This window comes from Serratia sp. X10, from assembly GCF_017811775.1.
GTDB classification, from domain to species: domain Bacteria; phylum Pseudomonadota; class Gammaproteobacteria; order Enterobacterales; family Enterobacteriaceae; genus Serratia; species Serratia ureilytica.
This window is the reverse complement of record NZ_JAEIOH010000001.1, coordinates 56,137-113,807: the sequence shown is the minus strand read 5'-3', so window position 1 is coordinate 113,807 and position 57,671 is coordinate 56,137. Positions and strand designations below refer to the sequence as shown.

General features: G+C 59.2%; 45 protein-coding genes (2 of these 45 only partly in view). 15 read left to right on the top strand and 30 right to left on the bottom strand.

Annotation, left to right across the window (positions count from 1 at the left end):
- A protein-coding gene (gene ompC / locus J9788_RS00505) for a porin OmpC (RefSeq protein ID WP_046897085.1) crosses the window boundary here: on the top strand, nt 1-712 show its 3' portion. The gene continues 431 nt to the left of window position 1, outside the view; the window shows 712 of its 1,143 coding nt (coding positions 432-1,143); its start codon lies off the left edge, out of view; it ends in the stop codon at nt 710-712.
- Nucleotides 713-956: 244 nt separating this feature from the next.
- Complete coding sequence (locus J9788_RS00500) at nt 957-2,147, top strand: amino acid aminotransferase (RefSeq protein ID WP_033642574.1); 1,191 nt, start codon at nt 957-959, stop codon at nt 2,145-2,147.
- Between the two features lie 74 nt (nt 2,148-2,221).
- Here the strand turns inward: J9788_RS00500 and J9788_RS00495 are convergent, their stop codons facing one another.
- The 7 genes from J9788_RS00495 to cmoM all read right to left on the bottom strand — a co-directional run bounded on the left by J9788_RS00495 (nt 2,222) and on the right by cmoM (nt 12,951).
- Nucleotides 2,222-2,869 carry an MBL fold metallo-hydrolase gene (locus J9788_RS00495; RefSeq protein WP_046897084.1) on the bottom strand — a complete coding sequence of 216 codons (648 nt, stop codon included), beginning with the start codon at nt 2,867-2,869 and terminating at the stop codon, nt 2,222-2,224.
- A 64-nt stretch (nt 2,870-2,933) separates the two neighbouring features.
- On the bottom strand, nt 2,934-3,482 hold the full coding sequence (locus J9788_RS00490; RefSeq protein WP_004928217.1) for a YcbK family protein: 549 nt from the start codon (nt 3,480-3,482) through the stop codon (nt 2,934-2,936).
- A gap of 180 nt (nt 3,483-3,662) precedes the next feature.
- A complete protein-coding gene (gene ldtD / locus J9788_RS00485; protein ID WP_071991639.1) occupies nt 3,663-5,471 on the bottom strand; it encodes a L,D-transpeptidase in 1,809 nt (602 codons plus the stop codon).
- A gap of 221 nt (nt 5,472-5,692) precedes the next feature.
- Entirely contained in the window at nt 5,693-10,141 is a 4,449-nt protein-coding gene (gene mukB, locus J9788_RS00480) for a chromosome partition protein MukB (RefSeq protein ID WP_046897083.1), read from the bottom strand.
- Nucleotides 10,138-10,866 (bottom strand): chromosome partition protein MukE, encoded by a 729-nt coding sequence (mukE, locus tag J9788_RS00475; protein ID WP_046897082.1) that lies wholly within the window; start codon nt 10,864-10,866, stop codon nt 10,138-10,140. Before mukE ends, mukB begins: the two co-directional genes overlap by 4 nt.
- Nucleotides 10,847-12,169, bottom strand: coding sequence for a chromosome partition protein MukF (gene mukF / locus J9788_RS00470; protein ID WP_004928228.1), 1,323 nt, complete (start codon nt 12,167-12,169; stop codon nt 10,847-10,849). Before mukF ends, mukE begins: the two co-directional genes overlap by 20 nt.
- Nucleotides 12,166-12,951 carry a tRNA uridine 5-oxyacetic acid(34) methyltransferase CmoM gene (gene cmoM, locus J9788_RS00465; protein WP_046897081.1) on the bottom strand — a complete coding sequence of 262 codons (786 nt, stop codon included), beginning with the start codon at nt 12,949-12,951 and terminating at the stop codon, nt 12,166-12,168. Before cmoM ends, mukF begins: the two co-directional genes overlap by 4 nt.
- 152 nt (nt 12,952-13,103) lie before the next feature.
- On the opposite strand from cmoM, the gene elyC reads away from it, so the two are divergent.
- Nucleotides 13,104-13,877: an envelope biogenesis factor ElyC gene (gene elyC / locus J9788_RS00460; protein WP_042784114.1), complete on the top strand. Its 774-nt coding sequence runs from the start codon at nt 13,104-13,106 to the stop codon at nt 13,875-13,877.
- Between the two features lie 8 nt (nt 13,878-13,885).
- Here the strand turns inward: elyC and J9788_RS00455 are convergent, their stop codons facing one another.
- The 6 genes from J9788_RS00455 to J9788_RS00430 all read right to left on the bottom strand — a co-directional run bounded on the left by J9788_RS00455 (nt 13,886) and on the right by J9788_RS00430 (nt 18,152).
- Nucleotides 13,886-14,782 (bottom strand): YcbJ family phosphotransferase, encoded by an 897-nt coding sequence (locus J9788_RS00455; protein ID WP_182264792.1) that lies wholly within the window; start codon nt 14,780-14,782, stop codon nt 13,886-13,888.
- Nucleotides 14,783-14,931: 149 nt separating this feature from the next.
- Nucleotides 14,932-15,681 (bottom strand): 3-deoxy-manno-octulosonate cytidylyltransferase, encoded by a 750-nt coding sequence (gene kdsB, locus J9788_RS00450; protein ID WP_033642567.1) that lies wholly within the window; start codon nt 15,679-15,681, stop codon nt 14,932-14,934.
- A complete protein-coding gene (locus J9788_RS00445; protein WP_004928237.1) occupies nt 15,678-15,860 on the bottom strand; it encodes a Trm112 family protein in 183 nt (60 codons plus the stop codon). Before J9788_RS00445 ends, kdsB begins: the two co-directional genes overlap by 4 nt.
- Before the next feature lie 297 nt (nt 15,861-16,157).
- Complete coding sequence (locus tag J9788_RS00440) at nt 16,158-17,384, bottom strand: winged helix-turn-helix domain-containing protein (protein WP_046897079.1); 1,227 nt, start codon at nt 17,382-17,384, stop codon at nt 16,158-16,160.
- Between the two features lie 113 nt (nt 17,385-17,497).
- Complete coding sequence (locus tag J9788_RS00435) at nt 17,498-17,719, bottom strand: cold-shock protein (protein ID WP_004928241.1); 222 nt, start codon at nt 17,717-17,719, stop codon at nt 17,498-17,500.
- A gap of 223 nt (nt 17,720-17,942) precedes the next feature.
- Nucleotides 17,943-18,152, bottom strand: coding sequence for a cold shock domain-containing protein (locus J9788_RS00430; RefSeq protein ID WP_004928244.1), 210 nt, complete (start codon nt 18,150-18,152; stop codon nt 17,943-17,945).
- Nucleotides 18,153-18,677: 525 nt separating this feature from the next.
- On the opposite strand from J9788_RS00430, the gene J9788_RS00425 reads away from it, so the two are divergent.
- On the top strand, nt 18,678-20,084 hold the full coding sequence (locus tag J9788_RS00425) for a VOC family protein (RefSeq protein ID WP_046897078.1): 1,407 nt from the start codon (nt 18,678-18,680) through the stop codon (nt 20,082-20,084).
- A gap of 2 nt (nt 20,085-20,086) precedes the next feature.
- On the opposite strand, the gene lpxK is transcribed toward J9788_RS00425, so the two are convergent.
- The 9 genes from lpxK to ansB form a co-directional block, all read right to left on the bottom strand.
- Entirely contained in the window at nt 20,087-21,067 is a 981-nt protein-coding gene (gene lpxK, locus J9788_RS00420; protein WP_182264793.1) for a tetraacyldisaccharide 4'-kinase, read from the bottom strand.
- Nucleotides 21,067-22,815, bottom strand: coding sequence for a lipid A ABC transporter ATP-binding protein/permease MsbA (gene msbA, locus J9788_RS00415; protein ID WP_021504329.1), 1,749 nt, complete (start codon nt 22,813-22,815; stop codon nt 21,067-21,069). Before msbA ends, lpxK begins: the two co-directional genes overlap by 1 nt.
- Before the next feature lie 35 nt (nt 22,816-22,850).
- Complete coding sequence (locus tag J9788_RS00410; RefSeq protein ID WP_370576318.1) at nt 22,851-25,127, bottom strand: ComEC family protein; 2,277 nt, start codon at nt 25,125-25,127, stop codon at nt 22,851-22,853.
- Nucleotides 25,128-25,396: 269 nt separating this feature from the next.
- Nucleotides 25,397-25,681: an integration host factor subunit beta gene (gene ihfB / locus J9788_RS00405; protein ID WP_004928264.1), complete on the bottom strand. Its 285-nt coding sequence runs from the start codon at nt 25,679-25,681 to the stop codon at nt 25,397-25,399.
- A 62-nt stretch (nt 25,682-25,743) separates the two neighbouring features.
- The gene (gene rpsA, locus J9788_RS00400) at nt 25,744-27,417 is read right to left on the bottom strand and encodes a 30S ribosomal protein S1 (protein ID WP_004928267.1); all 1,674 of its coding nucleotides are present in this window, start codon (nt 27,415-27,417) and stop codon (nt 25,744-25,746) included.
- A gap of 184 nt (nt 27,418-27,601) precedes the next feature.
- On the bottom strand, nt 27,602-28,291 hold the full coding sequence (cmk, locus tag J9788_RS00395; protein WP_004928270.1) for a (d)CMP kinase: 690 nt from the start codon (nt 28,289-28,291) through the stop codon (nt 27,602-27,604).
- 258 nt (nt 28,292-28,549) lie between these two features.
- Nucleotides 28,550-29,836 carry a 3-phosphoshikimate 1-carboxyvinyltransferase gene (aroA, locus tag J9788_RS00390; RefSeq protein ID WP_182264794.1) on the bottom strand — a complete coding sequence of 429 codons (1,287 nt, stop codon included), beginning with the start codon at nt 29,834-29,836 and terminating at the stop codon, nt 28,550-28,552.
- Between the two features lie 113 nt (nt 29,837-29,949).
- The gene (gene serC, locus J9788_RS00385) at nt 29,950-31,035 is read right to left on the bottom strand and encodes a 3-phosphoserine/phosphohydroxythreonine transaminase (RefSeq protein WP_182264795.1); all 1,086 of its coding nucleotides are present in this window, start codon (nt 31,033-31,035) and stop codon (nt 29,950-29,952) included.
- Between the two features lie 302 nt (nt 31,036-31,337).
- Entirely contained in the window at nt 31,338-32,384 is a 1,047-nt protein-coding gene (ansB, locus tag J9788_RS00380; protein WP_182264796.1) for an L-asparaginase 2, read from the bottom strand.
- A gap of 148 nt (nt 32,385-32,532) precedes the next feature.
- Between ansB and ycaO the strand changes: the two genes are divergently transcribed.
- The 4 genes from ycaO (at nt 32,533) to pflA (ending at nt 38,976) form a co-directional block, all read left to right on the top strand.
- Nucleotides 32,533-34,296, top strand: coding sequence for a 30S ribosomal protein S12 methylthiotransferase accessory factor YcaO (ycaO, locus tag J9788_RS00375; RefSeq protein ID WP_182264797.1), 1,764 nt, complete (start codon nt 32,533-32,535; stop codon nt 34,294-34,296).
- 460 nt (nt 34,297-34,756) lie between these two features.
- Entirely contained in the window at nt 34,757-35,617 is an 861-nt protein-coding gene (gene focA, locus J9788_RS00370; protein ID WP_019454548.1) for a formate transporter FocA, read from the top strand.
- 54 nt (nt 35,618-35,671) lie between these two features.
- Complete coding sequence (gene pflB, locus J9788_RS00365; protein WP_046897072.1) at nt 35,672-37,954, top strand: formate C-acetyltransferase; 2,283 nt, start codon at nt 35,672-35,674, stop codon at nt 37,952-37,954.
- A 281-nt stretch (nt 37,955-38,235) separates the two neighbouring features.
- The gene (pflA, locus tag J9788_RS00360) at nt 38,236-38,976 is read left to right on the top strand and encodes a pyruvate formate lyase 1-activating protein (RefSeq protein WP_031299859.1); all 741 of its coding nucleotides are present in this window, start codon (nt 38,236-38,238) and stop codon (nt 38,974-38,976) included.
- Nucleotides 38,977-39,025: 49 nt separating this feature from the next.
- Here pflA and J9788_RS00355 read toward each other — a convergent pair whose 3' ends face one another.
- Entirely contained in the window at nt 39,026-40,177 is a 1,152-nt protein-coding gene (locus tag J9788_RS00355) for an MFS transporter (RefSeq protein WP_015377323.1), read from the bottom strand.
- A 163-nt stretch (nt 40,178-40,340) separates the two neighbouring features.
- Between J9788_RS00355 and J9788_RS00350 the strand changes: the two genes are divergently transcribed.
- A complete protein-coding gene (locus J9788_RS00350; protein ID WP_171403356.1) occupies nt 40,341-40,706 on the top strand; it encodes a DUF1801 domain-containing protein in 366 nt (121 codons plus the stop codon).
- A gap of 53 nt (nt 40,707-40,759) precedes the next feature.
- On the opposite strand, the gene serS is transcribed toward J9788_RS00350, so the two are convergent.
- The 5 genes from serS to lrp form a co-directional block, all read right to left on the bottom strand.
- Nucleotides 40,760-42,052 (bottom strand): serine--tRNA ligase, encoded by a 1,293-nt coding sequence (gene serS / locus J9788_RS00345; protein WP_182264798.1) that lies wholly within the window; start codon nt 42,050-42,052, stop codon nt 40,760-40,762.
- A 109-nt stretch (nt 42,053-42,161) separates the two neighbouring features.
- Nucleotides 42,162-43,448, bottom strand: coding sequence for a replication-associated recombination protein A (locus J9788_RS00340; protein ID WP_182265115.1), 1,287 nt, complete (start codon nt 43,446-43,448; stop codon nt 42,162-42,164).
- Nucleotides 43,449-43,515: 67 nt separating this feature from the next.
- Entirely contained in the window at nt 43,516-44,127 is a 612-nt protein-coding gene (lolA, locus tag J9788_RS00335) for an outer membrane lipoprotein chaperone LolA (RefSeq protein WP_033642555.1), read from the bottom strand.
- A 198-nt stretch (nt 44,128-44,325) separates the two neighbouring features.
- Nucleotides 44,326-47,985 carry a DNA translocase FtsK 4TM domain-containing protein gene (locus J9788_RS00330; protein ID WP_182264799.1) on the bottom strand — a complete coding sequence of 1,220 codons (3,660 nt, stop codon included), beginning with the start codon at nt 47,983-47,985 and terminating at the stop codon, nt 44,326-44,328.
- A 120-nt stretch (nt 47,986-48,105) separates the two neighbouring features.
- Nucleotides 48,106-48,600 (bottom strand): leucine-responsive transcriptional regulator Lrp, encoded by a 495-nt coding sequence (gene lrp, locus J9788_RS00325; RefSeq protein WP_004928318.1) that lies wholly within the window; start codon nt 48,598-48,600, stop codon nt 48,106-48,108.
- Nucleotides 48,601-48,655: 55 nt separating this feature from the next.
- Here lrp and J9788_RS00320 point away from each other — a divergent pair, with 55 nt between their 5' ends.
- The 6 genes from J9788_RS00320 (at nt 48,656) to infA (ending at nt 55,054) form a co-directional block, all read left to right on the top strand.
- The gene (locus J9788_RS00320; RefSeq protein WP_182264800.1) at nt 48,656-49,096 is read left to right on the top strand and encodes a hypothetical protein; all 441 of its coding nucleotides are present in this window, start codon (nt 48,656-48,658) and stop codon (nt 49,094-49,096) included.
- 158 nt (nt 49,097-49,254) lie between these two features.
- On the top strand, nt 49,255-50,226 hold the full coding sequence (gene trxB, locus J9788_RS00315; RefSeq protein WP_019454557.1) for a thioredoxin-disulfide reductase: 972 nt from the start codon (nt 49,255-49,257) through the stop codon (nt 50,224-50,226).
- Nucleotides 50,227-50,466: 240 nt separating this feature from the next.
- A complete protein-coding gene (gene cydD / locus J9788_RS00310; protein WP_182264801.1) occupies nt 50,467-52,233 on the top strand; it encodes a cysteine/glutathione ABC transporter permease/ATP-binding protein CydD in 1,767 nt (588 codons plus the stop codon).
- 2 nt (nt 52,234-52,235) lie between these two features.
- Nucleotides 52,236-53,975: a cysteine/glutathione ABC transporter ATP-binding protein/permease CydC gene (cydC, locus tag J9788_RS00305; protein ID WP_046897068.1), complete on the top strand. Its 1,740-nt coding sequence runs from the start codon at nt 52,236-52,238 to the stop codon at nt 53,973-53,975.
- Nucleotides 53,976-54,004: 29 nt separating this feature from the next.
- Complete coding sequence (gene aat / locus J9788_RS00300) at nt 54,005-54,730, top strand: leucyl/phenylalanyl-tRNA--protein transferase (RefSeq protein ID WP_033650663.1); 726 nt, start codon at nt 54,005-54,007, stop codon at nt 54,728-54,730.
- 105 nt (nt 54,731-54,835) lie between these two features.
- Entirely contained in the window at nt 54,836-55,054 is a 219-nt protein-coding gene (gene infA, locus J9788_RS00295) for a translation initiation factor IF-1 (protein WP_002211347.1), read from the top strand.
- A gap of 205 nt (nt 55,055-55,259) precedes the next feature.
- On the opposite strand, the gene clpA is transcribed toward infA, so the two are convergent.
- Together clpA and clpS are read right to left on the bottom strand one after the other, a co-directional pair.
- Nucleotides 55,260-57,539, bottom strand: a complete 2,280-nt coding sequence (gene clpA / locus J9788_RS00290) for an ATP-dependent Clp protease ATP-binding subunit ClpA (RefSeq protein ID WP_025302261.1) — start codon at nt 57,537-57,539, stop codon at nt 55,260-55,262.
- 27 nt (nt 57,540-57,566) lie between these two features.
- Nucleotides 57,567-57,671 carry the end of an ATP-dependent Clp protease adapter ClpS gene (gene clpS / locus J9788_RS00285; RefSeq protein WP_004928347.1) on the bottom strand. The gene runs 216 nt beyond the window's last position, so 105 of the gene's 321 nt are visible here — the last part of the coding sequence; the start codon falls outside the window, past its right edge; the stop codon is at nt 57,567-57,569.

The window sequence follows — 57,671 nt, the reverse complement described above, 5'->3', positions numbered from 1 at the left end:
CTTCATGACCGGCCGTACCAACGGCGTTGCGACCTATCGTAACAACAACTTCTTCGGTCTGGTTGACGGTCTGAACTTCGCTCTGCAATACCAGGGCAAAAACCAGAACGACGGTCGCGACATCAAGAAACAGAACGGCGACGGCTGGGGTATCTCCTCTACTTATGACATCGGCGAAGGCATCAGCGTAGGTGCAGCATACGCATCCTCCAACCGTACCGATGCTCAGAAGAACAAGTCCAACGAGCGTGGCGACAAGGCTGACGCATGGACCGTGGGCGCGAAATACGACGCCAACAACGTTTACCTGGCGGCAATGTACGCAGAAACCCGTAACATGACCCCTTACGGTGGTAACAACTCTCTGAAAGACGGCACTACCTCTTGTGCAGACACTCAGAACAACAGCTGCGGTGGTTTCGCCAGCAAAACTCAGAACTTCGAAGTGACCGCACAGTACCAGTTCGACTTCGGTCTGCGTCCAGAAGTGTCTTACCTGCAGTCTAAAGGCAAGAACATGAACGTCCCAGGCGCGGGCTCTGACCAGGATCTGGTTAAATATGTTTCTGTTGGTACCACTTACTACTTCAACAAAAACATGTCCACCTACGTTGATTACAAAATCAACCTGCTGGATGACAACGCGTTCACCAAAGCAGCCGGCATCGCAACTGACGATATCGTAGGCGTTGGTCTGGTATACCAGTTCTAAGTTGTCTCGCTTAACGGCGGTTTACCGTCTGCTAAGTTAAAAAACAGGGCTTCGGCCCTGTTTTTGTTTGTGTCAGCCGGTAATTTTTTATCCTGCCAATTCCCCCTTCCCCATCATTTTTTCTGTCGAATCCTTCACGTTCATAAGATCGCGGTGTTTTTGTCGCAAACGGTTGGCAAAGCCGGTAACTGGCGTTACCCTGATGCTTCTGTCTGCTTAACTCCGAGATTTGGAAGCACCTGACATGTTTGAAAAAATCACCGCCGCACCCGCCGACCCGATCCTGGGCCTGACCGACATTTTCCGCGCCGACGCCCGCCCGAATAAAATCAATTTAGGGATTGGCGTTTATAAAGACGAAACCGGTAAAACCCCGGTGCTGACCAGCGTAAAAAAAGCTGAACAGTATCTGCTGGAAAATGAGACCACTAAAAACTATCTCGGCATTGAGGGCATCCCGGCGTTCGCCAGCTGCACGCAAGAACTGCTGTTCGGTAAAGAGAGCCCGATCGTCGCCGATCGCCGCGCGCGCACCGCACAGACGCCAGGCGGCACCGGCGGCCTGCGCGTGGCGGCAGACTTTATCGCCAACCAGACCAGCGCCAAACGCATCTGGATCAGCAACCCAAGCTGGCCGAACCACAAGAACGTCTTTAGCGCCGTGGGCCTGGAAGTGCTGGAATACGCCTACTATGACGCCGCCAACCACGCGTTGGATTTTGACGGCCTGCTGAACAGCCTGAAACAGGCGCAGGCCGGCGATGTGGTGCTGTTCCACGGCTGCTGCCATAACCCGACCGGTATCGATCCAACGCCGGAACAGTGGGCGCAGCTGGCTGAACTTTCCGTCGCCAACGGGTGGTTGCCGCTGTTCGACTTCGCTTATCAGGGCTTCGCCAACGGCCTGGAAGAAGATGCGCAGGGCCTGCGTATTTTCGCCGCCAAACATAAAGAACTGATCGTCGCCAGCTCCTACTCGAAAAACTTCGGTCTGTACAATGAGCGCGTCGGCGCTTGCACCATTGTTGCCGCCGATGCCGAAACCGCCGATCGCGCCTTTAGCCAGGTGAAAGCGGCTATCCGCGCCAACTACTCCAACCCGCCGTCACACGGCGCCGCCGTTGTCGCCACCATTCTGGGCAACGATGCGCTGCGCGCGATGTGGGAGCAGGAGCTGACCGATATGCGCCAACGCATTCACCGCATGCGTCAGCTGTTTGTGAACACCCTGCAGGAGAAAGGCGCGCAGCAGGACTTCAGCTTCATCATCCAGCAGAACGGCATGTTCTCGTTCAGCGGCCTGACCAAAGAGCAGGTGCTGCGTCTGCGTGAAGAGTTTGGCGTTTACGCGGTGAACTCGGGCCGGGTGAACGTGGCGGGCATGACGCCGGACAATATGGCGCCGCTGTGTGAAGCCATCGTCGCCGTGCTCTAAGCGCGTCAGCGAAAGCCACCAGTTTGAAGGGGCGCGCTATGCGCCCCTTAATTATTTCTGCCGGGAAATGATCGTTACCACACCGCCGGCTCTTCACGCAGGAACGGGTTGGTCTGGCGTTCGTGGCCGAAAGTCGACATCGGGCCGTGGCCGGGAATAAAGCGCATGTCGTCACCCAGCGGCAGCAGCTTGGTGCGAATAGAGGCAATCAGCGCCTGATGGTCACCGCGCGGGAAGTCGCTGCGCCCCACGCCGCCGTTAAACAGCACGTCCCCCACCAGCGCCAAACGCGCCTGTTCATTGATAAAGACGATGTGGCCCGGCGTATGCCCAGGGCAATGCAACACCTTGAGCGTCATCTCGCCCACCCGCATCTCATCGCCTTCCGACAGCCAGCGAGTCGGCGTCAGCGGCGCACACTCTTCCAGCCCGAACATCCGGCTCTGCGCCGGCAAACCATCCAGCCAAAAAGCGTCCTCTTTATCCGGGCCGTAAATCGGCACCTGATAATGTTCCGCCAATTCCGCCGCCGCGCCGACGTGATCCAAATGGCCGTGCGTCAGCAAAATCTGCGTGATTGTCACACCCTGCTGCGCCACTTCCGCTTTGATTTTTTCCGCTTCGCCGCCGGGATCGACCAACGCCGCCTGCTGCGTGTTTTCACACCAGATCAGGCTGCAATTCTGGCTAAAAGCGGTAACGGGAATAAGATGGTATTTCATAAGGCTCCAACGACAATAACGCCGCCTCCGCAAGGAGCGGCGTTATTCACTGAGGGCACCGCGATTACCAGCTCCGAACCGGGCCGGTATCGATGTGCACGAAGTTGCTACGTGGGTAATATCCTACACCACCAGCGCGCATTTTTAACGCTGCTTTACGGATATTACTCAATTGGATACCTTCAATATGGAAATCCATCGCCTGGCCCTTGGTATGGTAGCTGTGCTTGGCCACACCACGGCTGTGCGCGCGCAATTCGTTGTTGGTATCTACGGAACGGTAACCGGAGATCAGCTGCACCGGCTTGCTGGTACCCAGCAGCCCCTGCAGGCGATAGAGGTGATCAAACAAACTGGGATCAATCGATTTAACCTTGTTGGCGCGATAATCGCGGAACAGATGATTTAGCCGAACCAACTCTTCTTTATTGTAGCCTTTGCCGTCAAAGAACTCGGCTTTAATAGATTCACCGGTATTCAGGTTATTCAACACTAAAATACGCGGTCGAGCGGTGGAAAGACTGGCAAACGCCTGCCCTGGAAGCAGCGCTATGCCCATAGCTGCGCCGCCTAGCGCCAGCCATTTACGGCGATGATGATCAATTTTGTCCATGACTCTGTTAAACCCGGCAAGAATGTCAAAATAAATGCACAAAGCAGCGCACTGTCCGAACCATAACCGCCTGCGTATGCTGAGTCAACCCGCGATACGCCTAGGTTTACAGGCCCCCAGCTAAGAGGGCCTGCGGTATAGCCAAACATTCTGACCGTTATTTATTTATAATTACTGCATTTACTGCATTAATTTTTTGGCCTGAGCCAAAATTTGTGCGCCCGATCTCACCGTATTATCATAATTGTAAATATCTGTACGGAATTGCGGTTGGCCGTCATCCGAAACCCAGGCGGTCAGATAATACAGTTTTACGGGAATACGCTGGCGAATATTCACATAAGTGGTATTCCCCTCTTTCAGCGTGGAAGAAACGCGGCTATTGTTCCAGCCGGCATCCTGCAGCAGCATATTCGCCAAATCGGAAGCCTTGTTCACCCGGACGCAGCCGGAGCTAAGCGCGCGAATGTCTTTCTGGAACAGGCTGTGGTTCGGGGTATCGTGCAGGTAGATAGCGTCCGAACTCGGCATATTGAACTTGAAACGCCCCAGCGAGTTAGTGGCGCCCGGCGCCTGGCGCACGCGATACGGGAAGTTGCGCGCAGAGACCATGCTCCAGTCGATCATCGCCGGGTTGATCACCTCCGCATCGTTGCTCCAGCCCGACAGCACGGTATAGCCGTGTTTCTGGAAATAGTTACCGTCGCGCATCGCCTTCGGCACGATATCCTCACGCACCAGCGTAGTCGGTACGTTCCAAGGCGGGTTGACCACCACGTTGTTCAACGCACTGCTCATCAGCGGTGTCTTGCGGCTCGGCCGCCCGACGATAACGCGGGAGGACAACACTTCGTTGCCGTTCTGGTAGTAGGTCAGCGAGTAGTTGGGAATATTCACCATAATGCCGGTACCGACATGCCCCGGTAAAATTCGCAGACGTTGGATATTCAACGCCAGCAGGGCGGCGCGGGTTTTCGGTGATACGTTGAGCCACTCGCGAGTGCGCACGCCGATCACGCCGTCCGCCGTCAGCCCCTGCCATTTCTGGAAACGTTTGACGCCCTCTACCAGCTCGTTGGTATAAAGGTTGTCGCTCACCACGCTGCCGACCTGCGGCGGCGTCTGTTCAGCGGTCAACTCCGTCACCGGCGCCGCCGACGGACTGACCGTCACACGCCCCTTCTCTTCGTCTACCGTCAGCCCGCCGTCATCAGGCTCATTGCTCTTCGCCGAGACGACCGCCGGCTCCGGCTCGGCCTCCGGCGCCGAAGCGGCCAGCATGCCGGTGCGCGTCAGGATCTCACGCAGCGCAGGAATATCGTTGCTCATTTGTCCTGGGCGCAGGCTCGGGCCGCTGCCCACCTGCGGCCAGGGGCGGTTATCCGCCAGCATATCGCGCAACGCCTGATGCATCTTGGCGTATTGCGGGTGCTGCGGCGCGAGCGAATTCACGTAGCTCAGCGTGCGCGCCTGACGCACCGCCAGCTGCCATTGGTTGATCACCGCAGTGGGCGGCAAGCCAAGCTTGTAGGGAATATTGCTGTACAGCCAACTGGTGCCGTTGGCGCCGATAGCGGACACGAACTGCAAATAGCCCAACATCGCATCGGACAGCACCACATCGCGGCCTACGTCATTGAGCGCCGGATTGGTCAACATCTTCACCCATTGGGTGAACTGCGGCTGCACGCCGGACATCGCCAGCTCGGCCAGCTGCTGTTGAAACTGCTGAACGGCCTCGCGATCCTGCCACATCGGCTGCATATGATTCGCCGCATACAGCGGCGCCAGCGTGGAAAGGTAGTGCAGATCCATGCCGCGCGGCAACGCGGCCAGCAGTTCAGAACGGCTCTGCGCAACGGACATGCCTGCTGATGCCACCGGTAACGCCGTTACGGTGGCCAATGCGGAAAACGACGACACAAGACTACAGGCGATAGCGCCACTCAGCGCCAAACGTCGTAGAGAGTTTCCCTTTTTAAGCAACATCCCTTGCCCCCTGTATGCTCACAAAAAAAACGTCAAAAAACTGCATATAGCTTCAGTATACAAACAGAAAGGCCGTTTCGCCCTGCGGGCGTCGAATTACTGTTTATCTGATTAAACTAACCGCTTTTCAACGGATAAAAAAGCAGGACTATCATCCACGCGCACAAAAAAATAGCCACCCTGCGGCGGCTATTTTCGGATTTTTAGGGCGTTTTTCTGCGTTACGGCGTTTCGACCGGCGCAGTGCCCAGCGCCGGCGGCTCGCTGGCGAAACCGCGCAGCCCCACCACGTGCACATGCTCGTGGTTCTGGAACACCTTACGCACCAGTTTATAGGTGGTGCCCTTCTCAGGACTGATGTTTTCCGGCGCCGCGATGATCAGCTGCATTTCCAGACGGTCACACAACTCGAACAGCGTGGCGATCGATTTGGCATCCAGACGCGCCGCTTCATCGAGGAACAGCAAGCGACATGGCGAGATGTCTTTACCGCGCAGGCGGCGGGATTCTTCTTCCCAGCTCTGCACCACCATCACCAGAATTGACATCCCGGTACCGATGGCTTCACCGGTAGACAAGGCGCCGCTTTCCGCACGCAGCCAGCCGTCGGAGCCACGGTACACTTCCACTTCCATCTCCAGGTAGTTGCGGTAGTCCAGCAACTCCTCACCGATGGTCTGCGGCGTGCGCTGCCCCATATCGATCTGCGGATTCAGACGCTGATACAGCTTGGCCAACGCTTCGGAGAAGGTCAGGCGGTTGCTGTTGAACAGATCCTGATGCTGTTCCTGCTGCTCGGAAAGCACGTCCAGCAGGGTGGCGTGCGCTTCTCGCACGTTGACGTTCAGACGGACGCTCTTCACCTGGCCGAAAGCAACGGCCTGCAGCCCCTGGTTCAGCATGCGAATGCGGTTCTGTTCGCGCTGAATGGTTTTGCGAATAATGTTGGCCACGCTTTTCGAACTGATCGCCAGCTTCTGCTCACGCGCGGTCAGCTCTTCAGTCAGACGGCCCAGCTCAATCTCCATCTGCTCGATGGCCTCGACCGGATCGTCGGTACGGATGATGTCCTGGCGGATACGCTCGCGCAGGTGCTGGTAGACCGCGATATAGAACTGAATTTTACGCTCCGGCCGCTTCGGATCTTCCGACAGACGCAGCACGTCGCGCAGGTGTTCGTTGTCCGCCACCGCCAGACGCAGCGCGCCGAGCGCCTTATCCGACATCGAGCGCAGCTCGTCGCCATCCATATACGCCAGTTCGCGGCGATGCAGGCGGCGTTCCACGCCGTTGTCTTTCACCAGACGCATCACCGCGCACCAGCCCGCCTTGGCGGTCACCACCTGCTCGCGCAGCTGATGGTAGTCGCGTTCCAGCTTACGCAGTTTCTTCTGCAGGCCATCCATTTCGGCTTCGCAGAAGGTCAGCTGTTTCTCCAACTGATTGCGGCGAGCGCGGTTGTTGCTCAGCGCCGCATGCAGCTCGTCGCGGCGCTGGCGCGCGCGCGCTTCCGCGTTGGCGTCGGCCTGCACGCCGATATCCACCAGCTCCTGGCTCAGCTCTTTCAGCATGTCGCGCTTGGCGTCATACGAGCTTTTCAGCGAGGCCAGCACCTGGCTGTATTGGGTGAACTGGGTTTGATATTGACGCAGCTGCTCACGGGCGCGGGCGCGTTCGGCTTCCGCCTGTTCCAGACGCTGGCGCAGCTTGTCGTTGAGATCGTTGTTGGCATTCTGCATGCCGGCGGAGTCGGTATAGCTGAAGTGCGCGCGACGCTGCACCACTTCTGTCAACGCGAACGCCTGCTGTTTGGCCTGACGCTGCACGCTTTGCGCCTGCGCGTAGTCCTGCTGCAGCTGTTCATGCTGCTGCGGATCGCTCTGCAGCACCGACAGCAGCGGCTCCAGTTTGGTCAGTGACACCCCGTGCTGTTGAATGTGGCGCGCGGCGTCCTGCGCTTCTTCCAGCTCTTCACGGATCTCGTCGACGCGGTCCTGCAGCGTTTCATCGTTCAGCAACGACACCAGCGGCATCAGGCGGTTGAGCGCGGAAATGCCCTCTTTGGCCTGCTCGTACTGCTGGCGCTGCTGCTGATTCTGCGCTTCGTGATTGTTCAGCGCACGCTCGATCTCGCCGCGACGGGCGTTCAGATTGCGGATCTCCGCTTCCGGATCAGCGTCGAACGCCACCGCCAGATGGGTGCCGATAAAGCGGCTGAAGGCCTGATGCGAACGCTGGGTTTTCTGCACGTCGAACGACAGCGTGGCATAGCGCTCCGCCAGCGTTTCACGCTCGGCATGCAGCACTTCCAGGCGGTTTTCGCGCGCCGCGCGGCCGAACAACGGCACTTCCGGGTAACGGGAATAACGCCACTGGCGATCGGCGATCTTCACCACCACCGCTTTGTCCTGCTCTTCGACGGCGAATACGCTGTCATCGAACGACTGCGGATCCCCTTCGATCAGGTAGAGATCTTCCGGGCAATCTTCCAGCCCTTCCAGCATTTCGCGCACCAGCGACAGATCCGGCACCACGATGGCGTGGCGCGAAGGGCCGTACAGCGCCGAGAAGTAAGGCGCGTCGTCGATGGTGACGTCATCGTAAATTTCCGACAGCAACACGCCGCCGAAACGTTCGGCCAAGGTGACCAGGCGTTGATCTTCCGCGCCGCCCGGCTGGCTGAGACGTTCGATCTGCGCTTCCACTTCGCGCTTGCGGGCCGCCACCTCGTCGCGCTCGACGGTGGTTTCACGCTCGCGCTCCAGCAGTTGCTGCATGTATTCGGTCACCTGCTGGCTGTTTTCCAGCGGCTCTCCGCTCTGATCGCTGAGCTGGCTCAGGGCGTCCTGCGCCGCCAGCCAAACGGGCGCACGCGCCGTCAGCTCACGGATGCGCTGCTGGATCTGCTCCAGCTCCTGGCGCATCTCCATGCGGCGTTCGCCGGCTTCGCTGACGTTCTGCGACAGCGCTTCCAGGCGCTCTTCCAGCTCCTGCTGCAGCATGTCGAGATCGTCCGGCTGGTACTCCTGACCATGGCGTTTGCAAAATTCTTGCAGCAGGCGCTCGGCGTCCTGTTGCGAGCGCAGGCGCTGTTCCAGTTCGCTCAGGCGCAGTCGCAGCGGCTGAACGCGCTCGGCGAGGTGTTGCTGCGAAGGCCAGTCGCGCAGCAATTCGCGCGCACACTGCCAGGCTTCGCTGCGGCTGACCTGGCCGGCGATTTTACCCACCAGCTGATAGGCCTGCTCGAACTGGCCGTGCGCAGCGTCGGCCACGCTCAGCTTCTGCTCCAGCATCAGCAGCGCTTCGGTCGCCTCCTGCTCGCGAGCCTGGAAGGTGTCCAGCCACTGTTCGGCGTTCTCGGCGGTCAGGTCCGGCAATTGGCACAGCGCGCGCGCGCGCTCCAACGCCTGCAGCGCCTGTTGGTACTGAATGGCGCGGGTCTGCTGCACGTCAAGCGCCTGCTGGTAGTCGGCCAGCTGGCTCTTCAGCTCGTCCACTTCCAACTCGGCCGCTTCGGCGCGCGCTTCGTTCTCGGCCTGCTGCTCGCTTGCCTCGGCCACCACTTCGTTCTGCTCTTCCAGACGGTAGGTCAGCTCTTCCAGATCGGCTTCATAGCGTTCGATCTTCTCCTGCTGACGCATCGCCGTCTGCACCAGGTTCAGGTGGTCGCTGGCGGCCTGGTAATCGGTTTCCAGATCGGATTCGGCGCCGCTCTGCTCGCTCAGCTCACGCGCCATTTCCACATGGCGATACTGTTCGGCAGCCAGCTGCTTACGGCTGCCCAACAGATCGCTGCGCAGCGCCAACGCGCCGTCCAGGTGGATGCGGCGTTCGTTGGCGTGGCGCATATAGTCCGCCGCCACATAGGAGGTGGCCTCGGAGATCAAATGCTTGAACAGGTCGCGATCCGACTGGGTGACGCGGATCGCTTCCAGCGTCATGCGGTTTTCGCGCAGCGCCGCTTCCATGTCCTGGAACGCCTTGCGCACGCCGCTGTTTTCTGGCAGCAGGTAATCGCGCAGCGAGCGGGTGATGGCGCTGGAGATGCCGCCGTACAGCGACGCTTCAATCAGACGATAGAATTTGCTGCGATCGGCTGACGAACGCAGACGTTTCGGGATCACGCCCAGATCGAACATCAGCGAGTGGTAATCGGTGATCGAGTTGAACTGCTTGAACTGCACGCCTTCCATCTCTTCCACGCGCTCTTTCAACTCTTGCAGCGACAGCACGCGCGCCTGGCGCTCACCCACGGTCTGGGTCAGCAATTCAGTCGGCTGTACCGCGGTCGGCAGGCCCTGGATGGTGAAAGGTTTGATATCGACCTTGCGATCGCGCCCCGCCACCTGCTGCAGACGCACGCCAACCACCACGCGCTGGTGGCGCGAGTTGACGACGTCGAGGGTGGAGTAACATACGCCGGCGCGCAGCTTGCCGTGCAGGCCCTTGTCGCGCGAACCGCTGGTGGCACCCGCTTCGGTGGTGTTACGGAAGTGCAGCAGCGTCAGATCGGGGATCAGTGCGGTGACGAAGGCCGCCATGGTGGTGGATTTCCCCGCCCCGTTCCCGCCGGACAGCGTGGTCACCAGCTCATCGAGATCAAAGGTGCGGGCGAAGAAGCCGTTCCAGTTAACCAGCGTCAGCGAGCGAAATTTACCGCGTTCAATCATTCCTGTTCATCCTCTGCACCGTCAGGAGCGTTATCAACCTGCTGATCCTCAGCGTCATTCTCATCGTTAAGCGACAGGCTGGTTTCAACCGGCATCGCCTCGCCGTCGCGAATCATGCGCAGCTGCGCTTCACGCGGATCGTCGCCGCTGCGCACGTCGGCGCCGAAGCGGAACACCGCCTCGGTAATACGGAACTTGCTGCTGTCATTGCCCATGAAATAGACCATGCCGAGGCGGCGCAGACGGTTGAGCGAGGTGCGCACCTTCTCGTGCAGCTTCTGCCGATCGAGATCCGAACCGGTGGAGCGCTGGTTGACGAACTTGAGCAGCTTGTTCTCATCCGCCAGGCTCAGCAGTTCATCGTACAGCTCCTGCTGGCTGAAAATGCCTTCGTGCGCCAGGCGCTCGGGGCTGAGATACAGGTAGCACAGGATCTTGCCGACCATCATATCCAGCTCGGACAGCACCGAACGCGGGATCAGCGTGGTGGAGCGCGGGCGCAAATAGAAGAAACCTTCCGGCGCCCGAATCAGCTCGACGCTGTAACGGTTGTAAAACTCTTCCAGCTCATCCTGGAAATCCATTAAAAAGGCGTGGTTGTCCAGCTCATCGATACCGATGTGACGACCCGCGCGCAGTTGGCTGTCCAGCGCCGGGAACAGCGAGTTGGACAACGCTTTGGCCAGCTTGACTGGCATTACTTGTTCAATATTTGTCGATGACATGGGCCTGGACCTTGGCTCCGTAATCATTGATTGCCTGCCATTCCGCCGGCAACCCTGAGAAATCTGCTTCAGCCACACCGAGGCGCACTGCCTGGTCGACCACTAAACGTGCCACGTCGAAATGACGCGCACGCGGATATTGCGCCAGGTAATCGCGCATCACCGCTGCAAGGTTGAGCGGCATCTGCTGTTCCTGGTACACCTTCAACGCCTCTTCGATCATCGCCGCCAGCTGTTCGCGAATCTCGCTGAACTCTTCGAACTCCAGATCCGGCGGCAGTTCCCCGGTCACTTCCTCGCTGCGCAGCGCCAGTTCTTCGTCGCGCATGTCCAGCAGACGATCGGCATTGGCATGAGTCAGCGCCCACGGGTGGTCGAAATAGGTTTGCACCGACTGGCGCAGGCGTTGGGCGAACACGCGGTTTTTATCCATATCGATAGCGGTACGGATAAATTTGTGCACGTGACGATCGTAGCCGATCCACAGGTCGATCGCCTGCTGGCCCCAGCTGATGATGCGATCCAGCTTGCTCTGCAGATCGAACACCAGCTTGTCGACGAAGCCGAGCTCCACGTTGCCGAGGGTTGCGTCCTGGATGCGCAGCAGATTGGCCTGCAGCTTGTCGCCCGCCGCATCCAGCGTATCCTGCAGTTCGCGCAGGGTGCCTGAGGTTTCCGACAGCAGCATTTCGCAGCTGGAGATCGCCGCCCGCCAGTCTTTGCTCAGCAGCGCCGCGATGTCGTTTTTCACGCTCTGCTGCTGCTCGTCCATTACGCGTTGCGTCATGTCGATGCTGTCGAAGATTTCCGCCACCGAATATTTCAACGGCGCGAACACGTTGCGGTGCCAATGGAAATCGTCGCCGCCCTCGTCGGCGGCATCGGCGGCGCGCTTCAGTTCCTGCGCCACGATCGACAGCTGCATCGACAGACGCAGCGTGGAGAATTCGCGTTGGCGAATATAGTAATCGGTAATGCCGATACCCAGCGGCGTCAGGCGGTAAATCGCGTTACCGTCCGCCAGTTCGCTGGTAAAGCGGTTCAACAGGCGCTGGCGCACCATGTCGTTGATCGCATTGTTGGCGCGCATCGCCACCGTTTCATGCGTCTGTTCAAAACCCTTGCTGACATGGCGAAATGCATCAACCAGCTCACCTTCGCTCATCTCGCCGTCCAGCCGTTCGCCATTCAGGGTGGCGATAGCGAGCAGAAATGCGAGACGCTCCGTAGGGAGCGAAATAGAGAAATCATTTTTCCGTGCCCAGGCGACCAGTTCGGGTACTGTCTGGGAAAATTCACTCATAGTTCGTCCTTCAGGTTTGGTTTATGCGCCATGACGTGAATATAGCGCCCCAAACTCACGTACGGCTCCTGCCGGCAATAGTGCTGTTCAAGCGCCAGTAACTCTTCAAATTTTTGGGTTTGCAGCTGTCTGCTCTGCAGATAGTCGTGGAACACCCGCACGCCGGTTTTGCCGCTGATGCGCATGCCCAGCTGTTCCAGCCAGCCGTAGACCAATAGCGGATCGTGCGGATATTGCGGCGACAGCGAACGCTTGCGGCGCCGTCTGACCTCGGGATCCACCAATTGGAAGTTACCCAACACCACGTTACGCATCAAGAGGCCGTTGGCGTTGAAGAACATCAGCGACAGCGCGCCGCCCGGCGCCAGACAATCGCACAACGCCTGCAGCGCCGCCACGGGTTCAGCGATCCATTCAAGCACTGCATGAAACAATATCAGATCAACCGGCTGTTCCAAATGTTGAGCGATATCCTGCGCAGAACTTTGTACGAATTGCATGTTCTGGCTCACACCTTTCTGCTCCGCCAGCTGCGCGGCGCGCTGGATCATCTCACCAGAAAGATCGCACAACAACACCTGATGTCCTAATTCTGCCAGTTGGCAAGCCATATGGCCTTCACCGCCCCCGGCATCGAGGATGCGCAGCGGCCGCTGCGGCAACTGGGCCAGCAGCCCGGTCAGATCCTGCCAAACCACCGCCTGGCGGATTTTTCCTTTCGTGGTGCCGTAAATATTACGCGCAAATTTTTCAGCAATATCGTCAAAATTACGATCCTGCATGGACAACGGCTCCGCTGATCTCAGTCTTGTCGGCGGCAAAGCGCACGCCCATTCAAACCTGCTATTTTGGCACAGACTGGCTTAGAATGTATCTTCTTGCGGCCTGTTTATGCCTGGATGCCGTTTTTTCACTCAAAAGGATCTGATTTTCGATGCTGTTCAACCTGAAAAAGTTCTTTGGCGCTCTGCTGATGCCGCTGCCGCTGTTGATGCTGCTGATGGGGCTGGCGCTGCTGCTGCTGTGGTTCACCCGCTGGCAAAAAAGCGGTAAGACGATTTTCACGCTGAGCTGGCTGTTTTTACTGCTTTTCAGCCTGCAACCGGTGGCCGACCGCCTGCTGCGGCCGATCGAAGCCGAATACCAGACATATCGCGGCAACGATGCGGTCAGCTACATCGTGGTGTTGGGCGGAGGCTATACCTACAATCCCGACTGGGCACCCAGCTCGAACCTGCTCGGCAACAGTCTGCCGCGCGTGACGGAGGGCGTGCGGCTCTACCTGGCGCACCCTGGCGCCAGGATGGTGTTTACCGGCGCGCCCGGCGGACGCATGCAGAGCAACGCCGCCACGGCAGCGCTGGTCGCGGAAAGCCTGGGCGTGCCGCGCAGCGACATGGTGATCCTGGGGGAACCGCGCGATACCGAGGAAGAAGCCGCTCAGGTAGCCAAGTTGGTCGGCGAACACCCCTTCCTTCTGGTGACTTCCGCCAACCATCTGCCGCGCGCCATGCGTTTCTTCGAGGCTAAGGGCCTGCACCCGATCCCGGCCCCGGCCAACCAATTGGCGATCGACTCGCCGCTGAATATCTGGGATCGCGCCACGCCGTCGTCAATGTTCCTCGGCCATACCGAGCGCGCCTGGTATGAAACGCTGGGTAGCCTATGGCAGCGGCTGAAAGGCGCGGATAGCGCCGGCGCCGAGTAAGACCCCGTTCAACCGGCCAGCCAGGGCAGCAGCTGTTGCGATGCATAGTCGAACGGCTGCCGCTCCAGCTTGCCGGTATGGATCAAACGCCCTACAGCTTCCCACACCACGTACAGCCAGCGCCGCGCCAGGAAAGCGTCGGCGACCGGCGCCCGCTGCAGATAGCTGAACAGCAGTTGACTGGGCATGCCCGCCTCGCAGAGGCGGAAAAGATCGTATTCGCGCGGTGCCCACAGCACCACGCCGGGATTCAGCATCGCCAGCAGCTGATCGGTTTTGGGATCTTTCAACATGCTGCGCAGCGACAGGTTACCGTGCACCAGGACGCAGGGATCGTCGAAACCGACGAAGAAATGGGTCAGCGCTTCGCGCGTGCGGTACAGCAAACGCCGATCCTCCATGGTCAGCTGCGGGGTAGTGAGATTGACCACCGTCGCCCACAGCACTTCGACCCGCTGTTGATACCAGCAAAACCAGTCATTCTCCTGCGTACTGTCAACGGTGCCGACGCTGCCATGGCTGTCGATGCGGTGCCAGGCCAACATCCCGTCAACGATCTGCTCCATCAACATGTTCCAGCGATCCGGCGAACGCGTTGGCGCTTCGGCCGACACGCCGCGCAGGCGCTCGATAAGCAGGATTTCCTTATACGGCGCCTGATGGGTGCACACCACGCCGTACACCGTGGGCAGACGAATATCTCCGTCGCGCGCCAGCATCGACAGCTTGTACGCCTCTTGCTGGGCGATGCCCTGGCAGATAAAGCTTTTCGCCATCAGCGGCATGGCGTTGCCCTGCCGATCGTACAAGGAATACATATACGCATAAGGCTGTTCGCTCACCCGCTCCAGCCGGCTGATGGACTCACCCAGCACAATGCTCAGTTCGGCGCGTAACTGCTCCATAAAGCATTCACCTCAGGCTAATAAGGGAGATGCGTAACATCATCGAACGGTGAGCGGAAAAATACTTCAACGCAGATCAACAAAACGGGGATCAGATAGGGGGGTATTGCATCGTCGACGCGTTGCGCGGCGCGCCGACGAACTCAGGCTCAGGGTTGAATACTGTCGCGCACGCGCTGGAGATCTTCCGGCGTATCGACCCCCACGCTCGGGACCGCTTTCGCGACCGCCACGTGGATTTTTTCACCGTACCACAGCACGCGCAGCTGCTCCAACAACTCGATTTGCTCCAGTTGGCTCGGCGCCCAGCTGACGTAGCGGCGCACGAAGCCCGCGCGGTATGCGTAGATGCCGATATGACGCAGCAGGCTGTCGCCGATGCTCTCCTTCGACGCGGCGAAACGCTCGCGATCCCAGGGAATGGTGGCGCGCGAGAAGTAGAGCGCGTAGCCCTGAGCATCCATCACGACCTTCACCGCGTTGGGGTTGAAAGCCTCTTCGGCGCTGTCGATCGGCACCGCCAACGTCGCCATGCCGGCCTGGCTGCCCGCCAGGTTTTCCGCCACCTGCCGCACGATAACGGGTGGGATCAGCGGCTCATCGCCCTGCACGTTAACGATGATCTGGTCGTCGGCAAAGCCGTAGTGCGCGATCACTTCCGCCAAACGCTCGGTGCCGGAATGGTGATCCGGGCTGGTCATGCACACTTCGCCGCCGGCGGCTTCCACCGCTTTGGCGACTTCAGGGTGATCGGTCGCCACGATGACGCGGCTGGCGCCGGACTCACGGGCGCGTTCCATCACGTGCACCACCATCGGCTTGCCGTGAATATCGGCCAGCGGTTTGCCCGGCAAACGGGTTGAGGCGTAGCGGGCGGGAATAATAGCGATAAAACTCATGCGTGCTTCTCGTCCAGCGACAGCGCACGCGCTTCATTTTCCAACAATACCGGAATGCCGTCGCGCAGCGGGTAAGCCAACCCGTCCGCTTTGCACACCAGCTCCTGGTTTTCTTTATTGAAATAGAGTTTGCCGTTGCATACCGGGCAGGCAACGATTTCGAGTAAACGGTGGTCCATGCATCCTCCGCAAGGGGATAGGTCATCTGGGAAGGCTGTGAGGATAGCATAACGCCCGGCCTCAGGTTAATCATCGGCGGCGCCAAGCCGCCGATATTTCCTCATGGCGCCCGCGCAACGGCTTGAACTGCGGCGCCACACGGCGTAGAATTTTGTGATTGAAATCACAAAAAAGACTGTAATACGTGATCAAACGTCTGCATAAAATCATCGCTCTGTTCGCTAACTTCAGCCACTGAGCCCCCTTTGTAACGAGCGGCGCTTAACTTCGTTTTACCCCACCGACGGCGTCGCTCGTTATCCCACTTCCCAGCCGGCTCCCCATTCAGCGGCCAACGCCGCCGGAATGTCGCCCAGCGCAACGCGTTGCGCGCCGTGCCAATGAGCCGTGCGCGCGATGGCTTGCCGGATATCTTGCGTTCGCTGTTTGCCGAAGCGCACCTGCGGCTCCGCATGGAAACTGATGATCTCGAAGATGCCCTGGCGTCGGTGCGCCTTGGCATCAATCCGCCCCACCAGGTCGCCTCGATGCAGCACCGGCAACGTGAAGTAACCGTAGCGGCGTTTTTCTTTCGGCGTGTAACACTCCAGCCGATAGTCAAAGTTGAACAGCTCCAGCGCCCGACGACGATCCCACACCACCGGATCAAAAGGCGACAACAGGCTGGTGACCGTCGATTTGAGTTTGCCCTGCTCCGCCAGCGGCAGCAGTTCCACCAGTGATTCATGCACATAAAACGGCCCTTCCAGCCCCTCGACCCGCACCGGCGTAATCTCGCCCTGCTCCTGCAGCGCTACCAGCAAGTCTTTTGGCGCCACGCGCTTCAGCCGATAGTAGTCCGCCAACCACTCGGCGCGGAAAATGCCCAGATAGCGGCAGGTGCGGCACAGCATCTGCCGGCGCGCCTGCTCCACGGGCAGCGCATGCCGCGCATCGTCCCAGGCCGGCAGCAGCCTTTCGGTCAGATCGTAAACCCGGTGGAAGTTGCGACGTTCGGCCACCATCAGCTTGCCGGCGGTAAACAGGATCTCCAGATGCCGTTTCTCTGGTTTCCAGTCCCACCACCCGCTGTTGCCCTTCTTCTCGGCGCTGAAATCCGCGGAGCGCACCGGCCCCTGTTGTTCGATGTGCCGCAGCAAGTTGTCCATCGCGGTCTGGTGCTGCTGCACCCAGTCGGCGGAGTATTTCCAGCCCATATCATGCGGCGCCAGCATGCGGTGGCGCAGCAGACCAAAATCTTCGATCGGCAGGAAACAGGCCTCGTGCGCCCAATACTCGAACAGCTTGCGGCCGGCGAGCGCCTGCTCAAGCCACTCCGGCTGATAGGCTCCCAAACGGCTGAACAGCACCAGATACGGGCTGCGAGCAACGACGCTAATGGTATCGATTTGTAACAGCCCCATGCGCCGGATCGCACTCACGACGTCATCGGGCCGAGCCTGGCGTTTAAGCGGAGAAAGCAGCCCCTGTGCGGCAAGGTGCAGCGCGCGAGCGGCGGTAAGGGAAATGGTCGGGGTGGTCATCCTGATATCCGTGGCGAATAGGCAATGGCCTGATAATAGTGGATATCGCGGGATTTATCTTCGCCAGTGCTTGCGGGTGGCGACACCGGCACTGGCGAGGAAGGAGGATGCGATCAGAACGCGATAACGTCTGCCGCGGACAGCCCATGCGAGCTGCGATAGATCGAGAACTCAACGTTCTGACCTTCGTTCAACGACTTATTTTTGGTGTTGGCGATAGCGTTGCGATTGACATAGATTTCGTCGCTGCCATCTACCGGTGAAATAAAACCATAGCCTTCGGCCTGATTAAACCATTTCACACGGCCCATTTTTAACACAGTATTTTTAAACATAACTGATATCCTTTTACTTGAGCATCCTTGACAACGTCATTTTTTATATTGTCTGGACGCTACCAGCCCATCCTAAAGTTTTTCGTAACAAACCTCTCGTGAGCAAAAAATTAAAAAACCCGCACTAAGGCGGGCTTGTTGAACTTAATATCTTCCGCATGACTCAGCGCTGAAGCGTCACCATGGTTGTATTAAGATCTCTTTATACGCGTTCCCTGTCTTCTTACAGAGCAACTACGTTGGCGGCAGCCGGCCCGCGCGGGCTGTCCTGGATGGTGTACTCGACGCGCTGGCCTTCAGCCAGGGTCTTGAAACCGTCGGTCATGATTGCGGAGAAGTGTACGAATACATCTTTGCCGCCATCGTGCTGCTCAATGAAACCAAAACCTTTGCTTTCGTTGAACCACTTAACTTGACCCGTCTTCTTAGACATTACTTTTACCTTTAAATATATTTACAAAATCTGCCATAAGAGGCAATTGCGGCCATTTCAGAAACATTACTTATGGGAGGTACTTAGAAGGTTCGTCTTTGAAGCGGAATCGGATGATAACGTTTTTGGAGGAACTGCTTAACTCTAAACTCGAACATAAATAGGTCTGGATTACAGGCCGACTTGCATTTACTCATAAAAATGGTGAATACACAAGGGGTTTATTGCATTAAATTCATAAATGCGCCGAATTTATTTTTATCCCCCTGAATATACATGACTTAATTTAACGCTCGCCGCGGCCGATCCATCGCGTTCCTCTCCTCACCGGAGCATCATTTGTCCGTCCGTGCGCTGCAAATGAGAGCTAACGCATAAAACTCTAATATGCTTGCCACGTCTATAACAAATCCCAAATCAGATGGCTAAACTTGAGGGGAAAACAAGGCAGACGGCTTTTTCGCCAGCACTTTTGCCGCTAAAAACACGATTTTTCAGATTATGCTGAATCAAGGAGCTATGCGCATGACCGCCCAGCAGTTCGTTTCACCTAATGAAATCCGCGCCAGATTCTCTCACGCGATGTCGGACATGTACCAAAAGGAGGTACCGCTGTACGGCGATCTGCTGGAACTGGTGGCGGAAACCAACCGACAGGTTCTGCGCGAAGATGCCGCACTGGCTCATCAACTGCAAATCACCGGCGAGATCGAACGCCTTGCGATGGAGCGCCACGGCGCGATCCGGGTCGGCACGGCGGACGAACTGGCCACCCTGCGCCGTCTGTTCCAGGTGATGGGCATGGCGCCGGTCGGTTACTATGATCTGTCGGTGGCGGGCGTTCCCGTCCACTCGACCGCCTTTCGCGCCGTACACGAAGACGCCCTGCAAATCAGTCCGTTCCGCGTGTTTACCTCCCTGCTGCGCCTGGAGCTGATAGAAGATCCCGCGCTGCGTGAGCTGGCTGAGCGCTTGCTGGCGCGCCGCCGCATCTTTACCGATCGCGCGTTGGAACTGATCGCGCTGCAGGAAGCGCAAGGCGGGCTGAATGAGGTGCAGGCGCAAGAATTTGTCGAACAAGCGCTGGAAACCTTCCGCTGGCACAACCGGGCGACGGTCAGCGCCGAAGAATACCGGCAGTTGCACGATCAGCATCGCCTGATCGCCGACGTGGTGGCGTTTAAAGGGCCGCATATCAATCATCTGACACCCCGCACGCTGGATATCGATCGCGTTCAGCAGGCGATGCCCGCACGCGGCATTACGCCCAAGGCGGTCATCGAGGGCCCGCCGCGTCGCCGTCGCGCGATCCTGCTGCGCCAGACCAGCTTCAAGGCGCTGGAAGAACGCGTCGATTTCGTCGAGCATGACGGCCACGTCGTCGCCGGTCATCATACCGCGCGCTTCGGCGAGATCGAACAGCGCGGTGTGGCGCTGACGACTAAAGGAAGAGAACTCTACGACCGTCTGCTGAAGGCCACCAACGATGCGCTGCAGGCGCCGCCGAACGAGAAAAATGCCGAACGCTATTATCAGCTGCTGGAAGAAAACTTCCGGGAGTTTCCGGATGATTACGCCACGCTGCGCGAGCAACAGCTGGCTTGGTTCCGCTATTTCCCGACCGAATGCGGCCTGGCGGCCAAAGAATCACTGGATAAGCACAGCACCCTGGAGCAACTGATCGAGAAAGAACACGTTCGCTTCCAGCCACTGGTGTATGAGGATTTTCTGCCGGTCAGCGCGGCGGGGATTTTCCAATCGAATCTGGGGGACAGCCGCCATACACAGTACAATGCGGCGTCAAGCCGGGCAGCGTTTGAACAAGCATTGGGCAGTGAGGTGATCGACGAGCTGGCGCTGTATCAGCAAACCCAGCAGCGCTCGCTGGAAGCCTGCGCGCAAGCCTTGGGGCTTGTCACGCTGGCATCCTGAGATTACTTAGACAGCAGGGACTCGATATCCTGCAGCAGTTGCTCAGCCTGAGCGGACGGCAGCACCGCATCAACCGGTAGATACCACCAATTGGGCTGGGCAAAGGCGCGACACTTCACCGCGTCTTTCTCCGTCATCAACAGCGTTTGATCTGCATTAACCAACGCCGCCAGCTGCGCCTGCTGATATTCCTGATGATCGGCAAACGCCACTTCCTGAACGACTTCGACGTTCAACTTTTCCAACGTCGCGAAGAAACGCGGCGGATGGCCGATACCCGCCATCGCCACCACGCGCGGCAGCTCGGCCGCCGGGCGACGTTCACCGCTCAGCAGGTTCACCGCATCACGCGCCTGCAGACGCATGGCAATTTCCCCGGCCTGGGCCACGCCGCCATTGGCGACGCGCGCATCGACACTGCCAAGCCGCGCAGCGCGCTCGCGCATAGGCCCGGCCGGCAACCACCAGCCGTTACCGAACCGACGCACACCGTCGATGACCACCAGCTCGAAGTCACGCTGTAAAGCGTAGTGCTGCAAACCGTCGTCGGTGATGATCACATCCAGCGGCTGTTGTCGCAGCAGGGCCTGCACCGCCTCAGCTCGCTTGGGCGCGATCGCCACAGGCGCACCGGTACGTTGATAAATCAGCACCGGCTCATCGCCCGCCTCGCGGGTCGACGTATTCTGACCGAGCACCAGCGGATAAACCGCCGACTTGCCGCCGTAGCCGCGTGACACCACGCCAACGCGATAGCCCCGTTGTTGCAGGTGTTCCACCAGCCAAATCACCATCGGCGTTTTACCGTTGCCGCCGGCGGTGAGGTTACCCACCACCACTACCGGCACCGGCGAACGCCAACTTTTACGCAGGCCGCAGCGGTAACTGAGACGGATCAGCCAACTGAACAAGCCATAAAGCCACGAGAGCGGCAATAGCGCCAGATAAAGCAACGAACCGCCGGACCAGATGCGCTCAATCATTATTGACCAAACTGCATGCGGTGCAGCTGCGCATAGGCGCCCTGCCGCTCAAGCAACTCGGCGTGTTCACCGCGTTCGACGATGCGGCCGTCCTCCACCACCAGGATCTCGTCCGCCTTCTCAATGGTCGACAGACGGTGCGCGATCACCAGCGAAGTGCGGTCTTTCTGCAGCTCGTCCAGTGCGGCCTGAATGGCACGCTCGGATTCGGTATCCAGCGCAGACGTCGCCTCATCCAGGATCAGGATCGGGCAATCGCGCAGCAAAGCACGCGCGATGGCAATGCGCTGGCGTTGGCCGCCGGACAGCATCACGCCGTTTTCACCGATCACCGTATCCAGACCGTTTTCCATCTTGTTGATGAAGTCCATCGCGTACGCCATTTCCGCCGCTTTCTCAATCTGCTCGCGGCTGTATTCGCTCTCGCGCGCATAGGCGATGTTGTTGGCGATGGTGTCGTTGAACAGGTGCACGTTTTGTGAAACCAGGGCCACCTGATTGCGCAGCGAGGCCAGGGTATATTCACGCAGATCGTGGCCATCCATCAGGATTTCGCCTTCCTGAATATCGTAGAAGCGCGTCAGCAGGTTGGCGATGGTGGATTTACCCGAACCGGAACGGCCCACCAGCGCGACGGTTTTGCCTTCGGCGATTTTCAGGTTGATATCACGCAGCGCCGGCGTTTCCTTGGCCGGGTAGTAGAAGGTGACGTTGCGGAATTCGATATCGCCTTTCGCACGCTTCACTTCGCGGGTGCCGGTATCTTTTTCCTGTTCCATATCCAAAATGGAGAACAGCGTCTGGCACGCCGCCATCCCGCGTTGGAACTGGGCATTGACGTTGGTCAGCGACTTCAGCGGACGCATCAGCGCAATCATCGACGAGAACACCACGGTAATGGTGCCGGCGGTCAGGGTTTCCATCACGCTTGGGAAGCTGGCGGCAAACAGCACGAACGCCAGCGCCAGCGAAGCGATCAGCTGAATGATCGGATCGGAAATCGAAGACGCGGAAACCAGCTTCATGCCTTGCTGACGCATGCGGTTGCTGACCGAATTAAAGCGCTCGGTTTCCACCTGCTGGCCGCCGAAGATCAGCACTTCTTTATGGCCTTTCAGCATCTGTTCGGCGCTGGTGGTCACCTGCCCCATCGTGTTCTGCATGTTTTTGCTGATGTTGCGGAAACGCTTGGACACCAGGCGAATGGCAATGGAGACGATCGGCGCCAGCACGATCAGGATCACTGACAGCTGCCAGCTGTAATAGAACATCATGATGAACAGGCCAATGATCGAAGCCCCTTCGCGCACCACGGTCACCAGCGCGCTGGAAGAGGAGGAAGCCACCTGTTCGGAATCATAGGTAATGCGCGACAACAGGGTCCCGGTGGACTGTTGATCGAAGAAGGCCACCGGCATTCTCATCATGTGGCCAAACAGGCGGCGGCGCATCTGCATCACCACCATGCCGGAAACCCAGGAAATGCAGTAGCTTGAAACAAAGCTGGTTACGCCGCGCATCAACATCAGCGCGATGACGGCCAACGGCATCCACACCAGCACGCTGCTGTCGGTTTTTCCAAACCCATCGTCCAATAGCGGTTTAAGCAGAGACAGCATCAGCGTGTCCCCCGCTGCGTTCATAATCAACGCAATGGCGGCTACAATCAGCCCGGTCTTAAAAGGAGTGATCATCGGCCAGAGTCGACGGAATGTCTGCCAGGTCGAGAGATCTTTATCATTCATCATGCAAATACCAGCATCGGAAGAAATAGCGGCCTATTTTACTCATTATCACCCTCTACGCCAAACCGCTGATGGTACCAACGGGGCATTAATTGTTCGCGAAAGCCTTTAATTTGCCAATCGTTGTCGAAAAAAAGTACCGATAACTGGCCGGAGCGCGTCGTATCGCGCCATATAATGCCATTTGCCCGGTATCTGGCGACCACTTTACGCGCCGGCAAACGCCATTTGTTGTAACGAGATGCTGACGCCAATGCCGCCTGAGGATTAACCGCGCGCAGAAACGGCGGCGTGGAAGAGGTTCGGCTGCCATGATGCCCCACCTGCAACACCGTCGCCGCCAAGCGATCGCGCCGCAATCGGAGCAGCTGCGCCTCCGCCTTTTTTTCCGCGTCGCCGGTAAGCAGCAGGCTGTGTTTCCCGTCGTCGATACGGATCACGCAGGAGTCGTCATTGACCGGCCTTTTACGCGTTTTCGGCGGCCACAGCACTTCGAATTGCAACCCCTGCCAGCGCCAGCGCTCACCGGCGACGCAGGGCAAGTGCCCCTCCCCTCGCATCGGGCTGCGTATCGTAGCCCCTGGAAACGCCCGTCGCACCGTCGGCAGGCCACCGGTATGATCGAGATGATCATGGCTGATAATGATCTGTTCCAATTCAATCCCCCGCCAGTTCAACATTGGCAAAATATGCCGTTCGGCGGCGCTGCCGCCCGGCCAACGATCGCCGGTATCGTACAGTATTCCCTTGCCGTTTCGCTCAATGACCACCGCCAATCCGTGCCCGACATCGAGCATATCGACTCGCCAGCGGTATCCCGGCTCTTTTTCCCTCCACAGCACACAGCATATCGCTATCGTCGCCAGCCCCGGTGCATAACGCCACCACCAATGAAAGCGCCAACAGACGACGATGAGCCACCCCGCCGCGCTGGCCAGCAGCGAGGCGGCCCCCAGATCCACCCAACCGCGTTGCAGGTAATGCAGCGGCACAAACACCCAGTGCAGCGTTACGTCCGCCAGCCACCATAGCCCGTAGCTTAACGAGGGAAAGAAGCCAAATATCACCGCCAGCAAAATCAGCGGCACCGTCACCAATGAGACAATAGGTACCGCCCACAGATTGGCGGGTAGCGAGGTCAACGTCAGGCCCAGAAACAGCGCGGCCTGCATCGGCACCAGCAGCAGCGTCATGCCGAGCTGAATATGCAGCCAGCGCACCGGCGCCCAATACCAGGCCGACCGGAATCGCTCACCGAGCGGCGCCCATTCAAACCAAAAAATCAGGCAACCTACCGCCAGCACCGATAGCCAGAAACTGTCTGACAATACCGCCAGCGGATCGCACAGCAAAATCAGCCCGATACACCATAGCCACACCTGCCAGGAAGAACAATGAACGCCGCGCAGGCGCAGCAACATCCACAATGTCATGGCCAACACGGTACGCACCGCCGGCGGCTGGGCACCCACCAACCAGACATAGATCAGCGTCGCCACCCAGCCCGCGACCAGGGGAAAACGATAGCCAATCAGATGGGAGGGAAGAAAAAACTGCAGCGCCCGCAGCGCAGCCCAGAACAAAATGGCGACCATCGCCACATGAAGCCCTGAAATAGCCATTAAGTGCGCAATGCCGGTTTTCAGCATCAGCGTGCGTAAAGGCTGTTCCAGCGCGGTTCGCTCCCCAAACGCCAGCGCCAGCAATACCGCCTTGTAACGCAGCTCACCGATGTTGGTTTCCGCATGGCTGATTATGCGCTGACGCAGGCTACAATCGCCATCCAACAAACGGGCCTGCCTGACCAGGCCCGTCAACGGCTGGCGCTGTGCGATCGCCCAACGTTGGCTGTCGAAGCCCCCTTCATTGAGCTTGCCGTGCACCGGCCGCAAGCGCAGTTTCAATTGCCAACGCTGCCCGGCGCACAGCCGCTGCTGTTCCGGAGCCCATAGCGTGGTAAACGTCAATGCAGGCGCCAGCCAATGGCCATCGATCCGCTCGATACGCATCAGCGTCTGCTTGCTGGCGGCCGGATTCAACGCGATGCTGCTTACCTGCACCACCGCCGTCACTTCCGGCCCGCGGCTCAAACGCTCCATTTGCCCGATCAGGCTTCCGGCGTTGAAAACCGCCCACGCGAACCCCAACCCCAGGCAGGCCAAATAACGGCAGAGTGGCCTGCGCGTGCGCAGCAGTAAACAGACAACAAGCAAGAGCGGCCACAGCTGCCATTGCTCAGGCAATTGCGGTAAAACCAACAGCGGCAGGATGCCGCAGATAACGGCGAATATCGCCAGATCCAGCGAAATTTTGATCGCTTTTCTCCCATCGGCTCCGCCATGAGCAAAGACGCGTCACGGCAAGCAAGCAGGATCATTCAGGCGACACGTCGCCGCCAGCGGGCTTTAACGAAGATGCGCTGAACATGGCAGGATAAGAGAGATCTATGCAGGAGCCACATCGTCAATGCGGCGCAGTACGCAACTCACGAGCGTATCGCGGAGAATTGCAGGCGAAAAAAACGGCGCCTTACAGGCACCGTTTTATATTCTTTTCAAGCAACAACGCTATGAGCAGTCAGCGACTAGCCATAGATATTGGCGCGGTCACGCAACTCTTTGCCTGGTTTGAAGTGAGGAACGTACTTGCCGTCCAGCTCAACTTTGTCACCGGTTTTCGGATTGCGGCCTACACGCGGGGCACGGTAGTGAAGAGAAAAACTGCCGAATCCGCGGATCTCAATGCGTTCGCCCTCGGCCAGCGTAGCGGCCATGTGCTCAAGCATCTCTTTCACTGCATCCTCAACGGCCTTCGCCGGAATATGAGATTGCTGGCCAGCAAGTCTTTCAATAAGTTCAGACTTGGTCATAGTACCTCCAAGCTTTGCAGCTAAACTACCGTATCGGGGCGGTCAGAGACCGCCCCCCGTCATTACTCGCCTTTAGCCGCTTTGAAAGCTTCAGCCATTGCGTTAGAGAAGTTGCCTTCTTCCTGTTTGTTGTTAACAGTTGCGATGGCGTCTTTCTCGTCAGCTTCGTCCTTAGCACGTACGGACAGGCTTACAACGCGGTTCTTACGGTCAACGCCGGTGAATTTAGCTTCAACTTCGTCACCTACGTTCAGAACCAGAGTTGCATCTTCAATGCGGTCGCGAGAGGCTTCAGATGCACGCAGGTAACCTTCTACGCCGCCTGCCAATTCAACTGTAGCACCTTTGGCGTCAACTGCAGTGACTTTACCAGTAACAATAGCACCTTTCTTGTTCATAGACAGGTAGTTATTGAACGGGTCTTCAGCCAGTTGCTTCACGCCCAGGGAGATACGCTCGCGCTCTGCGTCAACTTGCAGAACAACCGCAGCGATTTCGTCGCCTTTCTTGTATTCACGTACTGCTTCTTCGCCTGCAACGTTCCAGGAGATGTCAGACAGGTGAACCAGGCCGTCGATGCCGCCGTCCAGGCCGATGAAGATACCGAAGTCAGTGATAGACTTGATTTTACCTTCAACGCGGTCGCCCTTGTTGTGGGTCTCTGCGAACTGCTGCCATGGGTTGGATTTGCACTGCTTCAGGCCCAGGGAGATACGACGACGTTCTTCATCGATGTCCAGAACCATCACTTCCACTACGTCGCCCACGTTAACAACTTTGGACGGATGGATGTTTTTGTTGGTCCAATCCATTTCAGAAACGTGTACCAGACCTTCAACGCCTTCTTCGATTTCTACGAAGCAGCCGTAATCAGTCAGGTTGGTTACACGGCCAGTCAGCTTGGTGCCTTCTGGGTAACGTTTCGCGATAGCAACCCATGGATCTTCGCCCAGCTGTTTCAGGCCCAGGGATACACGAGTACGCTCGCGGTCGAACTTCAGCACTTTAACAGTGATTTCATCGCCAACGTTGACGATTTCGCTTGGATGCTTAACGCGTTTCCAAGCCATGTCAGTGATGTGCAGCAGGCCGTCTACGCCGCCCAGATCAACGAATGCACCGTAGTCAGTGAGGTTCTTAACGATACCTTTAACTTCCATGCCTTCCTGCAGGTTTTCCAGCAGTTGATCGCGCTCAGCGCTGTTCTCGGATTCGATAACCGCACGGCGAGAAACGACAACGTTGTTGCGCTTCTGATCCAGCTTGATGACTTTGAACTCAAGCTCTTTGCCTTCCAGGTGCAGAGTGTCACGTACCGGACGCACGTCAACCAGGGAACCTGGCAGGAACGCGCGGATGCCGTTCAGCTCGACGGTGAAGCCACCCTTCACTTTGCCGTTGATAACACCGGTTACAGTCTCAGCTTCTTCGTAGGCTTTTTCCAGCGTGATCCAAGCTTCGTGACGCTTAGCTTTCTCACGGGACAGCAGGGTTTCACCGAAGCCGTCTTCAACAGCATCCAGAGCAACGTCAACTTCGTCACCAACCTGGATTTCCAGCTCGCCCTGGGCGTTTTTGAATTGCTCAGCCGGGATGGCAGACTCAGATTTCAGACCGGCGTCAACCAGTACGATATCTTTGTCGATAGCAACAACGACGCCACGAACGATGGAACCCGGGCGGGTTTCGATTTCTTTTAAGGATTCTTCAAAGAGTTGAGCGAAAGATTCAGTCATGTTGTTAATCTTCAGGGTTCTTTAGTTTAACGTCCATTTAGCGTCCCGCCGAATGGGGTTGTTTCACATACCCCGCCATTGGCTCCATGCCGACAGGGTTTAAGGTTACAGGGGTAAAATTTTACCCGATATATTGCGATACCGCTATGACAAATATGACAAAAAGCCAATAGCGCCGCCGCGCTTATTGCTGCGGCAACGCCAACACTTTCTGTGCATACGTCAACGCCTGCCGGATCACTTCTTCGATCGACATGCTGGTAGAATCCAGTACGAGGGCGTCAGAAGCGGGCACCAGAGGCGCGATAGGCCGATTACGGTCACGGTCGTCCCGTTCCTTTATCTCGGCTAAAAGACGTTCAAAGTTAACATTAAAGCCCTTTTCCTGCAACTGCAGCATGCGGCGGTGCGCGCGCTCCTCCGAGCTGGCGTCGAGGAAAATCTTGACCGGCGCGTCCGGGAACACCACCGTGCCCATGTCGCGGCCATCGGCAATCAGGCCGGGTGCCTCGCGAAACGCGCGCTGGCGGCGCAGCAGCGCCTCGCGCACGCGCGGAAACGCCGCCGCTTGCGACGCGGTGTTACCGACGGTTTCGGTGCGGATCTCATTGCTGACGTCCTCACCTTCCAAAATCACTTGCAGCTTGCCGTCCTGGGCAACGAAGCGAACATCGAGATGTGCGGCCAGCGGAACCAGCGCTTCCTCAGAAGTGATATCCACCTGATGATGCAACGCCGCCAGCGCCAGCACGCGATAGATCGCGCCGGAATCCAGCAAACGCCAACCAAGGGACTCGGCCAACGCTTTACACAGCGTGCCTTTGCCTGCGCCACTTGGTCCATCAACGGTTATCACCGGGGCTGTAGCCGTCATTTCTCTCTCCTTCAGGTAGAAAACCTCACAGAGACACGGCGCGCTTCGACTCGAAGCCCGGGCGCTCTGTCACCTGCCCAATCAGGGGCAAATACGGTGGCGTATTATACGCTGCCCTACGGCGATCTGTTACCCTGGAACTGTCCGGTTGTTGAAAATAAGCGCACAACCGCGAAAAAGTATAGAAGAAACGCCGGTCGCCGGGGGTTAAAAACGATAAAGGCCCGCAAAGGGGCCTTAAAAGAAATGATCTGACGGTTACGCCGGCTGGCTGATGCGCGCCAGCTGTTCGAAATAGTCCGGGAAGGTTTTCGCGGTGCACTTCGGATCGAGGATCGTCACCGGGGTATCCGACAACGCCACCAGCGAGAAGCACATCGCCATGCGGTGATCGTTGTAGGTGCCGATCTCGGCGAACTGCAGTTTGGCCGGCGGCATGACGTGAATGTAGTCTTCGCCCTCGTCCACTTCCGCCCCCACTTTACGCAGCTCGGTGGCCATCGCCGCCAGACGGTCAGTCTCCTTCACCCGCCAGTTGTAGATATTGCGGATGGTGGTCGGCCCCTCGGCGAACAGCGCTGCGGTGGCGATGGTCATCGCCGCATCCGGAATGTGGTTCATGTCCATATCGATGCCGCGCAGTTCACCGCGGCTGCACTCGATGAAATCGTCGCCCCAGGTGATGCGCGCCCCCATCTTCTCCAACACATCGGCGAATTTGGTGTCACCCTGCACGCTTTTGCGGCCGATGCCGGTCACGCGCACGGTGCCGCCTTTGATCGCCGCCGCCGCCAGGAAGTAGGACGCGGAAGAAGCGTCGCCTTCAACCAGATAGTCGCCCGGCGCGATATACGTCTGGCGCCCCTGAATGTGGAACACCCGGTAATTGTCGTGGCTCACCGATACGCCGAAGGTGCGCATCAGGTGCAGCGTGATGTCGATGTACGGCTTGGAAACCAACTCGCCCTTGATGTGGATCTGCGTATCCTGCGGCGCCAGCGGCGCGGTCATCAGCAACGCGGTCAGGAACTGGCTGGAGACGCTGCCGTCAACGGTGACGTCGCCGCCCTGGAAGCCGCCGCGCAGGCGAATCGGCGGATAATCGGTCTGTTCGAGGTAATCAATCTGCGCCCCACCCTGGCGCAACGCGTCCACCAAATGGCCGATCGGACGTTCTTTCATGCGGGGTTCCCCGGTCAGCACCACGTCGCCTTCGCCGAGGCACAGCGCCGCCGCCAGTGGGCGCATCGCGGTGCCGGCGTTGCCGAGGAACAGTTCCAGCGGCTGGTCGGCCACCAGCGGCCCGGCCACGCCGGTGACTTCACACACGATGCGGTCGGCGGAAAGCCGGTAGTTCACGCCCAACGCCTGCAGCGCATTCAGCATATGACGCACGTCGTCGCTGTCCAGCAGGTTGGTCAGCCGGGTCGTGCCTTTCGCCAGCGCAGCCAGCAGCAGAGCACGGTTGGAAACGCTCTTGGAGCCGGGTAAGTTGACGGTGCCATTGACCAGGGCGACCGGTTGTAACGTCAGGGAATCCACCATGTGAACAAAACTCTCCAATTCTGATAAACGAAACGGCTCCGGAATAATGCCGGAGCCGCTTTAATGCAAAAGGACAACAGCCTGGTCAGCCCGCGCCCGGCGAGCTGACGGGATCAACCGTGACGACGCTCGAAATCGGTCATAAAGTCGGTCAGCGCCTGTACGCCGGCCAGCGGCATCGCATTGTAAATAGAAGCGCGCATGCCGCCAACTACCCGGTGGCCTTTCAGCGCCTGCAGGCCGATGGCCTCGGCTTCGCTGAGGAACACCTTATCCAGCGCTGCATCGGCCAGCTGGAACGGCACGTTCATCCACGAGCGGTTGGCGATGGCAACCTGGCTGCGGTAGAAGTCGGATTTATCGATGGTCGCATACAGCAACTCGGCCTTGGCCTGATTGCGTTTTTGCATCTCCACCAGGCCGCCCTGTTCTTTCAGCCATTTGAACACCAGCCCGGACAGGTACCAGGCGAAGGTCGGCGGGGTGTTGAACATCGAATCGTTCTCGGCCAACACGGTGTAATCGAGGATCGACGGCACTTCTTTACGCGCCTTGCCCAACAGATCGTCACGCACGATCACCAGCGTCAGGCCGGCCGGGCCGATATTTTTCTGCGCGCCGGCGTAAATCACGCCGAAGCGGCTGACGTCGAGCGGGCGGGACAGGATGGTCGAGGAGTAATCGCCGATCACCACTTTGTCGCCGAAGTCCGGCGTTTCATCGATGGCCACGCCGTCGATGGTCTCATTCGGGCAATAGTGCACGTAAGCCGCGTCGTTGCTCAGCTGCCACTCTTTCATCGGCTTGATGCCGCTCAGGCCGTCGATGCGGGTTTTCACGTCGATGACGTTCGGAGCGCAATACTTTTCCGCTTCCTTGATGGCGCTGTGCGCCCAATAGCCGCCGTCGATATAGTCGGCGGTAGCCTTGTCGCCCAGCAGGTTCAGCGGCAGCGCGGCGAATTGCGCGCGCGCGCCACCATGGCAAAACAGCACTTTATAGTTGGAGGGGACTTTCAGCAGATCGCGCAGATCCTGTTCCGCCTGCTCGGCAACGGCGATGAATTCTTTGCTGCGGTGACTGATCTCCATCACTGACGTTCCCAGGCCGTGCCAGTTGCACAGTTCCTGTTCCGCACGACGCAACACTTCCACCGGCAGCATCGCCGGGCCAGAGCTAAAATTATAAACCTGAGTCATTTCCCCTCACCACATTCACTGTTCGCCGCAGAAAAGCGACCTGTCGAAAAGACGCCCGAAGTTAACGCTCGCGTTAACCAACCCTCCGGTTTTATCACTCACGCCCCATGGCTGCAACGCTTATTCGCCCGCCGGCGGCAAACAGGCGCACCGGGTGATGACAGGCTCTGCGGTCGTCGCGTTTTTTTGGACTATAAAACCCTACGACATGGGGAAATTCAGCGGGTTAACGCGGTGTTTTATGCTGTATTCAGCCGAGATGGCTGCGGGAGCCCGGACGGCCCCCGCAGGAGAGAAAACGATCAGTACTGATTGAACATTTGCTGGATCTGCTTCGCATCTTTCGTTTGCGTCAACGCCAGCTGCAGCAGAATGCGCGCCTTTTGCGGATTCAGCGTGCCGGCGGCCACGAAGCCGTACTTGGCGTCGTCCACTTCCGCATCCTCGGTGGTGGTGCCGGTCGGCACGCGCGAAGAACGCACCACCGCCACGCCGCTGTGCGCCGCCGTCGCCAGGGTGTCGAACACGGTTTTATACAGGTTGCCGTTGCCGACCCCGGCGCTGACGATGCCCTGGTACCCTTCGGCGATCAGCGCCTTGACCGGCGCATCGGAGGCATTGGCGTAGTTGTAGACGATGCCGACCTTCGGCAGTTCGTTCAGCTTGCTGACGTCGAACGGCGTCTCCCGGGTGTGCTTGCGCTGCGGCGAACGCTGATAATCGATCTTGCCGTTGTGGATATACCCGAGCGGGCCGAAGTTCGGCGACTGGAAGGTCTGCACGGCGGTGGTGCTGGTTTTGGTGACATCTCGTGCGTCCAGCACGCTGTCATTCATCGCCACCAGCACCCCGCGGTTGGCCGATTGCGGATCCGCCGCCGTCACCACCGCGTTATACAGGTTGAACGGGCCGTCGGCGCTCATCGCCGTCGCCGGCCGCATCGCCCCGACCAGCACTACCGGCTTGTCGCACTTCACCGTCAGATCGAGGAAATAGGCCGTCTCTTCCAGCGTATCGGTGCCGTGGGTGATGACGAAGCCGTCGGTTTTGCCGCAGTCGGCGTCAATTTTCTTCGCCAACGTCAGCCAGACCTGATCGTTCATGTCCTGCGAGCCGATGTTAACCACCTGCTCCCCCTGCACGTTGGCGATGTTCTTCAGCGCCGGCACCGCATCGACCAGCGCCTCGACGCCCAGTTTGCCCGCGGTATAGTTGGATTTCGTCGCCGAATCGCCGCCGCCGGCGATGGTGCCGCCGGTCGCCAGCAGGGTGATGTTGGGCAGCGCCAGCGCCGAGGCGCTGACGCCGGTCAACAAAAGGGTTAACACGCTGAGTTTCACTGATTTCATTAGATTTCTCCGTGACAGATAACTCGCTGAATTATGGCCTTTATCCTTAAAAAAACTGTGACTTTGCCGCCGCTTTAGGAATACGTGGAGCTCCAGCGTAAAACCCCGTATCATTGCGCGTTTTTAGTACGCGCAAAAAGTGAAGACAATGACGCAAACTTTTATCCCCGGTAAAGACGCCGCCCTGGAAGATTCCATCGCCCGTTTCCAGCAGAAACTGAGCGATCTCGGTTTCAACATCGAAGAAGCCTCCTGGCTGAACCCGGTGCCGCACGTATGGTCGGTGCACATTCGCGATCGCGATTGCCCGCTGTGCTTCACCAACGGCAAAGGCGCCAGCAAAAAAGCCGCGTTGGCCTCTGCGCTGGGTGAATATTTCGAGCGCCTGTCCACCAACTACTTCTTCGCCGATTTCTATCTGGGCAAGCAGATCGCCGAAGGCGACTTCGTGCACTACCCGAATGAGAAATGGTTCCCGATCCCGGCGGACGATGCGCTGCCGGCCGGCATCCTCGACGAGCGTCTGCACGCCTTCTACGATCCGCAACAAGAGCTGAGCGCCAGCGATCTTGTCGATCTGCAGTCCGGCAATGCCGATCGCGGCATCTGCGCGCTGCCGTTCACCCGTCAGTCCGATCAGCAAACGGTATACATTCCGATGAACATCATCGGCAACCTGTATGTTTCCAACGGCATGTCCGCCGGCAACACCGCCAACGAAGCGCGCGTGCAGGGCCTGTCGGAAGTGTTCGAGCGCTATGTGAAAAACCGCATTATCGCCGAATCCATCAGCCTGCCGGCGATCCCGGACGAGGTGCTGAACCGCTACCCGGGCGTGGTGGAAGCCATCGCCAAGCTGGAAGAGGAAGGTTTCCCGATCCTCTCCTACGACGCCTCGCTGGGCGGCAACTATCCGGTGATCTGCGTGGTGCTGTTCAACCCGGCCAACGGCACCTGCTTCGCCTCGTTCGGCGCGCACCCGGACTTCGGCGTGGCGCTGGAGCGTACGGTGACCGAACTGCTGCAGGGCCGCAGCCTGAAAGATCTCGACGTGTTCACCGCGCCGACCTTCGATGACGAAGAAGTGGCGGAACACACCAACCTGGAAACGCACTTCATCGACTCCAGCGGCCTGATCTCGTGGGATCTGTTCAAGCAGGACGCGGACTATCCGTTCGTTGACTGGAACTTCAGCGGCAGCACGCAGGAAGAGTTCGCCACCCTGATGAGCATCTTCGACAAAGAAGACGCGGAAGTGTACATCGCCGACTACGAACACCTGGGCGTCTACGCTTGCCGCATCATCGTGCCGGGCATGTCCGATATCTACCCGGCGGAAGACCTGCTGCTGGCCAACAACAGCATGGGCGCGCACCTGCGCGATACGCTGCTGGCGTTGCCGGGCAGCGAGTGGGAGCCGGAAGAATACCTGGCGCTGATCGAGCAGTTGGACGACGAAGGGCTGGACGATTTCACCCGCGTACGCGAACTGCTGGGCATTGCCAGCGGCAAAGACAACGCCTGGTATACCCTGCGCGTGGGCGAGCTGAAGTCGATGCTGGCGCTGGCGGGCGGCGATCTGGATCAGGCGCTGATTTGGACCGAGTGGACGCAGGACTTCAACGCCTCGGTGCTGAGCCCGGCGCGCAGCAACTACTACCGTTGCCTGCAAACGCTGTTGCTGCTGGCGCAGGAGCCTGAGCGCGAAGCGGCGCAATACTATACCGCGTTCGTGAAAATGTACGGCCAGGAAGCGGTGGACGCGGCCTCGGCCGCCATCAGCGGTGAAGAGCGCTTCAACGGGCTGTTCGCCGTCGATGCCGATCTGAAGGCGTTGCCGGCCCATCAGGCGCTGCTGGCGGCCTACGAGAAGCTGCAGGCGGCCAAGCGCCGTCACTGGGCCAAGGCCTAATCGCCATTGGGGGTACCGCCACTTTTGGGGTACCCTCCCCGGTCAAACGCCGCACTCCGCTGCGGCGTTTTCATTTTGCGGTTTATTTCAACGCATTCTGTTTTATTTTCCCGCAGGAAAATAGGCGGTTAAACGAGCATAAGAATAAATAAACCGGCGATTGTTGCCGGACGGTGAAATAATAATTAACCGATAATTAAACTTTCAGCGGCGAACGGCGACAAAACGCCTAAAAATTTAACTTTGACACCCTCGGCACACCGGGTGAATTCAAAAAAAATTGCAAACATTAAAAAAATGTTTTTTGTTTAAATTCAATAAATTAAACACAAAAACCACACGGAAAGCATGCCATTTTGGCGCTCTACTTCCCCGCCTTATGATCCAAATCAAATTTTCCCCTATACTGCTTTGCTAGTATCTCATTGCGTTGTTTTAACCCTTAAGAGCGAGAGTTAGTTTGAAAACTGACAGCCCATTCGATCTGATTTTACCTGCGGCAACGGCGAAAATCGCTGAAGATGCCGGCGTGTATAAAGCCACCAAACATCCGCTGAAAACGTTTTATTTGGCGATCACCGCCGGTGTCTTCATTTCCATTGCCTTCGTTTTCTACATCACGGCGACCACCGGCACTGCCGGCGTGCCTTTCGGGCTGGCGAAACTGGTCGGCGGCATCTGTTTCTCTCTCGGGTTAATGCTGGTGGTGGTGTCGGGCGCCGACCTGTTCACCTCTACCGTGCTTATCGTCATCGCCAAGGCCAGCGGCCGCATCAGCTGGGGCCAACTGGGCGCCAACTGGCTGAACGTTTATCTCGGCAACCTGGTCGGCGCGCTGTTCTTCGTGGCGCTGATCTGGTTCTCTGGCGAGTATATGGTCGCCAACGGCCAGTGGGGCCTGAATGTTCTGCAAACCGCGGACCACAAGCTGCATCACACCTTTATCGAAGCCGTCTGCCTCGGCATTCTGGCTAACCTGATGGTCTGCCTGGCGGTCTGGATGAGCTACTCCGGCCGTACCCTGACCGACAAGATGCTCGCCATGGTGCTGCCGGTCGGTATGTTTGTCGCCAGCGGCTTCGAACACAGCATCGCCAACATGTTTATGATCCCTATGGGCATCGTGGTCAAACACTTCGCCACGCCGGAATTCTGGCAAGCCGTAGGGGCGGTACCTGAGCAATTCGCTCATCTGACAGTAAGCAACTTCATCATCGACAACCTGATTCCGGTCACCATTGGTAACATCATCGGCGGCGGTCTGCTGGTTGGGTTGACTTACTGGGTAATTTATCTGCGCGGGGGCCGCGAACAGCACTAAGCTGTGAGTTACCGCGCGCAGAGTTAGAAATCCACAATCAAAGGTAGGTGTACAATGACCGAACTTAACGAGAAATTAGCCAACGCTTGGGAAGGTTTCAGCAAGGGTGACTGGCAGAATGAAGTCAACGTTCGTGACTTCATCCAGAAAAACTACACGCCTTATGAAGGTGACGAATCCTTCCTGGCTGGCGCAACTCAAGCCACCACCACCTTGTGGGACAAGGTTATGGAAGGGATCAAACTGGAAAACCGCACTCATGCGCCGGTTGATTTCGACACCAACGTTGCTTCAACCATCGTTTCTCACGACGCGGGTTACATCGCCAAAGAGCTGGAAACCATCGTGGGTCTGCAGACCGACGCCCCTCTGAAACGCGCGCTGATCCCGTTCGGCGGCATCAAAATGGTCGAAGGTTCGTGCAAAGTGTACGGCCGCGAACTGGATCCGCAGCTGAAAAAAGTGTTCACCGAATACCGTAAAACCCACAACCAGGGCGTATTCGACGTTTACACCAAAGACATCCTGAACTGCCGTAAATCCGGCGTGCTGACCGGTCTGCCAGACGCTTACGGCCGTGGCCGCATCATCGGCGACTACCGCCGCGTGGCGCTGTACGGCATCGACTTCCTGATGGCCGACAAGCTGAACCAGTTCAAATCGCTGCAGGAAAAACTGGAAAACGGCGAAGACCTGGAAATGACCATCCAGCTGCGCGAAGAGATCGCTGAACAGCATCGCGCGCTGGCTCAGATCAAAGAGATGGCCGCCAAATACGGTTACGACATCTCCGGCCCGGCCACCAGCGCCCAAGAAGCGGTGCAGTGGACCTACTTCGCCTACCTGGCCGCGGTGAAATCCCAGAACGGCGCCGCCATGTCCTTCGGCCGCGTGTCCACCTTCCTCGACGTGTTCATCGAGCGTGACATCAAGGCGGGCAAACTGACCGAAGAGCAAGCGCAGGAACTGATCGACCACCTGGTGATGAAACTGCGTATGGTGCGCTTCCTGCGTACCCCTGAGTACGATGAACTGTTCTCCGGCGACCCAATCTGGGCGACCGAATCCCTGGCCGGTATGGGCGTCGACGGCCGTACCCTGGTCACCAAAAACAGCTTCCGCTTCCTGAACACCCTGTACACCATGGGGCCGTCTCCGGAGCCGAACATGACCATCCTGTGGTCTGAGAAGCTGCCGCTGAACTTCAAGAAATTCGCGGCGAAAGTGTCCATCGACACCTCTTCCGTACAGTACGAAAACGACGACCTGATGCGTCCTGACTTCAACAACGATGACTACGCCATCGCCTGTTGCGTCAGCCCGATGATCGTCGGTAAGCAAATGCAGTTCTTCGGCGCCCGCGCCAACCTGGCGAAAACCATGCTTTACGCCATCAACGGCGGCGTTGACGAGAAACTGAAAATGCAGGTCGGCCCGAAAGAAGCGCCGATGATGGACGAAGTGCTGGACTATGACAAAGTCATGGCCCGCATGGACCACTTTATGGATTGGCTGGCCAAGCAGTACGTGACCGCGCTGAACATCATTCACTACATGCACGACAAGTACAGCTACGAAGCTGCGCTGATGGCGCTGCATGACCGTGACGTTTATCGCACGATGGCTTGCGGCATTGCCGGTCTGTCCGTTGCAGCCGACTCCCTGTCCGCCATCAAGTACGCGAAAGTCACCACCATTCGCGACGAAGACGGCCTGGCTATCGACTTCAAAGTGGAAGGCGAGTATCCACAGTTCGGTAACAACGACGCCCGCGTCGATGACATCGCCTGCGACCTGGTGGAACGTTTCATGAAGAAAATTCAGAAACTGCGCACCTACCGCAACGCGGTACCGACCCAGTCCGTACTGACCATCACCTCCAACGTGGTGTACGGTAAGAAAACCGGTAACACCCCGGATGGCCGCCGCGCCGGCGCACCGTTCGGCCCAGGTGCCAACCCGATGCACGGCCGCGACCAGAAAGGCGCAGTCGCCTCCCTGACCTCGGTAGCCAAACTGCCGTTTGCCTACGCGAAAGACGGGATCTCCTACACCTTCTCCATCGTGCCTAACGCGCTGGGTAAAGACGACGACGTGCGTAAAGCCAACCTGGCGGGCCTGATGGATGGTTACTTCCACCATGAAGCCTCCATCGAAGGCGGCCAGCACCTGAACGTCAACGTAATGAACCGCGAAATGCTGCTGGACGCGATGGAAAACCCTGAGAAATACCCTCAGCTGACCATCCGCGTCTCCGGTTACGCCGTGCGCTTCAACTCGCTGACCAAAGAGCAACAGCAGGACGTCATTACTCGTACCTTCACTCAAACGATGTAATGCGCCAGCCGGGCGGGAAACCGCCCGGTAGCAACGTCAGGGCCGGTTCTGCCGGCCCTTTTCTCCCACCGCTCTCCCCTGACTCTGTACGAGTCTGTTTTGCCGGACATCTATACTGAATGGATAGCCGGCAAAACAATTATCCGGCAACTGACCGGCCGACAGGCATCATTACCCCCGGTGGCGGGCTCACTCCGCCACTGCATCGCAGATACCTGGCCGGCGGCCACGCGCCTATTTTTAGACTGCGTTTGACAGTCAATATTGGAGAAAACCCCGCAATGTCAGTAACTGGTCGCATCCACTCCTTCGAATCCTGCGGCACCGTCGACGGGCCAGGGATCCGCTTTATCGTCTTCTTCCAGGGCTGCCTGATGCGCTGCCTCTATTGCCATAACCGCGACACCTGGGATACCCACGGCGGCAAAGAAGTGACCGTCGAAGAGCTGATGAAAGACGCGGTGGCCTACCGCCACTTCATGAACGCTTCCGGCGGCGGCGTGACCGCATCCGGCGGCGAAGCGATCCTGCAGGCTGAATTCGTGCGCGACTGGTTCCGCGCCTGCCACGCCGAAGGCATCAATACCTGCCTGGATACCAACGGCTTCGTGCGCCGCTACGATCCGGTGATCGACGAGCTGCTGGACACTACCGATCTGGTGATGCTGGATCTGAAACAGATGAACGATGAGATCCACCAGAATCTGGTCGGCGTTTCCAACCATCGCACGCTGGAATTCGCCCGCTACCTGGCGAAACGCAACCAGCGCACCTGGATCCGTTACGTGGTGGTGCCGGGTTGGTCAGACGACGATAAATCGGCGCACCTGCTGGGCGAGTTCACCAAAGACATGACCAACATCGAGAAAATCGAGCTGCTGCCTTACCACGAGCTGGGCAAGCACAAATGGATAGCGATGGGGGAAGAGTACAAACTGGACGGCGTGCATCCGCCGAAGGCCGAGACCATGGACCGCGTCAAAGGCATCCTGGAAAGCTACGGCCACAAAGTGATCTACTGACTGACGCAGCGCCAAAGAAAAAACCGGCTCATGGCCGGTTTTTTTATGCTCAGGCGGCGGCGAACGGCGTGTGATGGCGATCCGGCTTCTGCTTCTTCAGCAGCATCAGCAGGTAAACCAGCGCCACGGCGGCGATCATCACGAACAGCACGCGATCGGAGTAGTTTTGCATCAGCAGCGCCGTCATTGATGGGCCCAGCAGGCTGCCGATGGTGTAGCTCATCAGCAGCGCCTGGTTCATCGCCACCAGTTCGTGCGGCAGCGCCTTCTCGCAGGCCCAGGACATCGCCACCGGGTACAGGGTAAAACCGGCGCAGCCGAGGATGAACAGCGAAGGCGCCATGGCGTAGTTGCCAAGCATCGCCACGCTGGCGAGGATCACTACGAACACCTGAATGCGCAGCACCAGCAGGCGCCCGTAACGATCGGCCAGACGCCCGACCGGCCATTGGCCGACGATGCCGGAGCTGACCAGCAGCGCCATCCAGTAACCGACGTTGGCGTCGCTCATGCCCTGATGAGAGAGGTACAGCGGCATCAGGCCGTACAGCGAACCGAGCACGATGCCGGAGATGATGCAGCCGTTGATGCCGAGGCGCGCGCTGCGGCGTCTCAACATTGTCCACACCGCTGCCTGCTGCGGCTCGTCTTCATGGCGGTTGACCCGCGCGAACAGCATCGGCAGCATGGCGCTGATCACGATGGCGGTCACCCACGGCACCACGTGCAGCAATTCGGTCGAGGTCATGCTCAACAGTAACTGGCCGGTCACCGTACCGAGGTAATAGACAATCATATAGGCCGCCAGCAGCTGGCCACGGTTGCTCAAATTGCCGCTGCGCAAAAGCGCGCTCTCCACGATCACCCAGATCCAGGCGCAACCGACGCCGGCGAAGAAGCGCCAGCCCAGCCAGCTCCAGAAATCGATCGACAGCACCATGCCGGCGGTCGCGGCGGCGAACAGCAAACAAGAGAGATGATAGCTGCGGGTGAAGCCAACGCGCTGGATCAGTTTGCCCGCTACCAACGTGCCCAACAGGTTGCCGCTGAAATAAGAGGAGCTGACCATACCCACTTGCCAGGTCGACAGCTGAGCATGGGTTAACCAAAGCGGCACTAACGTATTCAAAACGGCAATGGATACCGTGAGCAGCAAGAGGCCGCAGAGCAATAAGAGCACCGGGCGGGAGTAAGCGGACATAGTGAAATTGTGACCGAACGCGCAATGAGAGTGCGCGCATCATGCCACTGGCGATAAAAAAGTCAATCGCCTCTTATCATTCCAGCGCACGATTTGTTTCCGGCTAAGCGGCTGAAAAAGCGCTATGCTCAGCGCAGAGCGGATTTAACGACGGAGAAGCGAGATGAGTCAGGCAAATAATGCGGCGGTCGAGACCTTGCTGGCGGACATCGGCAGCACGCACGGCGAGCTGCTGGAGATCGTACAACAGGTACGCCGGGTCGCCGCGGCGAGCGGCAGTGGCGTCACCGAATCGGTCAAATACGGCGGCATCATGTTCTCGCATACTCAATTTTTCTGCGGCGTTTTCGCCTACCGCAGCCACGTCACGGTAGAGTTCGGCCAGGGCTACCGCCTGGAAGATCGTTATCACCTGCTCGAGGGCAACGGCCAGTATCGGCGGCACATCAAGCTCCACTCGCCCGCCGAAGTGAAAAGCAAGCACCTGGCGGACTACATTAAACAAGCCTACGCGCTGGCGACAGACTGAATTTCCGACATAAAAAAAGCGCCCGCAGGCGCTTTTTTCAAATGCTTTGCCGTTTAACCGATGTATTCCAGGCCGCCCATATAAGGACGCAGCACTTCAGGCACCTGAATGCGGCCGTCGGCCTGCTGGTAGTTTTCCAGCACCGCCACCAGCGTACGGCCGACCGCCAGGCCGGAACCGTTCAGCGTGTGAACCAGACGCGGTTTCTTATCGGCCTTGCTGCGGCAGCGCGCCTGCATGCGACGCGCCTGGAAGTCCCACATGTTGGAGCAGGACGAGATCTCGCGGTAGGTGTTCTGCGCCGGCAGCCACACTTCCAGATCGTAAGTCTTGCACGCGCCGAAGCCGATGTCTCCGGTGCACAGCAGCACCTTGCGGTAAGGCAGGTTCAGCAGCTGCAGCACTTTTTCCGCGTGCCCGGTCAGCTCTTCCAGGGCATCCATCGAATCTTCCGGACGGACGATCTGCACCATTTCAACCTTGTCGAACTGGTGCATGCGGATCAAACCACGGGTGTCGCGGCCGTAAGAACCGGCTTCCGCACGGAAGCATGGCGTGTGTGCGGTCATCTTCAGCGGCAGAGATTCCTCTTCCACGATCTCGTCGCGCACCAAGTTGGTCAGCGGCACTTCCGCCGTTGGGATCAGCGCGTAGTTGCTGCTGTCGGCTTCTTCTTCCAGCGGGCGGGTATGGAACAGATCTTCGCCGAACTTCGGCAGCTGGCCGGTGCCGTACAGCGTGGCGTGGTTGACCAGATAAGGCACGTAGGCCTCCAGATAGCCATGCTGCTCGGTGTGCAGATCCAGCATGAACTGGGACAGCGCGCGGTGCATGCGGGCGATTTGCCCTTTCATCACCACGAAGCGTGAACCGGTCAGCTTAACTGCGGCGGCAAAATCCAGCCCGCCGGCCATTTCGCCCAGATCGACGTGATCGCGCACCGCGAAGTCGTACTGGCGCGGTTCGCCCCAGCGGGTGACTTCCAGGTTTTCGCTGTCGTCTTTACCATCCGGCACCGCGTCGTCCGGCAGGTTAGGCAGCGTCAGGGCGTAATCGCGGATCTCGCTTTGCAGCGCATCCAGCGCCGCCTTGGCGGCATCCAGCTTGTCACCCAGCTCGTTCACTTCGCGACGCAGCGGCTCGATGTCTTCCCCACGCGCTTTGGCCGCGCCGATGGATTTCGATCGGGAGTTGCGTTCCGCTTGCAGCGTTTCAGTTTCTACCTGCAGAACTTTGCGGCGTTCTTCCTGCGAACGCAGCAGATCCAGATCGAGTTTAAAGCCTCGGCGAGCCAGTTTGACGGCGACTGCGTCTAGCTCATTACGCAGCAGATTGGGATCGAGCATGCTAATCCTGTGCTTGTTGTTATTGAAAGAAGTGTTGTTGTTCTATGCGGCTGATTTATAGCCGCATAAAAGAAGAGTGATACCCGCTAACCTTACCGCAACGGCCACGCTAGCGGTAGCGTTTTGTCGGGCTATTTTGATCCTGCTCAGCCAGCCATGCCAACTTTTCGCCGATTTTCCCTTCCAGCCCGCGCGAGGTCGGTTGGTAGTAGCGCGTATGGGCCATTTCGGGCGGGAAGTAGTTCTCGCCGGCGGCGTAGGCGTTGGGTTCGTCGTGGGCGTAACGGTACTCCGCCCCCAGCCCCATCTCCTTCATCAGCTTGGTCGGCGCGTTGCGCAAATGCTCCGGCACGTCATAATCGGCCTGCTCCCTGGCGTCGCGCATGGCGGCCTTGAACGCGGTGTAAACCGCGTTGCTTTTCGGCGCGCAGGCCAGATAGACGATCGCCTGCGCAATGGCGCGTTCGCCCTCCGCCGGCCCCACGCGGGTGAAACAATCCCAGGCGGCGATCGCCACCTGCATGCCGCGCGGATCGGCGTTGCCCACGTCTTCAGAGGCGATCGCCAACAGACGGCGCGCCACATAGAGCGGATCGCCGCCGGCGGTAATGATGCGCGCATACCAATACAGCGCGGCGTCCGGCGCCGAACCGCGCACCGATTTATGCAGCGCGGAAATCAGGTCGTAATAACGGTCGCCCTTGTTGTCGAAGCGCGCGCTGCGCTCGCCCGACACCTCTTTCAGCAGCTCCGGCGTCAGCACCCGTACGCCTTTGGCGTCGAGCTCCGCCATGTCCGCCATCATTTCCAGGCTGTTCAGCGCCCGGCGCGCATCGCCGCCCACCAGCTCCGACAGCAGGCGGCGCGTTTCCGCCGGCAGCTCGACGTTCTGGCCGCCAAAACCGCGCGCCTTGTCGTTCATCGCCTGATCCAGCACCTGGCCGATGTCTTCGGCGGTCAGCGCCTTCAACAAATAGACGCGGGCACGCGACAGCAGCGCCGAATTCAGTTCGAACGACGGGTTTTCGGTAGTGGCGCCGATAAAGGTGATGGTGCCGTCTTCAATGTGCGGCAGGAAGGCGTCCTGCTGACTTTTGTTGAAGCGGTGCACTTCATCGACGAACAGAATAGTGCGGCGGCCGGCGTCGCGGTTTTGCCGCGCCCGTTCGATCGCCTCGCGGATCTCCTTGATCCCGGAGGTCACGGCGGAAATTCGTTCGACATCCGCCTGACCATAACGGCCGATCAGCTCTGCCAGCGTCGTCTTCCCGGTGCCCGGCGGCCCCCATAAAATCATCGAGTGCAGCTGCCCGGCCTCGATGGCACGCGGCAGCGGCTTGCCGGCGGCCAGCAGGTGCTGCTGGCCGATATACTGCGCCAGCGTGGTCGGCCGCATACGCGCGGCCAACGGCTGGAACTCGTTCTGGGAAAAATCGAGCGACAGATTATTACTCACTTGCACCTCACTGGCGCTGGTCGTCCAGCGTCACCCCCTTAGGCGGGGTAAATTTGAATTTGGCCGGATCGGCGGTGACGTTCTGCTGGCTTTTCAGCGTATAAGCGCTGCGCTGGCCGTCCTGCTCCACCGCGGCGAAGCTGCGGATGGTGCCGCTGTTGGTCACGCTGATGGCGAACTGCTTCAGGTTGCCGCTGGCGGATTTCGGCGTCAGCTCGAAATCATCGCCCTTTTGCTTCACGTTGTACTGCTTCCAGTCGCTGGCATTGTTGCGGGTGATCAGCATAAACGGCGTATTGCCGGTGGCGTTCTTCAGCCAGGTCGCCGTCACCTGCTCAACGAACGGGTTATAGAACCACAGGGTTTGGCCATCGGAGACCAGCACGCTCTCATCGGGTGACGTCATGTGCCAGTTGAACAGGTTCGGCCGCTTCACCCACAGCTCGCCTTCACCCTGTTGCACCGCGGCGCCGTCGGCGCTGGTCACGGTTTGCGAGAAGCTGGCGTGGAAACTGTTCACCTTCGCCAGGCGACTTTGCAGATCCTGTGCGGCGTCGGCCAGCACGGAGGTAGAAGCGAATCCCGAAAGCAGACAGCAGGCAACTAACAGTTTTTTCATTATTCCAGATACCTTATGAAATGCGTTAACCGCAAGGCGGCGCCGTGCGGGTCAAATCAACCCTTTACCCCGTTACTTTACCCGAAGCCGGCGAACGGCCGGTAGGCCAATGTTCCGAGAAGAAACGGGTTTACGCTTCTTTGCACAAGGGCCGCTTAAGCGGCCCTTTCTTATTGAGTTGCAATGGTTAAACGACCATCAATCGTGCCGCGGCGGCGCCAGCACCTCGCGGTTGCCGTTGTGCCCCTGCTCGCTGACGATGCCCTGCGCTTCCATCTGTTCGATGATGCGCGCGGCGCGGTTATAGCCGATGCGGAACTGGCGCTGTACGCCGGAGATGGAGGCGCGGCGTTTATCCACCACGAAATCCACCGCCTGATCAAACAGCGGATCCAGCTCTTCGTCACCGTCCATACCGCCGCCGGCACCGCCCTCGCCGTCTTCACCGCCGCTGAGAATGCCCTCTTTATATTGGGGCCGCTCGCGCGCTTTCCAATCCTTGACCACCGCATGCACTTCCTGATCGCGCACGAATGCGCCATGTACGCGCACCGGGATCGAGGAGTTCGGCGCCAGATAAAGCATATCACCCATGCCCAGCAAGGACTCGGCGCCCCCCTGATCGAGGATGGTGCGAGAGTCGATCTTGCTCGACACGGTAAAGGCGATACGCGTCGGGATGTTGGCCTTGATAAGGCCGGTGATCACATCCACCGACGGACGCTGGGTCGCCAGCACCAGGTGGATACCCGCCGCACGCGCTTTCTGCGCCAGGCGAGCGATCAACTCTTCGACCTTCTTGCCCACCGTCATGATCAGATCGGCGAATTCGTCGACCATCACCACGATGTACGGCTCTTTCTCCAGCACCGGCGGCGTGATGTCCATGCTGTCGGTCGGCTTCCAGAATGGATCCGGGATCGGACGCCCCATCGCTTCGGCCTGATCGACGCGCTCGTTGTAGCCGGCCAGGTTACGCACGCCCAGAGCTGACATCAGCTTGTAGCGGCGTTCCATTTCACCCACGCACCAGCGCAGCGCGTTGGCGGCGTCTTTCATGTCGGTGACCACGTCGGTCAACAGGTGTGGAATGCCTTCGTAAACCGACAGCTCCAGCATTTTCGGGTCGATCATGATAAAGCGCACTTCTTTCGGCGTGGCCTTATACAAGATGCTCAGGATCATGGCGTTGACCCCGACCGACTTACCGGAACCGGTGGTACCGGCGACCAGCAAGTGCGGCATTTTGCCCAGATCGGCCACTACCGGTTCGCCGGAGATGTCTTTACCCAATACGATGGACAGTGGCGACGGATTGTCACGGAAAGCCGGGCAATCCAGCACCTCGCGCAGATATACCGTTTGCCGCTTGGCGTTCGGCAGCTCCAGACCGACATAAGGCTTACCGGGGATCACTTCCACCACGCGCACTGCCGAAGTCGACAGCGAGCGCGCCAGATCGCGCGACAGGTTGGAAATGCGCGCCGCTTTAACGCCCGGCGCCAGATCCAGCTCGAAGCGGGTGATGACCGGCCCCGGCAGGATGTCCACCACGTCGGCTTTCACGCGATAATCGGCCAGGCTGGCCTCCACCAGGCGCGCTTTCTGTTCCAGCGCGAAGGAATCGACCGGCTCCACCTCTTTCGGCGCTTCTGTCAGCAGATCCAGCGTCGGCAGCGGCGTGGTCGGTTTCTGCAGCGGCTGATCGTTGCGCATCAGGAACGGGTGAATCAAACTGTCCATCGCCGGATGCTGCTCGGCCTGAGGTTGCTGAGGCTGCTGAGGCTGCTGCACCTGCGGCTGTTGCTGCGGCTGCTGATATTGCGGTTGCGACGGCTGCTGATACGGTTGCTGCTGCGGCTGTTGGTATTGCTGCGGCTGAGGGTGCGATTGCTGAGGTTGAGCAGCCGGCGCCGCAGGCTCAAACTGACCGAACGGCACGTCGTCCTCTTGCTCGCTTTCCAGTTCAATGCGCTCTTCAAGCTGCGGCGACAGCGTGAACATCGGCTCGCTCGGGCCATCGTCCACCAGATCCGCCATCGGCGAGAAGCTGAAAGCATTGCGGGTATCGACCGGGCTGGCGGCCGGCGCCTGCGGAGCAGGCTCTTGCTGGCCATAACGCGCCTGCTGCTGCTCGGCGAATGCCTGACGCAGCGCAGCCTCTTGCCGCGCCGCTTCGTCGTCCTGCTGGTGTTCGCCGTAACGCTGGCTCTGTTGCTCGGCGAACGCTTTGCTCAGCTCGGCCTCCTGCTGAGCCTGTTCATCATCCTGCTCCGGCGCGTAGCTTTCGCCGTAGCGCTGGCTTTGCTGCTCGGCGAACGCCTGGCGCAGCGCGGCTTCTTGCAGCGCCTCTTCTTCCTGCGGGTTCGCCGCCGTCAGCTGTTGAGGCTCCGCCTCTGTCTGCCGCTGTTCCTGTTCGGCCGCACGCTGCGAAGGCAGCTTGATGCCGTAGGAAGCCAGCTCGCGACGGGTCGGGATGCGCACCGGGTTCGGCCGCGGCAGTTCAGGGCCGATGCCCTGCTTAACCTGCGGATTGCCGTCGCTGGTCGCCGTGAAGGCCGGCATAAAGGTCGCCGCCGCAACGCCCGCAGCAGCGGCTGCCGCCGTATCCGGCTGCGGTTTGGCGCCGGTGGCGCTGAAACCGTTCGAACTGCCGATGTCAACGCTGTCACGCTGTGCGGCGGTAAAATCAAAGGGAGAACGCGCCGGCGGCTGCGGCGCGGCCGGCTCTTGCCAGTTGCCGAGGCGCGGCTCATCGTCATCCTGATAAGGATCGACAGGACGCGTCGCCTTAGGCGCAGGCGTTTCTTCCGGGATCTCGAAGGAGTACAGCGGCGGCGTAGCGTCTTGCGCCGGCGCACTTATCGGGTGCTGATTGACCGAGGCCGGTGCGGCCGGCGCCACCGTTACCGACGGCGCCTGAGCGGCGATCGGCGCAGCAACGGGCTCGTGGATCTCTGCCTTCACCGTCGGTGCAGGCGAAGCCACCGGCGCGCTGGGTGCAGCTTCTGCTTCAAGCTCGCCATCGTCGGCGCGCAGGCCGCTGAGCAACGGATCGGCGGCGTCTTCCGCCGCCGCTTTGGCGCTTTCGGTGACCGAAGGCGCGGAGAACAGCACGTCGTCATCGGCGGCTGTGGCTCCGGCGGCAGTCGCGGCAGCTGCTGCTGCGGCGCCCTTCCCTGCCTGCTCAGGTTCGTCGTCAACGTAACGCTCGTCATCTTCGAAATAGCGTTCTTCGCGGCGTGAGCGATTGGTCATCACCGTCGCAACGCCCAACACCGCCCCGCCGATCTTCTCGGCGATCACCAGCCAGGACCAGCCGGTAAACAGCGTCAACCCCGCCGCCCATACGCACAGCAGCGCCAGCGTAGCGCCGATGCCGTTGAACCACGGCAACATGGCGTTGCTCAGCAGGCTGCCGATCACGCCGCCGGAGGCGAAGTAATAGAGATCGTCAACGTTCAGCGCCGCCAACCCGCAGGAGGTGAGCACTAACGCCAGGGTGCCGATCAGGCGCAGGGAAAGCGCGAAATAGTCGATGTAGTCTCTGTTGCTGCGTTGGCGATAAGCCGCCCAGCACAGGACCAGCATGATCGGCGGTATCGCGTAAGCGAGCACACCGAAGGTGAAAAACAGCGTATCGGCCAACCAGGCCCCGACACCGCCGCCCAGATTGTGAATCGGCTCATGCCACGCGGTCTGCGACCAGCTTGGGTCAGACGGGTTGAAACTGACCAACGCAGCCATGAGGTAAACGGCAAAAATCGCTACCACGATAAGCACAGCTTCCAGCAAACGCCGGCCACTGCTGAGTCTTTTCAGGGTAACTTCTTTATCTTCTGTATATTCCTGGCTCAAGAAAGGCTCTCCAGGTTCCTGTTAGCTGACATAGCAACAGCGCCGAGAAACTGCCCCGGCGCCGAAACTGTATGAATAAACAGGAGTGTAACCAATTTAATCAGGTTTTGCACCTGCACCTTACCGTGTTTTGATAACCAGACGGTTACTCTGTTTCACTTCTTCCATCACTACGTAGGTACGGGTGTCGTTAACCCCCGGCAAACGCAGCAAGGTTTCGCCCAGCAATTTGCGGTAAGCCGACATGTCCGGTACGCGGGTTTTCAACAGGTAGTCGAAATCGCCGGAAACCAGATGACACTCCTGAATCTCTTCAAGCTTCTGCACTGCCGAGTTGAATTGCTCAAACACATCCGGCGCGCCGCGGTTCAACGTGATCTCCACGAAAACCAGCAGCGACGCATCCAGATAATGCGGGTTCAGCAATGCGGTATAGCCATGAATGAAACCCTGGCGCTCGAGACGGCGCACGCGCTCCAAACATGGTGTCGGGGATAACCCCACGCGCTTCGAAAGCTCGACGTTCGAAATACGCCCATCCTTCTGCAGCTCATTCAGGATGTTGCGGTCGATACGGTCAAGATCTTTACCCGGGCGTTTCTTGTTGTCTGCCATTATTATTGTCTCTCTTATTTTCTTCCGTGCACTTGCCACACCCTAGCCAACGTCAATGTGTAAGGGTTCGTTCCAAGCGAAGACCCGATGCCTGTCATGTGCTTCTTCACTACCATCATTCCACGCCGCGCAGCCTGTCTGTCCAACTCCGCGCAGCGCCGGCAACGATGTTTCGGTCGAGAAAAAATCAGCAAACGCTTGCGCGTCCTGCTCCGCACTCCCGCTGCGTATCGTCACCTTGCGGCGCAAATACGTACGATTTTCTGGTGTTACGGGGATAATTTCTTCTTCCTATGATGTTTTCGCAAATGCGCAGCGGATTGTCAAAGTAAAAGAAGCAAAATCAGAACAACGTACCGTCATGAAAAGTCTGCATCCCATTTTTGATTATGAATCGCTGGCCGATAAGCCCCGGCAGGGAACGGCGGAAGCCGCAGAGTGCGCCGTTTTTGCACGGTTGGCGATTCGCTGGCCGCATGCGGTTTTGATAAGTTAAATTTCTGCGTTCGACGAACCATTTACCGACAACGGATGCATTAATAGGCGACAACTATCATACAAATCGTTAACAACGTCGCCCGGCGCTTTTTTTACTGCGCCATTTTCCCTACAATCGGCTTCATTGTCCGCCATTGTGGAATAAAGAGGTTATTCATGGGCACGGCTAAACATAGCAAATTACTGATTCTGGGTTCCGGCCCGGCCGGTTACACCGCCGCCGTCTACGCGGCGCGCGCCAACCTGAACCCGGTGCTGATCACTGGCCTGGAACAAGGCGGCCAGCTGACCACCACCACCGAAGTGGAAAACTGGCCCGGCGACGCCGAAGGCCTGACCGGCCCGGCGTTGATGGAGCGCATGCGCGAGCACGCGGAGAAGTTCCAGACTGAAATCGTCTTCGACCACATCAACAGCGTCGATCTACAGCAGCGTCCGTTCCGCCTGTTCGGCGACAGCGGTGAATACAGCTGCGACGCGCTGATCATCGCAACCGGCGCCTCCGCCCGCTATCTGGGCCTGCCTTCCGAAGACGCGTTCAAGGGCAAAGGCGTTTCCGCCTGCGCAACCTGCGACGGTTTCTTCTACCGCAACCAGAAAGTCGCGGTGGTCGGCGGCGGCAATACCGCCGTTGAAGAAGCGCTGTACCTGTCAAACATCGCCGCCGAGGTTCACCTGATCCACCGCCGCGACAGCTTCCGCTCGGAGAAAATCCTGATCGACCGGCTGATGGAAAAAGTGAAAAGCGGCAACATCGTGCTGCACACCGACCATACCCTGGATGAAGTACTGGGCGATGAAATGGGCGTGACCGGCGTGCGCATCCGCAGCACCAAAGCGGAGAACGAAACCCGTGAGCTGGAACTGGCCGGCGTGTTCATCGCCATCGGCCACAGCCCGAACACCGGCATCTTCGGCGGTCAGCTGGAGCTGGAAAACGGCTACATCAAGGTGCAGTCCGGCATTCACGGCAATGCGACCCAAACCACTATCCCCGGCGTCTTCGCCGCGGGCGACGTGATGGATCACATCTACCGTCAGGCGATCACCTCCGCCGGCACCGGCTGCATGGCGGCGCTGGACGCAGAGCGTTATCTGGACGGCATCGCCGGCGCGGAAGTCTGCTAAGACGTTTTCATCATCGGCAAAAAGCGGCTCTCGAGCCGCTTTTTTTGTTTCTGGGTTTAGCAATCTCTCCTTCCCATCTGTTATAGCCATATTTGCCCGCTTTATTCTTTTCAGTCTGCCGGGTGACGAGGTAACATGAGGCCTCGCTTGTTTGTCGCCGATTGCGCCAAACACTATTATTTAACAGTACGTTAACCCAGCCCGTAACAAACGGGCGCCGGCGACGCAGACGCATATCTGATGAAAAAAACCAGACAGCAACAGTTAACCCGTTGGCTTAAAACCCAGAGTTCGTTAGCGCAGCGTTGGCTGCGCCTTTCCATGCTGTTGGGGCTGTTCAGCGGCCTGCTGATCGTGGCGCAGGCGTGGCTGCTGGCCAGCCTGCTGCACGCCCTGATCATCGAGCACATCCCGCGCGAACAGCTGATCCCTTCGTTTATCTGGCTGATCGTCGCGTTCGCGCTGCGGGCGCTGCTTAGCTGGCTGCGGGAGCGGGTCGGTTTTCTGTGCGGGCAGGTGATCCGCCAGCGTATGCGCCGGCAGGTGCTGGATAAACTGCAGCAGCTCGGGCCGGCCTGGATCCAGGGCAAACCGGCGGGCAGCTGGGCCAGCATCATCGTCGAGCAGATCGAGGATATGCAGGACTATTACTCGCGCTATCTGCCGCAGATGTATCTGGCGGTGTTTATCCCGCTGCTGATCCTGATCGCCGTCTTCCCGATCAACTGGGCCGCCGGTTTGATTCTGTTGGCGACCGCGCCGCTGATCCCGCTGTTTATGGCGCTGGTGGGCATGGGGGCCGCCGACGCCAACCGCCGCAACTTTGTGGCGCTGGCGCGACTGAGCGGTAACTTCCTCGACCGCCTGCGCGGCCTGGACACCCTGCGGCTGTTCGACCGCGCGCAGGCCGAAACCGCGCAGATCGCCAAATCCTCCGAAGACTTCCGCAGCCGCACCATGGAAGTGCTGCGCATGGCTTTCCTCTCCTCCGGCGTGCTGGAGTTCTTCGCGTCGATCTCCATCGCCGTAGTGGCGGTGTATTTCGGTTTTTCTTACCTCGGCGAACTCAACTTCGGCAGCTATGGCCTCGGCGTAACGCTGTTTTCCGGTTTTCTGGTGCTGATTCTGGCGCCGGAGTTCTTCCAACCGCTGCGCGATCTCGGCACCTTCTATCATGCCAAGGCGCAGGCGGTCGGCGCGGCGGAAGCGCTGGAAACCTTCCTCAGCGCCGAAGGCGAGCAGATGGGCAACGGCACGCGGCAGCTGCCCGCCGATCAGCCGCTGACGCTGCAGGCGAACGAGTTGGAAATCCTGTCGCCGAACGGCGTGCTGCTGGCCGGGCCGCTGAGTTTCACCCTGCAACCGCAGCAGCGCGTGGCGCTGGTCGGGCTGAGCGGCGCCGGTAAAAGCTCACTGCTCAATCTGCTGCTCGGCTTCCTGCCCTACCGTGGGTCGTTGACCGTCAACGGCGTCGAGCTGCGTGAACTGTCCGCAGAAAACTGGCGTCAACAGCTCAGCTGGGTCGGGCAGAACCCGCACCTGCCGGCGCAAACCTTGCGTGCCAATATCCTGTTGGGCTGCCCACAGGCCGACGAAGCGCAGCTGCAGCAGGCGGTGGAACACGCCTACGTCAGCGAACTGTTGCCCTATCTGCCACAGGGGCTCGACACCGAAGTAGGCGACAACGCCGCCCGCCTGTCGGTCGGCCAGGCGCAGCGCGTGGCGGTCGCCCGGGCGCTGATCGGCCCGCGCCGCTTGCTGCTGCTCGATGAACCGGCCGCCAGCCTCGATGCCCATAGCGAACAACGGGTGATGCAGGCGTTGAATGCCGCTTCGCATCAACAAACCACCCTGCTGGTGACGCATCAGTTGGAAGATACCGAAGACTACGATCAGATTTGGGTGATGGATAACGGGCGTATCGTGCAACAGGGCGATTACGCCACCCTCAGCGCCCAACCGGGCCTGTTCGCCACTCTGATCGCCCACCGCCGCGGGGAGCTTTAATCATGCGCGTGTTGCTGCCGTTTTTGGCGTTGTATCGCCGCCATAGCCTGCTGATTAGCCTGGGCATCATTTTGGCGATCGTCACCCTGCTGGCCAGCATCGGCCTGCTGGCGCTCTCCGGCTGGTTCCTGGCCGCCTCTTCGCTGGCCGGATTGGCGGGCCTGCTAACCTTCAACTACATGCTGCCCGCCGCCGGCGTGCGCGGCGCGGCGATCTTCCGCACCGCCGGGCGCTACGCCGAGCGCGTGGTCAGCCACGACGCCACCTTCCGCGTGCTGTCGCACCTGCGGGTGTTCACCTTCAGCAAGATCCTGCCGCTGACGCCGGGCGGCATCGCCCGTTTCCGCCAGGCCGACCTGCTCAACCGCCTGGTGGCGGACGTGGACACGCTGGATCATCTTTATCTGCGGGTGATCTCGCCACTGGTAGGCGCGGCGGCGGTGATCCTGGTCGTCACTTACGGCCTGAGCTGGCTGGATCCTGCGCTCGCCCTGACGCTCGGCGGCATTCTGCTGCTGCTGCTGCTGCTGCTGCCGCCGGTGTTCTATCGCGCCGGCAAACCGATCGGCGGCCAACTCACCGCGCTGCGCGGCCAATACCGCACCGACCTGACCGCCTGGCTGCAGGGGCAGGCGGAACTGGTGGTGTTCGGTGCCGTCAACGACTTCCGCCAGACGCTGAACGCCACCGAACAGCGGTGGCAACGCCGCCAGTGGCAGCAGGCCTCGCTGAGCGGCAAGGCGCAGGCGCTGATGATCCTCGCCAGCGGGCTGACGGTAACGCTGCTGCTGTGGCTGACCGCCGCGGGCATCGGCGGCGATACCCAACCCGGCGCGTTGATCGCGCTGTTTGTCTTCGCCGCGCTGGCGTCGTTCGAAGCGCTGATGCCGGTGGCCGGCGCCTTCCAGCATCTCGGTCAGGTGATCGCCTCCGCCACGCGGGTCAAACAGATCATCGATCGCCAACCGGAAGTCACCTTCCCTGCCGCCGGCCCGGCCGCTGCCGATCGGGCGCAGCTCAGCCTGCAGCAGTTGAGTTTCACCTACCCCGATCAGCCGCAGCCGGTGCTGCGCGACGTCACGCTTGAGGTGGCGGCCGGCGAACACATCGCCTTGCTCGGCCGCACCGGCTGCGGCAAGTCCACCCTGCTGCAGCTGCTGACCCGCGCCTGGCGCACCGATGGCGGAAAAATTCTGCTCAACGGCGAACCGCTGGAGGATTATGATGAAACCACGCTGCGCCGAATGACCACGGTCGTCAGCCAGCGAGTGCATATCTTCAGCGATACGCTGCGGGAAAACCTGCGGCTGGCCGCACCAGATGCCGACGACGCTCGTTTGAGTGACGTGCTGCAGCAGGTAGGGCTCGGCAAATTGCTGGAAAGCGACGGCGGACTGAACGCCTGGCTCGGCGAAGGCGGCCGGCAACTGTCCGGCGGCGAACAGCGCCGTCTGGGCATCGCCCGCGCGCTGCTGCATCCGGCCCCGCTGCTGCTGCTTGACGAACCGACCGAAGGGTTGGACGCCGAAACCGAACAGCAGATCCTGGCGCTGCTGCGCCGGCATTGTCAGGAAAAGACGCTGATCCTGGTGACGCACCGCCTGTACGGTCTGGAACATCTCGACCGCATTTGCGTGATGGACGACGGCCGGATTGTCGAACAAGGCAATCACGCGGCCCTGATGCGCCAGCAGGGCCGCTATGCCCGCTTTCGCAACCGTATCAGCAACCTGGCGCCTTAATCGGCCCGTAGAGGACGCAGAGACCCTGTATGCGCATCGTTAAGCTCTCCCCGCAGTCGCTGGCGTTTCCCTCGCCTGAGGGCGCTCTGCGCGACCCCAACGGCCTGCTGGCGATCGGTGGCGACCTCACGGCGCCGCGGCTGCTGGCGGCCTATGAGCGCGGCATCTTCCCCTGGTACTCGCCGGGAGAGGCCATCCTGTGGTGGTCGCCCGATCCGCGTGCGGTGCTGTTCCCGGCCGAGTTTCATCTTAACCGCAGCCTGAAACGCTTTCTGCGCCACGATCCGTTTCGCATCACGCTCAATCACGACTTCGCTGCGGTGATCGCCGCCTGCGCCCACCGGCCGGATGAAGGCACCTGGATCGGCCCGGAGGTGCAGCGCGCCTATCAGCATCTGCATCGCCTCGGCTACGCGCACTCGGTGGAGGTCTGGCAGGATGATCAACTGGTTGGCGGCATGTACGGCGTGGCGCAGGGCGCGTTGTTCTGCGGCGAATCGATGTTCAGCCGCGTCACCAACGCCTCAAAATGCGCATTGATGGCCTTTTGCCGCCATTTTGCCGCTTATGGCGGGGAATTGATTGACTGCCAGGTGCTGAACGCTCACACTGCCCGCCTTGGCGCGCGTGAAATTCCGCGCCGTCAATTTTTGCAGCAGCTCAGCACCCTTCAACGGCGGCCTTTGGCACCGGCGTGCTGGGAGCCGCAAGTCATATCCCCACAGCCGGTTGAACCGCCCTATCCAGTAAACTAATTGATGGAAACGGTGCAATGTTCACCGACACATCTTTACATAATGGGGGTTTTTCGGCATTATCTTGCCGGTTAAAAACTAAGGTAGTTAGACCTAGAGGATTCGATGGCCAAAGAAGACAATATTGAAATGCAGGGCACCGTTCTTGATACGCTGCCCAACACCATGTTCCGCGTTGAATTGGAAAACGGGCACGTGGTAACCGCACACATCTCCGGTAAAATGCGTAAAAACTATATCCGCATCCTGACGGGCGACAAAGTCACTGTAGAGCTGACCCCGTACGACCTGAGCAAAGGCCGCATTGTCTTCCGTAGCCGTTAATCGGCTCACCGCGCGCCACACGCTGGCGGCATCGAGGATGTAATCCCTCGGGAGCCCTTTCCGTTTACCCCCGCAGCGACGTTAAACAACGGGTTGCAGGTGCGCAGGTAAACTGAGAGGGCTCACTCGTTTCTGTTGTACGGTGAATCTCACCCATAAAAAAAGCGATGCCGAAGCATCGCTTTTTCTTTGCCTGAAAGCGGCCTTAGTGCACCGCGCCCTCGTCCGCCTTGCGCTTGGCGGCGCTGAGGAAGTGGTAAGTCAGCTGTTTTTTGTCCTTGTCCAGCTCGACCTTCACGGAACCGCCGTCCACCAGCGAACCGAACAACAACTCGTTGGCCAACGGTTTCTTCAGGTTTTCCTGCATGACGCGCGCCATCGGACGAGCGCCCATCGCACGGTCGTAACCCTTCACCGACAGCCAATCGCGCGCTTCGTCGCTCACTTCCAGCGAGACGCCCTTCGCATCCAGCTGCGCCTGCAGTTCGACGATAAACTTGTCGACCACCTGCTGAATCACCTCGGTAGACAGATGGTTGAACCAGATGATGTTGTCCAGACGGTTGCGGAACTCCGGCGTAAACACCTTCTTGATCTCTTCCATCGCGTCGGTGCTGTTGTCCTGCTGCACCAGGCCGATCGACTTGCGTTCGGTTTCCCGCACCCCGGCGTTGGTGGTCATCACCAGGATCACATTGCGGAAGTCCGCCTTGCGGCCGTTGTTGTCGGTCAGCGTACCGTTGTCCATCACCTGCAGCAGCAGGTTGAACACGTCCGGGTGCGCCTTCTCGATCTCATCGAGCAGCACCACCGCATGCGGATGCTTGATCACCGCATCGGTCAGCAGCCCGCCCTGATCGTAACCAACGTAGCCCGGAGGCGCGCCGATCAGACGGCTGACGGTATGCCGCTCCATGTACTCGGACATGTCGAAACGCAGCAGCTCGATATCCATCGCCTTGGCCAGCTGTACGGTGACCTCGGTTTTCCCGACCCCGGTCGGCCCGGCGAACAGGAAGGAACCGACCGGCTTGCGCTCGTGGCCCAGACCGGCGCGGCTCATCTTGATCGCTTCCGTCAACGCTTCGATCGCCTGATCCTGGCCGAATACCAGCATCTTCAAGCGATCGCCCAGGTTTCTCAGCACGTCGCGATCGCTGGCCGACACAGTTTTCTCCGGGATGCGAGCGATACGCGCCACCACGGATTCGATATCGGCCACGTTGACGGTTTTCTTGCGCTTGCTGGCCGGCATCAACCGGCTGCGGGCGCCCGCCTCGTCGATCACGTCGATCGCCTTGTCCGGCAGATGGCGATCGTTGATGTATTTCACCGACAGCTCCACCGCGGCGCGGATCGCCTTGGCGGTATAACGCACGTCGTGGTGCGCTTCATACTTGGTCTTCAGGCCGTTGATGATCTGAACGGTCTCTTCCGCCGTCGGTTCGGTGATATCGATCTTCTGGAAACGGCGCGCCAGAGCGCGATCCTTTTCGAAGATGTTGCTGAACTCCTGGTAGGTGGTCGAGCCGATCACCCGGATCTTGCCGCTCGACAGCAGCGGTTTGATCAGGTTGGCGGCATCCACCTGCCCGCCGGAAGCCGCACCGGCGCCGATGATGGTGTGAATTTCATCGATGAACAGGATGCTGTTCTGATCCTGTTCCAGCTGCTTGAGCAGCGCCTTGAAGCGTTTCTCGAAGTCGCCGCGGTATTTGGTGCCGGCCAGCAGTGAACCGATATCCAGCGAATACAGCGTGCAGTCCGCCATCACTTCCGGCACGTCGCCCTGCACGATACGCCAGGCCAGGCCTTCGGCGATGGCGGTCTTGCCCACGCCGGATTCGCCGACCAGCAGCGGGTTGTTTTTACGACGACGGCACAGCACCTGAATCGCGCGCTCCAGCTCACGATCGCGGCCGATCAGCGGATCGATGCCGCCCACACGGGCCAACTGATTGAGGTTGGTGGTGAAGTTTTCCATACGGTCTTCCCCTCCGGACTGCTCTTCGTTCACCGGGTTTTCCGCATTCGGCGCTTGGCCCGGCTCGTCTTTACGCGTGCCATGTGAAATGAAGTTCACCACGTCGAGACGGCTGACGTCGTGCTTGCGCAGCAGATAGGCCGCCTGCGATTCCTGCTCGCTGAAAATAGCCACCAACACGTTGGCGCCGGACACTTCGCTGCGGCCGGAGGATTGCACATGGAAGACCGCGCGCTGCAGCACGCGCTGGAAGCTGAGCGTCGGCTGAGTGTCGCGCTCTTCTTCGCCGGCGGGCAGCGTCGGTGTGGTTTGTTCGATGAAGGCTTCCAGCTCCTGGCGCAACGCGGCCAGATCCACCGTACATGCCTCGAGCGCTTCTCGCGCGGCAGGGTTGCTCAGCAACGCCAGCAACAGGTGCTCCACGGTCATAAACTCGTGTCTGTGCTCACGCGCCCTGGCGAAAGCCATGTTGAGACTGAGTTCCAGTTCTTGATTGAGCATAAGCACCTCCCCAATAGATTGCCTTATTCAGGCTTTTTCCAGCGTACAAAGCAACGGATGCTCGTTCTCCCTTGCGTACCGGTTCACATGGACGACTTTGGTTTCCGCCACCTCGGCGGTAAAAACACCACA

Coding starts and splice junctions, on each gene's coding strand:
- serS (WP_182264798.1), bottom strand. CDS start 42,052: ATGCTCGATCCCAATCTGCTGCGTAATGAGCTAGACGCAGTCGCCGTC.
- J9788_RS00430 (WP_004928244.1), bottom strand. CDS start 18,152: ATGTCTAAGAAGACGGGTCAAGTTAAGTGGTTCAACGAAAGCAAAGGT.
- ycaO (WP_182264797.1), top strand. CDS start 32,533: ATGACGCAAACTTTTATCCCCGGTAAAGACGCCGCCCTGGAAGATTCC.
- cydC (WP_046897068.1), top strand. CDS start 52,236: ATGCGCGTGTTGCTGCCGTTTTTGGCGTTGTATCGCCGCCATAGCCTG.
- trxB (WP_019454557.1), top strand. CDS start 49,255: ATGGGCACGGCTAAACATAGCAAATTACTGATTCTGGGTTCCGGCCCG.
- J9788_RS00445 (WP_004928237.1), bottom strand. CDS start 15,860: ATGGACCACCGTTTACTCGAAATCGTTGCCTGCCCGGTATGCAACGGC.
- J9788_RS00440 (WP_046897079.1), bottom strand. CDS start 17,384: ATGACCACCCCGACCATTTCCCTTACCGCCGCTCGCGCGCTGCACCTT.
- mukF (WP_004928228.1), bottom strand. CDS start 12,169: ATGAGTGAATTTTCCCAGACAGTACCCGAACTGGTCGCCTGGGCACGG.
- clpA (WP_025302261.1), bottom strand. CDS start 57,539: ATGCTCAATCAAGAACTGGAACTCAGTCTCAACATGGCTTTCGCCAGG.
- J9788_RS00495 (WP_046897084.1), bottom strand. CDS start 2,869: ATGAAATACCATCTTATTCCCGTTACCGCTTTTAGCCAGAATTGCAGC.
- J9788_RS00350 (WP_171403356.1), top strand. CDS start 40,341: ATGAGTCAGGCAAATAATGCGGCGGTCGAGACCTTGCTGGCGGACATC.
- pflA (WP_031299859.1), top strand. CDS start 38,236: ATGTCAGTAACTGGTCGCATCCACTCCTTCGAATCCTGCGGCACCGTC.
- serC (WP_182264795.1), bottom strand. CDS start 31,035: ATGACTCAGGTTTATAATTTTAGCTCTGGCCCGGCGATGCTGCCGGTG.
- lrp (WP_004928318.1), bottom strand. CDS start 48,600: ATGGCAGACAACAAGAAACGCCCGGGTAAAGATCTTGACCGTATCGAC.
- kdsB (WP_033642567.1), bottom strand. CDS start 15,681: ATGAGTTTTATCGCTATTATTCCCGCCCGCTACGCCTCAACCCGTTTG.
- infA (WP_002211347.1), top strand. CDS start 54,836: ATGGCCAAAGAAGACAATATTGAAATGCAGGGCACCGTTCTTGATACG.
- ihfB (WP_004928264.1), bottom strand. CDS start 25,681: ATGACCAAGTCTGAACTTATTGAAAGACTTGCTGGCCAGCAATCTCAT.
- ansB (WP_182264796.1), bottom strand. CDS start 32,384: ATGAAATCAGTGAAACTCAGCGTGTTAACCCTTTTGTTGACCGGCGTC.
- J9788_RS00490 (WP_004928217.1), bottom strand. CDS start 3,482: ATGGACAAAATTGATCATCATCGCCGTAAATGGCTGGCGCTAGGCGGC.
- lolA (WP_033642555.1), bottom strand. CDS start 44,127: ATGAAAAAACTGTTAGTTGCCTGCTGTCTGCTTTCGGGATTCGCTTCT.
- cmk (WP_004928270.1), bottom strand. CDS start 28,291: ATGACGGCTACAGCCCCGGTGATAACCGTTGATGGACCAAGTGGCGCA.
- J9788_RS00500 (WP_033642574.1), top strand. CDS start 957: ATGTTTGAAAAAATCACCGCCGCACCCGCCGACCCGATCCTGGGCCTG.
- cydD (WP_182264801.1), top strand. CDS start 50,467: ATGAAAAAAACCAGACAGCAACAGTTAACCCGTTGGCTTAAAACCCAG.
- mukB (WP_046897083.1), bottom strand. CDS start 10,141: ATGATTGAACGCGGTAAATTTCGCTCGCTGACGCTGGTTAACTGGAAC.
- J9788_RS00340 (WP_182265115.1), bottom strand. CDS start 43,448: ATGCGGCCGACCACGCTGGCGCAGTATATCGGCCAGCAGCACCTGCTG.
- J9788_RS00355 (WP_015377323.1), bottom strand. CDS start 40,177: ATGTCCGCTTACTCCCGCCCGGTGCTCTTATTGCTCTGCGGCCTCTTG.
- rpsA (WP_004928267.1), bottom strand. CDS start 27,417: ATGACTGAATCTTTCGCTCAACTCTTTGAAGAATCCTTAAAAGAAATC.
- msbA (WP_021504329.1), bottom strand. CDS start 22,815: ATGATGAATGATAAAGATCTCTCGACCTGGCAGACATTCCGTCGACTC.
- lpxK (WP_182264793.1), bottom strand. CDS start 21,067: ATGATTGAGCGCATCTGGTCCGGCGGTTCGTTGCTTTATCTGGCGCTA.
- cmoM (WP_046897081.1), bottom strand. CDS start 12,951: ATGCAGGATCGTAATTTTGACGATATTGCTGAAAAATTTGCGCGTAAT.
- pflB (WP_046897072.1), top strand. CDS start 35,672: ATGACCGAACTTAACGAGAAATTAGCCAACGCTTGGGAAGGTTTCAGC.
- J9788_RS00320 (WP_182264800.1), top strand. CDS start 48,656: ATGTGTAAGGGTTCGTTCCAAGCGAAGACCCGATGCCTGTCATGTGCT.
- elyC (WP_042784114.1), top strand. CDS start 13,104: ATGCTGTTCAACCTGAAAAAGTTCTTTGGCGCTCTGCTGATGCCGCTG.
- aroA (WP_182264794.1), bottom strand. CDS start 29,836: ATGGTGGATTCCCTGACGTTACAACCGGTCGCCCTGGTCAATGGCACC.
- J9788_RS00435 (WP_004928241.1), bottom strand. CDS start 17,719: ATGTTTAAAAATACTGTGTTAAAAATGGGCCGTGTGAAATGGTTTAAT.
- J9788_RS00455 (WP_182264792.1), bottom strand. CDS start 14,782: ATGGAGCAGTTACGCGCCGAACTGAGCATTGTGCTGGGTGAGTCCATC.
- mukE (WP_046897082.1), bottom strand. CDS start 10,866: ATGTCATCGACAAATATTGAACAAGTAATGCCAGTCAAGCTGGCCAAA.
- aat (WP_033650663.1), top strand. CDS start 54,005: ATGCGCATCGTTAAGCTCTCCCCGCAGTCGCTGGCGTTTCCCTCGCCT.
- ldtD (WP_071991639.1), bottom strand. CDS start 5,471: ATGTTGCTTAAAAAGGGAAACTCTCTACGACGTTTGGCGCTGAGTGGC.
- J9788_RS00425 (WP_046897078.1), top strand. CDS start 18,678: ATGACCGCCCAGCAGTTCGTTTCACCTAATGAAATCCGCGCCAGATTC.